Source organism: Labrys sp. (in: a-proteobacteria), assembly GCF_047605565.1.
Classification (GTDB): Bacteria; Pseudomonadota; Alphaproteobacteria; order Rhizobiales; family Labraceae; genus Labrys; species Labrys neptuniae.
This window is the reverse complement of the sequence record NZ_JASGFM010000035.1, coordinates 1-57,671: the sequence shown is the minus strand read 5'-3', so window position 1 is coordinate 57,671 and position 57,671 is coordinate 1. Positions and strand designations below refer to the sequence as shown.

Annotated in this window: 43 protein-coding genes (1 of these 43 running past the window's edge); 21 read left to right on the top strand and 22 right to left on the bottom strand. The window is 64.6% G+C overall.

The window, feature by feature from the left end; all coding sequences use genetic code 11:
- The 4 genes from QM672_RS24855 to QM672_RS24840 all read right to left on the bottom strand — a co-directional run.
- Positions 1 to 48, bottom strand: partial view of a DUF417 family protein gene (locus QM672_RS24855; RefSeq protein ID WP_415085834.1) — the beginning only. It extends 441 nt beyond the left edge of the window; 48 of the gene's 489 nt are visible here — the first part of the coding sequence; the start codon lies at positions 46 to 48; its stop codon lies off the left edge, out of view.
- 176 nt (positions 49 to 224) lie between these two features.
- The gene (locus tag QM672_RS24850) at positions 225 to 815 is read right to left on the bottom strand and encodes a PqiC family protein (protein ID WP_311934165.1); all 591 of its coding nucleotides are present in this window, start codon (positions 813 to 815) and stop codon (positions 225 to 227) included.
- The gene (locus QM672_RS24845; RefSeq protein WP_367623609.1) at positions 815 to 2,530 is read right to left on the bottom strand and encodes an intermembrane transport protein PqiB; all 1,716 of its coding nucleotides are present in this window, start codon (positions 2,528 to 2,530) and stop codon (positions 815 to 817) included. Before QM672_RS24845 ends, QM672_RS24850 begins: the two co-directional genes overlap by 1 nt.
- Positions 2,527 to 3,819, bottom strand: coding sequence for a paraquat-inducible protein A (locus QM672_RS24840; RefSeq protein WP_311934167.1), 1,293 nt, complete (start codon positions 3,817 to 3,819; stop codon positions 2,527 to 2,529). Before QM672_RS24840 ends, QM672_RS24845 begins: the two co-directional genes overlap by 4 nt.
- Before the next feature lie 372 nt (positions 3,820 to 4,191).
- Between QM672_RS24840 and QM672_RS24835 the strand changes: the two genes are divergently transcribed.
- Positions 4,192 to 5,082 (top strand): phosphotransferase, encoded by an 891-nt coding sequence (locus QM672_RS24835; RefSeq protein WP_415085832.1) that lies wholly within the window; start codon positions 4,192 to 4,194, stop codon positions 5,080 to 5,082.
- 112 nt (positions 5,083 to 5,194) lie between these two features.
- Entirely contained in the window at positions 5,195 to 7,639 is a 2,445-nt protein-coding gene (locus tag QM672_RS24830) for a GcvT family protein (RefSeq protein ID WP_415085811.1), read from the top strand.
- 288 nt (positions 7,640 to 7,927) lie between these two features.
- Here QM672_RS24830 and QM672_RS24825 read toward each other — a convergent pair whose 3' ends face one another.
- On the bottom strand, positions 7,928 to 8,962 hold the full coding sequence (locus tag QM672_RS24825; RefSeq protein ID WP_415085809.1) for an aldo/keto reductase: 1,035 nt from the start codon (positions 8,960 to 8,962) through the stop codon (positions 7,928 to 7,930).
- A 129-nt stretch (positions 8,963 to 9,091) separates the two neighbouring features.
- Complete coding sequence (locus QM672_RS24820) at positions 9,092 to 10,276, bottom strand: MFS transporter (protein WP_415085807.1); 1,185 nt, start codon at positions 10,274 to 10,276, stop codon at positions 9,092 to 9,094.
- A gap of 116 nt (positions 10,277 to 10,392) precedes the next feature.
- On the opposite strand from QM672_RS24820, the gene QM672_RS24815 reads away from it, so the two are divergent.
- The gene (locus QM672_RS24815) at positions 10,393 to 11,301 is read left to right on the top strand and encodes a LysR family transcriptional regulator (RefSeq protein ID WP_367623614.1); all 909 of its coding nucleotides are present in this window, start codon (positions 10,393 to 10,395) and stop codon (positions 11,299 to 11,301) included.
- Positions 11,302 to 11,451: 150 nt separating this feature from the next.
- Here QM672_RS24815 and QM672_RS24810 read toward each other — a convergent pair whose 3' ends face one another.
- Positions 11,452 to 12,816: an NAD(P)/FAD-dependent oxidoreductase gene (locus QM672_RS24810; protein WP_311934172.1), complete on the bottom strand. Its 1,365-nt coding sequence runs from the start codon at positions 12,814 to 12,816 to the stop codon at positions 11,452 to 11,454.
- Positions 12,817 to 13,266: 450 nt separating this feature from the next.
- On the opposite strand from QM672_RS24810, the gene QM672_RS24805 reads away from it, so the two are divergent.
- The 7 genes from QM672_RS24805 (at position 13,267) to gyrB (ending at position 22,740) form a co-directional block, all read left to right on the top strand.
- A complete protein-coding gene (locus QM672_RS24805) occupies positions 13,267 to 13,473 on the top strand; it encodes a DUF1674 domain-containing protein (protein ID WP_415085804.1) in 207 nt (68 codons plus the stop codon).
- Positions 13,474 to 13,684: 211 nt separating this feature from the next.
- On the top strand, positions 13,685 to 13,921 hold the full coding sequence (locus tag QM672_RS24800; protein WP_311934174.1) for a hypothetical protein: 237 nt from the start codon (positions 13,685 to 13,687) through the stop codon (positions 13,919 to 13,921).
- Between the two features lie 674 nt (positions 13,922 to 14,595).
- Positions 14,596 to 17,076 (top strand): PAS-domain containing protein, encoded by a 2,481-nt coding sequence (locus QM672_RS24795; protein WP_311934175.1) that lies wholly within the window; start codon positions 14,596 to 14,598, stop codon positions 17,074 to 17,076.
- A gap of 157 nt (positions 17,077 to 17,233) precedes the next feature.
- On the top strand, positions 17,234 to 18,766 hold the full coding sequence (gene tsaE / locus QM672_RS24790) for a tRNA (adenosine(37)-N6)-threonylcarbamoyltransferase complex ATPase subunit type 1 TsaE (protein ID WP_415085801.1): 1,533 nt from the start codon (positions 17,234 to 17,236) through the stop codon (positions 18,764 to 18,766).
- Positions 18,763 to 19,485 carry a nucleotidyltransferase family protein gene (locus QM672_RS24785; RefSeq protein WP_415085799.1) on the top strand — a complete coding sequence of 241 codons (723 nt, stop codon included), beginning with the start codon at positions 18,763 to 18,765 and terminating at the stop codon, positions 19,483 to 19,485. Before tsaE ends, QM672_RS24785 begins: the two co-directional genes overlap by 4 nt.
- 93 nt (positions 19,486 to 19,578) lie before the next feature.
- On the top strand, positions 19,579 to 20,196 hold the full coding sequence (locus QM672_RS24780; protein WP_415085797.1) for a LysE family translocator: 618 nt from the start codon (positions 19,579 to 19,581) through the stop codon (positions 20,194 to 20,196).
- A gap of 117 nt (positions 20,197 to 20,313) precedes the next feature.
- Entirely contained in the window at positions 20,314 to 22,740 is a 2,427-nt protein-coding gene (gyrB, locus tag QM672_RS24775) for a DNA topoisomerase (ATP-hydrolyzing) subunit B (protein WP_311934179.1), read from the top strand.
- 105 nt (positions 22,741 to 22,845) lie between these two features.
- Here gyrB and QM672_RS24770 read toward each other — a convergent pair whose 3' ends face one another.
- Positions 22,846 to 23,343, bottom strand: coding sequence for a DinB family protein (locus QM672_RS24770; protein ID WP_311934180.1), 498 nt, complete (start codon positions 23,341 to 23,343; stop codon positions 22,846 to 22,848).
- Between the two features lie 550 nt (positions 23,344 to 23,893).
- On the opposite strand from QM672_RS24770, the gene QM672_RS24765 reads away from it, so the two are divergent.
- From QM672_RS24765 to QM672_RS24750, 4 genes are all read left to right on the top strand, one after another.
- The gene (locus tag QM672_RS24765; RefSeq protein ID WP_415085794.1) at positions 23,894 to 24,844 is read left to right on the top strand and encodes a phosphoribosylaminoimidazolesuccinocarboxamide synthase; all 951 of its coding nucleotides are present in this window, start codon (positions 23,894 to 23,896) and stop codon (positions 24,842 to 24,844) included.
- Between the two features lie 712 nt (positions 24,845 to 25,556).
- The gene (locus QM672_RS24760; RefSeq protein WP_415085792.1) at positions 25,557 to 26,630 is read left to right on the top strand and encodes an acyltransferase family protein; all 1,074 of its coding nucleotides are present in this window, start codon (positions 25,557 to 25,559) and stop codon (positions 26,628 to 26,630) included.
- A 460-nt stretch (positions 26,631 to 27,090) separates the two neighbouring features.
- On the top strand, positions 27,091 to 27,321 hold the full coding sequence (locus tag QM672_RS24755) for a helix-turn-helix domain-containing protein (protein ID WP_156771368.1): 231 nt from the start codon (positions 27,091 to 27,093) through the stop codon (positions 27,319 to 27,321).
- A gap of 392 nt (positions 27,322 to 27,713) precedes the next feature.
- A complete protein-coding gene (locus QM672_RS24750; RefSeq protein WP_415085790.1) occupies positions 27,714 to 28,445 on the top strand; it encodes a glycerophosphoryl diester phosphodiesterase in 732 nt (243 codons plus the stop codon).
- A gap of 4 nt (positions 28,446 to 28,449) precedes the next feature.
- On the opposite strand, the gene QM672_RS24745 is transcribed toward QM672_RS24750, so the two are convergent.
- The 5 genes from QM672_RS24745 to QM672_RS24725 form a co-directional block, all read right to left on the bottom strand.
- On the bottom strand, positions 28,450 to 29,193 hold the full coding sequence (locus QM672_RS24745) for an MBL fold metallo-hydrolase (protein WP_415085788.1): 744 nt from the start codon (positions 29,191 to 29,193) through the stop codon (positions 28,450 to 28,452).
- A 293-nt stretch (positions 29,194 to 29,486) separates the two neighbouring features.
- Positions 29,487 to 30,563, bottom strand: coding sequence for an ABC transporter ATP-binding protein (locus QM672_RS24740; protein ID WP_415085786.1), 1,077 nt, complete (start codon positions 30,561 to 30,563; stop codon positions 29,487 to 29,489).
- Between the two features lie 13 nt (positions 30,564 to 30,576).
- Positions 30,577 to 31,368 carry an ABC transporter permease gene (locus QM672_RS24735; RefSeq protein WP_415085783.1) on the bottom strand — a complete coding sequence of 264 codons (792 nt, stop codon included), beginning with the start codon at positions 31,366 to 31,368 and terminating at the stop codon, positions 30,577 to 30,579.
- A gap of 2 nt (positions 31,369 to 31,370) precedes the next feature.
- The gene (locus tag QM672_RS24730) at positions 31,371 to 32,234 is read right to left on the bottom strand and encodes an ABC transporter permease (protein ID WP_415085781.1); all 864 of its coding nucleotides are present in this window, start codon (positions 32,232 to 32,234) and stop codon (positions 31,371 to 31,373) included.
- Positions 32,235 to 32,338: 104 nt separating this feature from the next.
- Positions 32,339 to 33,424 carry a spermidine/putrescine ABC transporter substrate-binding protein gene (locus tag QM672_RS24725; RefSeq protein WP_415085779.1) on the bottom strand — a complete coding sequence of 362 codons (1,086 nt, stop codon included), beginning with the start codon at positions 33,422 to 33,424 and terminating at the stop codon, positions 32,339 to 32,341.
- A gap of 121 nt (positions 33,425 to 33,545) precedes the next feature.
- On the opposite strand from QM672_RS24725, the gene QM672_RS24720 reads away from it, so the two are divergent.
- The gene (locus QM672_RS24720) at positions 33,546 to 34,169 is read left to right on the top strand and encodes a TetR/AcrR family transcriptional regulator (RefSeq protein WP_311934188.1); all 624 of its coding nucleotides are present in this window, start codon (positions 33,546 to 33,548) and stop codon (positions 34,167 to 34,169) included.
- 42 nt (positions 34,170 to 34,211) lie between these two features.
- Here QM672_RS24720 and QM672_RS24715 read toward each other — a convergent pair whose 3' ends face one another.
- Positions 34,212 to 35,474, bottom strand: coding sequence for a CynX/NimT family MFS transporter (locus QM672_RS24715; RefSeq protein ID WP_415085777.1), 1,263 nt, complete (start codon positions 35,472 to 35,474; stop codon positions 34,212 to 34,214).
- A 264-nt stretch (positions 35,475 to 35,738) separates the two neighbouring features.
- Here QM672_RS24715 and QM672_RS24710 point away from each other — a divergent pair, with 264 nt between their 5' ends.
- Together QM672_RS24710 and QM672_RS24705 are read left to right on the top strand one after the other, a co-directional pair.
- Positions 35,739 to 37,406 carry an amidohydrolase gene (locus QM672_RS24710; protein ID WP_415085775.1) on the top strand — a complete coding sequence of 556 codons (1,668 nt, stop codon included), beginning with the start codon at positions 35,739 to 35,741 and terminating at the stop codon, positions 37,404 to 37,406.
- Positions 37,407 to 37,484: 78 nt separating this feature from the next.
- Positions 37,485 to 38,837 carry a hypothetical protein gene (locus tag QM672_RS24705; protein ID WP_415085773.1) on the top strand — a complete coding sequence of 451 codons (1,353 nt, stop codon included), beginning with the start codon at positions 37,485 to 37,487 and terminating at the stop codon, positions 38,835 to 38,837.
- 206 nt (positions 38,838 to 39,043) lie between these two features.
- On the opposite strand, the gene QM672_RS24700 is transcribed toward QM672_RS24705, so the two are convergent.
- From QM672_RS24700 to xdhA, 5 genes are all read right to left on the bottom strand, one after another.
- Positions 39,044 to 39,379, bottom strand: a complete 336-nt coding sequence (locus QM672_RS24700; RefSeq protein WP_311934192.1) for a hypothetical protein — start codon at positions 39,377 to 39,379, stop codon at positions 39,044 to 39,046.
- Positions 39,380 to 39,643: 264 nt separating this feature from the next.
- Positions 39,644 to 41,587 (bottom strand): solute carrier family 23 protein, encoded by a 1,944-nt coding sequence (locus tag QM672_RS24695; protein ID WP_415085771.1) that lies wholly within the window; start codon positions 41,585 to 41,587, stop codon positions 39,644 to 39,646.
- Between the two features lie 179 nt (positions 41,588 to 41,766).
- Positions 41,767 to 42,639, bottom strand: a complete 873-nt coding sequence (gene xdhC, locus QM672_RS24690) for a xanthine dehydrogenase accessory protein XdhC (RefSeq protein WP_415085769.1) — start codon at positions 42,637 to 42,639, stop codon at positions 41,767 to 41,769.
- Complete coding sequence (gene xdhB, locus QM672_RS24685; RefSeq protein ID WP_415085767.1) at positions 42,632 to 45,001, bottom strand: xanthine dehydrogenase molybdopterin binding subunit; 2,370 nt, start codon at positions 44,999 to 45,001, stop codon at positions 42,632 to 42,634. The genes xdhC and xdhB overlap by 8 nt, the downstream gene beginning before the upstream one ends.
- Complete coding sequence (xdhA, locus tag QM672_RS24680; RefSeq protein ID WP_415085765.1) at positions 44,994 to 46,493, bottom strand: xanthine dehydrogenase small subunit; 1,500 nt, start codon at positions 46,491 to 46,493, stop codon at positions 44,994 to 44,996. The genes xdhB and xdhA overlap by 8 nt, the downstream gene beginning before the upstream one ends.
- Positions 46,494 to 47,176: 683 nt before the next feature.
- On the opposite strand from xdhA, the gene guaD reads away from it, so the two are divergent.
- Together guaD and QM672_RS24670 are read left to right on the top strand one after the other, a co-directional pair.
- Entirely contained in the window at positions 47,177 to 48,508 is a 1,332-nt protein-coding gene (gene guaD / locus QM672_RS24675; protein ID WP_415085763.1) for a guanine deaminase, read from the top strand.
- 389 nt (positions 48,509 to 48,897) lie between these two features.
- The gene (locus QM672_RS24670) at positions 48,898 to 50,355 is read left to right on the top strand and encodes an NCS1 family nucleobase:cation symporter-1 (RefSeq protein ID WP_394314069.1); all 1,458 of its coding nucleotides are present in this window, start codon (positions 48,898 to 48,900) and stop codon (positions 50,353 to 50,355) included.
- A gap of 101 nt (positions 50,356 to 50,456) precedes the next feature.
- Here QM672_RS24670 and dctA read toward each other — a convergent pair whose 3' ends face one another.
- Complete coding sequence (gene dctA, locus QM672_RS24665) at positions 50,457 to 51,752, bottom strand: C4-dicarboxylate transporter DctA (RefSeq protein ID WP_367623897.1); 1,296 nt, start codon at positions 51,750 to 51,752, stop codon at positions 50,457 to 50,459.
- Positions 51,753 to 52,170: 418 nt separating this feature from the next.
- A complete protein-coding gene (locus QM672_RS24660; RefSeq protein ID WP_415085761.1) occupies positions 52,171 to 53,163 on the bottom strand; it encodes a carbon-nitrogen hydrolase family protein in 993 nt (330 codons plus the stop codon).
- Between the two features lie 513 nt (positions 53,164 to 53,676).
- On the opposite strand from QM672_RS24660, the gene QM672_RS24655 reads away from it, so the two are divergent.
- Positions 53,677 to 54,639: a hypothetical protein gene (locus QM672_RS24655; protein WP_311934200.1), complete on the top strand. Its 963-nt coding sequence runs from the start codon at positions 53,677 to 53,679 to the stop codon at positions 54,637 to 54,639.
- 12 nt (positions 54,640 to 54,651) lie between these two features.
- On the opposite strand, the gene QM672_RS24650 is transcribed toward QM672_RS24655, so the two are convergent.
- On the bottom strand, positions 54,652 to 55,554 hold the full coding sequence (locus QM672_RS24650; protein ID WP_367623635.1) for a LysR family transcriptional regulator: 903 nt from the start codon (positions 55,552 to 55,554) through the stop codon (positions 54,652 to 54,654).
- 228 nt (positions 55,555 to 55,782) lie between these two features.
- On the opposite strand from QM672_RS24650, the gene gcl reads away from it, so the two are divergent.
- On the top strand, positions 55,783 to 57,558 hold the full coding sequence (gene gcl, locus QM672_RS24645) for a glyoxylate carboligase (protein WP_394313507.1): 1,776 nt from the start codon (positions 55,783 to 55,785) through the stop codon (positions 57,556 to 57,558).
- The last annotated feature ends 113 nt before the right edge of the window (positions 57,559 to 57,671 follow it).

The following is a 57,671-nucleotide window of genomic DNA, read 5'->3' as shown; positions in this document are numbered from 1 at the left end:
ACGATAGGAGCCGCTTCCGTTTTCCGAGATGTGGAAGACTGTATTCATGTGGGTCACTTCTTTCCTTTTTGGCATAGTGATTTCGAAGGCGCGCTGATGCGCGTTCCTCGCAACCACTACGTTGGGAAAGAACCGGCGTTACGTTGATCCGGTGTTTGGCGGCTCACAATGACATGTATGGGCGGTCCGCGCTTATGGCGGACTCGAGAAGTGGCGTGCTCTCGTCAGCGCAGCTTGGCGGCGATATGCCCGGCGAGCTGGTCGAGGGCCGAGCTCATCGCCTCGACTTGGGCGGGCGCTCCCGCATCGGCCGGGGGCACGGCGATATTGGCCTGGGCCGCCGCGCTGCGGCCGCCATTGCGGTAATGCAGACGCCATTGTGCCTGCAGCAGCACGACGCCTTCTGCATTGGTGTCGAAGCGGCTCACCGAGAGCTCCAGCGTCGCCGATTCCTTGCCGGATACCGTCTGGCTGGTGGTCACCAGCGAGCCGGCGGGCAGGCGCCGGCGCAAATCCTCGGCCAGCACGCGCTGCACCATGGAGCCCAGCGGCTCGCCCCAGCGCTCGAACTCGGAGACCCCGAGCTGGACGTCACCGGAGCGGCGCACCAGCTGCGGGCGGTCGAGATATTTCGCCACGTCCACCGTTTCGATCGACACCGAGACCGGCCGGCCCGCAACCCTTTGCCCGCCCTGGGCAGCCAAGGTGTAGATCTTGGCGTCCGGCGAGGCGCAGGCCGCGAGCAAAGCGAGAGCCAGGCCCAGGCCTGCAAGGGCTGCAATGCGTCCAGAACGGCGGGCGGAGGAGAACGGCATCAGTTGCTTCCTCTGGTCTTGCCCCGGATCAGGGATTCGGGGTGCTGCTGCATATAGTCGGTGAGCACGCGGATGGAGCGCACGGCATCGTCGACCTGCGACATCAGGCGCGTGAGGTCGCGCTTGAAGCTGGACGAGCCGCCATAGCCCTGGTCGAAGGAGCCCAGGGTGGAATTGATGCGCTTCATCGACTGCTGGGCGGTGTCGAGCACCGGCTGCAGCCTCTGCATGGCCGGCGCAAGGTCCGTCTTGGCCTTGTCGATCAGCTCCCGTGCGGAAGTGAGGGCGCCGGCGAGCGAGCGCAGCGATTCCTTGATTTCCGGCCCGGCGGCCAGGTCCTGGAACGACTTCATGGTGTCGTTGGCCTGGAGCACCAGCTTGTCCAGCGGCAGCTTCGAAATGCGGTCGAGAATGTCGTTGACCGAGCGCAAGGCCGAATCGAACTGGTTCGGATTGGTCGGGATCACCGGATAGGCGTCGCCGGTTCCCAATTGGGCCGGTGCAGCCTTGGGATCGATATCCAACGACACCACGCTCTGGCCGGTGAGATAGTTGCTGGTCTTGATCTCGGCGCGCAGACCCTTGGCGACCAGCGACTTCAGCACGGTTTCGGGATCGATCGGGCCGGTGGCGCCGACCACCTGGACGCGCTGCGGTTCGATCTCGATCAGCACCGGTGCGCGCGGCGCATTCTTGGTGACGTCATATTGCAGGTTGACGTCGACGACCTGGCCGATCTTGAGGCCATGCCACTCCACATTGGAGCCGGGAACGAGACCGCCGACCGACGAGTCGAAATAGACCAGATAGCGCAGGCGTATGGTGTATCTGGCCTCGTCGGCGCTGGCCTGGTCGCTGTAGAGGGTGAAAGCCGTCTTGGGGGGAGCCCGCTCGCCCGCCGGCACGCCCGTCGGCGTATCGAAGGCGATGCCACCTGCGAGCAGGGCCTGGAGGGAATCGAGCTGCAGCCGGAAGCCTTGCGGACCCGTGGTGAGCGAAACGCCCGAAGCGCTCCAGAAATTACTGGAGGTCAGCACTTCCCTGTCATAGGGGTCGCGGACGAAGGCGCGGATGGTGATACCGGCCGAGGCATTGGAGGAATCGTAGCCCAGGACCTGGCCGACTTCGAGGCCGCGATAGAAGATCGGCGAGCCGACGCCGACCGAGCCGATCTTGGTGGCTTTGAGGGCGAATTCGGTGCCCGGAGCGTCGGTGGGGATGACGGGCGGTACCTCCAGACCGGTGAAGCTGTCGGTCGTCTCGCCGGACTTGGCCGGATCGAACTCGATATAGACGCCGGACAGCAGGGTCGACAGGCCCGACACGCCCGAACTCGCCGACAGGCGCGGGCGCACCACCCAGAACAGCGAGTCCCGGCGCATCAGGGGAGCAGCCTGCTTGGACATCTCGGCCGTGGCGATGACGTGGCTGCCGTCGGGCGCCAGCGTCACGCTCTTCACCGTGCCGAATACGATGGCCTTGTAGCGCAGCTGGGTCTTGCCCGGTTCCAGCCCTTCGGCGGTGCGGAAGGAGATAGTGATCTCGGGACCCTTCTCCGACAGCGTCACCCAGGCCAGATAGAGCCCGATCCCGATCGCGGCCAGCGGCACCAGCCAGATCAGGGGCAGGCGCCGGCGCGGCTTGCCGATCTCGGGTGTGGCCGGGCCGTCGCCGTGCTCGAAAGCGCCATTTTTGGGGGCATCGGAATCGGTCAATGGCTTGGCTTTCCCTTCTGGCGGTCGAGATTGTCCCACATCAGGCGGGGATCGAAACATTCGGACGCGATCATGGTGATGATCACCACGGCGGCGAAGGCGATGGCGCCGACGCCGGGCTGGATGCTGGCCACCCCGCCCAATTGCACCAGCGCCACCAGGATCGAGATCATGAAGATGTCGACCATCGACCAGCGCCCGATGAATTCGATAAGGCGATAGGCGACGGTGCGGTCCCGCAGGCGCCAGGTCGAGCCGCGCTGGGTGGTGATCAGCAAGGTCGCCAAGCCCGCCAGCTTGAGCGTGGGCACCAGGATCGAGGCGATGAAGACCACCGCCGCCACCGGCCACATGCCGGCATCCGCCAGCTGGATGATGCCGCCGATGATGGTGGAGGGATCTCCGCGCCCCAGCATATAGACCGCCATGATCGGGTAGATGTTGGCGGGGATGTAGAGGATGGTGGCGGTGATCAGCAGGGCCCAGGTGCGGTTGATGCTGTCGGGCTTGCGCAGATGTAGCGCCGCCTTGCAGCGCGGACAGTTGCCGTGGCCCGAATCGGGCAGGTTGGAGGCAAGCCCGCAGGCTTCGCACAGCGCCACGGGTCGCCTGGGGTTCACCACCGGCGGCGGCGGCACCAGGCCCTTGCGCTCGAAGCTGCGCCAGATGGTCTCGTCGTCGAGCAGGGCGCTGGTCGCTACCGTCACCAGCATCAGTGCCGCTACCGCGAATACAGCGGGACCGAGTTCGATGCTGGCGAGCTCGATCAGCTTCACATAGGCGACGATCAGGCCGAATATGTAGACCTCGATCATCGCCCAGCGGCCGACGAAACTGGAGCCGCGATGAACCAGAGGCAGCCAGCGCGGCGGACGCCGCATCCTCAGCCCGGTCAGGACCGCGAGGCGGGCGAGAATCTGCAGGCCTGGCGCCACCAGCATGGTGATGCCGACGACGATCGCCAGTTCCCACAGGCCCTGGTCGTAGAGCGACTTGATGCCGGTGACGAGCCCGGCGACCTGTATCCGCCCTGAGATCTCCAGCTTGATGAAAGGCAGGAAATTGGCCATGGCAAAGCAGGCGGCGCCGGCCAGGCTATAGGCATAGGCATGGCTCAGCGAGATGGCGCGGTAATGCTCCATGGTGGCGCCGCAACGCGAGCAGCGCGCGCGCATGCCGTCCTGAAGCGGCGGCACGTCGTGCAGCAGCCCGCAGTCGTGGCACTCCATGATCTGGGTGGCACTTCGCGTCGTCGGGGTGATCACCCGATCTGTCCGCCCGGTCGCCATGTTACCGTTGCACTCGAATCACAAAAGAACTCCGGCCTTACCGTAGCGGCATTCCGCCAATGGAGACGACGAATCTTCCCTGAAGTCTCCCTTCGGGCCGACCGTAACTCCGATGTCTTGAGCCCGAACGGCTCTTTCCAAACGTTCGTGCGCGGACGACTGCATTTGCTGCAATACGCCGCTTCCGATCCCCTTTTGTCGCATGCTGCACGAAAAGCCAAGGCTTAGACGGTATTAGAATTGACGAGGTGCCGACTTCGGCGACGCCCGAGGGGCTTCGTGCCCCCGACCATTATCGGGCGCGCCGTCTGGACGATTTGATACCGATCGGGTTAGGCTGCCCCAACCTTGAACAAACCATCCGGAGCCGCCATGCCCAAGGTGCCGCTTCACAGCCCCCGGGAGAGGGCGACGACCCTGGCCTGCTGGCGCGGCAGGGTCGATCCGCAGCCGCTCGGTGGCGGCATCACCAACACCAACTTCACTGTGGTGAACGGCGACGGCAAATATGTCGTGCGGATCGGTGACGACATTCCCCTGCACCAGATCAGCCGCGCCAACGAACTGGCCGCCAGCAAGGCGGCCTTCGCCGCCGGCATCTCGCCGGAAGTGGTGCATCACGAACCGGGCGCGCTGGTGCTGCGCTTCATCGAGGGGCGCACCTTTACGCCCGAGGATGTGCGCGATCCCCGCAACCACCAGGCCATGATCGAACTGGTGCGACGCTGCCATCGCGAGATGCCCCGTTTCTTCCGGGGCCCGGCCGCGATTTTCTGGGTGTTTCAGGTCCTGCGTGACTATGGCCATACGCTGAGGGAAGGCTCCAGCCGGCATCTGCCGCTGCTGCCGCGCCTGCTCGCCGAGAGCGAGCGGCTGGAGGAAGGCGTCGGCCCGGTCGACATCGTCTTCGGTCACAACGATCTGCTCGCCGCCAATTTCCTCGACGACGGCAAGCGCCTCTGGCTGGTCGACTGGGACTATGCCGGCTTCAACTCGCCTCTGTTCGATCTTGGCGGCCTTGCCTCCAATTCCGAGCTCGACGTCGCCGCGCGTGACAGTCTGACGGAGGCCTATTTCGAGCGGCCCCTCGATGATGGATTGCGCCGGCGTCTGGCCGCCATGACCGCGGCCTCCCTGCTCCGTGAGGCCATGTGGAGCATGGTGTCGGAAATCCATTCCGCCCTCGATTTCGACTATGTCGCCTATACCGCCGAAAATCTCAGGCGCTACGAGGTGACGTATGCCGCCTGGCGGGATGGGTAGCCTGGAGCGCGGACTTCTCAGCGGCATGTTTGCATGTCGCGATATCCGCTCTTCCCCTTAAGCGCAGCGTTTCCAAGAGCGGACCGGAAGTCCGCGCTCCCAGGAGATCTCCATGTCCGACCTGCCCACTTCCGCCAAGATCGTCATCATCGGTGGCGGCATCATCGGCTGTTCCACCGCCTATCATCTCGCCAAGATGGGGCTGACGGACGTGCTGGTGCTCGAGCGCGGCAAGCTCACTTCGGGCTCGACCTGGCATGCGGCCGGCCTGGTCGGCCAGCTCAGGACCAATGCCAATATCACCCAGCTGCTCGGCTATTCCGTCGCCCTCTATGACCGGCTGGAGCAGGAAACGGGCCTGGCCACCGGCTGGAAGCGCAATGGCGGCCTCAGGCTCGCCTGCAACCAGGAACGCTGGACCGAGGTGAAGCGCCAGGCCACCACGGCGACCTCCTTCGGCCTGGAAATGCAGCTGCTCAGCCCCAAGGAAGCCCAGGATCTGTGGCCGCTGATGCAGGTGGACGACGTGGTTGGCGCCGCCTTCCTCCCGACGGATGGGCAGGCCTCGCCCTCCGATATCACCCAGTCGCTCGCCAGGGGCGCGCGCATGGGCGGCGTGACTTTCCGCGAAGGCGTCATCGTCACCGGCATCGAGGTCGAGGGCGGCGTCGCCAAGGCTGTCTTGACCGACCAGGGCCGTATCCAGGCCGAGAAGATCGTGATCTGCGCCGGCCAATGGTCGCGCGAGATCGGCCGCATGGCCGGGGTCAACATCCCCCTGGTGTCGATGCAGCATCAATATCTGATCACCGAGCGGATCGAGGGCGTCACCTCCAACCTGCCGACCTTGCGCGATCCCGACCGCCTTACCTATTGGAAGGAGGAGGTCGGCGGCCTGGTGATGGGCGGCTACGAGCCCAACCCCAAGCCCTGGGCCAATACAGGCGCCACCGAAAAGTTCGAGTTCCAGCTGCTGGAGAACGATCTCGACCATTTCGAGCCGCTGATGGAGCTTGCCATCGGCCGCGTGCCCGCCATGGAAAATGTCGGCGTCAAGCAGTTCATCAACGGGCCCGAGAGCTTCACGCCCGACGGCAATTTCATTCTCGGCGCGGCACCGGAAACCAAGGGCGTCTATGTCGGCTGCGGCTTCAACGCCTTCGGCATCGCCTCAGGCGGGGGCGCCGGCATGGCCCTGGCCGAATGGGTGGCCAAGGGCGAGCCGCCCTATGATCTGTGGGCCGTCGACATCCGTCGCTTCGGCAAGAACACGCTCGACACCGGCTGGGTGCGCCAGCGCACCATGGAGGCCTATGCCAAGCACTACACCATGGCCTGGCCCTTCGAGGAGTATCAGTCCGGCCGTCCGCTGCGTCGTTCCCCGCTCTATGACCGGCTCAAGGCGCAGGGCGCCGTGTTCGGCGAGAAGCTCGGCTGGGAGCGGCCCAACTGGTTCGCCGCAACGGGCGAGGAGGCCAGGGACGTCTATAGCTATGGCCGCCAGAACTGGTTCGAAGCTGTCGGCCGCGAGCACAAGGCTTGCCGCGAGGCGGCCGTGGTGTTCGACCAGACCTCCTTTGCCAAGTTCACCGTGAGGGGGAGCGACGCCAACGAGGCGCTGTCATGGCTCTGCGCCAACGACGTGGTCAAGAAGCCGGGCAGCCTGACCTATACCCAGATGCTCAACCGCAAGGGCGGCATCGAGACCGATCTCACCGTGGCCAGGCTCGGCGACGGCAGCTACTACCTCGTCACCGGCACCGGCTTTGCCACCCATGACCTCGACTGGATCCGGCGCAACATCCCGGACGGGCTCGATGTCGAGGTCGAGGACGTCACCTCGCAATTTTCCGTGCTGGTGCTGATGGGCCCCAAGGCGCGCGAGATCCTGGGAGCGCTCACGGCTGAGGATCTTTCCAATGCCGCCGCGCCCTTCGGCAGCGCCCGGCCGCTGCACATTGCCGGCGCGCGCATCCTGGCCCTGCGCGTCACCTATGTCGGCGAACTCGGCTGGGAGCTGCATGTGCCGATGGAGTTCGCGCTGACGGTCTATGATGCGCTGATGGCGGCCGGCACGCCGCTCGGTCTCGTCAATGCCGGCTATCGCGCCATCGAATCGCTGCGGCTGGAAAAGGGCTACCGGGCCTGGGGCGGCGAGATCGGGCCGGATCATTCGCCCCTGATGGCCGGCCTCGGCTGGGCGGCGAAGCTGAAGAAGGACATCCCCTTCCTCGGCCGCGAGGCCCTGCTCGACCAGGCGGCCAAGCCGCTGCCGCGCCTGCTGGCCGGCTTTACCGTCGATGACCCCAAGGTGATCCTGCTCGGCCGCGAGACCATCTATCGCAACGGCAAGCGCTGCGGCTGGCTGGCCTCGGCCGGCTATGGCTACACGGTGGGTAAGAACATCGGCTACGGCTATGTCCGCGATCCCGCCGGCGTCGACGCCGACTATGTGCTTTCCGGCAGCTATGAGCTGGAAGTCGCGACGGAACGGGTGAAGGCTGAGGTGTTCCTGGAGCCGCTCTACGACCCGAAAATGGAGCGGGTGAAGGGGTAACCGAGATGTCGAATATTAAGGGTAAGGCGAGACACAGCGCAGCCTCTCACCCGCCCCCTCTCTCCGCTTCGCAGGGCGAGGGAGACGTCAGCGGCGCGACTGCTGCCACTGCCGTCCCATCCCGCATGCCAGCCGAGACAGCCAACCCTTCGCGTGAGCCGTGGCGTGTGGAGATCGAAGCCGGCCTTGCCGACGCCAACCGTGGGGACTTTGCCACCGAGGCTGAGATTGGGGTGGTGCTCGGCAAATATCTATGGTCCTAGCCGAACACCGACGTCCCTCTGCCCCTCACACCGCCGGCGGGTTCAGGCGCGCAAAGCCTTCCTGGCGGCGATAGGGGAAATAGGGATAGGCCGCTTCCACCGCGCTGGCCGCGTCGAGCTTCTGGCGCTGTTCCGGCGTCAGGCTCCAGCCGATGGCGCCGAGATTTTGCCTCAGCTGGTCCTCGTTGCGGGCGCCGATGATCACCGAGGAGACGGTGGGGCGGCTGGTGAGCCAGTTGATGGCGATCTGCGGCACGGTCTTGCCGGTTTCCTCGGCCACGTCGTTCAGGGCGTCGATGACGCGGAAGAGGCGTTCGTCATCCACCGGCGGGCCGAAATCGGCGGTCTGGTGCAGCCGGCTGCCGGCCGGCAGTGCCTGGCCGCGCTGCAGCTTGCCGGTAAGCCGGCCCCAGCCGAGCGGGCTCCAGACCAGCGCGCCGACGCCCTGGTCGAGGCCGAGAGGCATCAGCTCCCACTCATAGTCGCGTCCGATCAGGGAATAATAGGCCTGGTTGGCGACATAACGCGTCCAGCCATGCCGGTCGGCGATGGCGAGCGACTTCATGATCTGCCAGCCCGAGAAGTTGGAGACGCCGAGATAACGCACCTTGCCGGCACGAACGAGGCCGTCCAGCGTCGAGAGCACCTCCTCGATCGGCGTCCCCGCATCGAAGGCATGCAGCTGCAGGAGGTCGATATGGTCGGTGCCGAGACGGCGGAGCGCCGCCTCGACGGCACGGATCAGGCGCTCGCGCGACGTGCCGTAGTCATTGGGCCCGTCGCCCATCGGCAGGGCGGTCTTGGTCGAGATCAGCACCTCGCTGCGGCGGCCCTTGATGGCGGCGCCGAGAACCTCTTCGGATGCGCCGTTCGAATAGACGTCCGCGGTGTCGAACAGGTTCACGCCGGCTTCCAGGCAGATGTCGAGAAGGCGGCGCGCCTCCTTCTCGTCCGTGGTGCCCCAGGCGCCGAACAGGGGTCCCGAGCCGCCGAACGTGCCGGCACCGAAGCTGAGGACCGGCACTTTCAGGCCGGATGCGCCGAGACGACGATAGTCCATGGTGATGTCCTTTCCAAAAGGCAGAGCGGATTCAGGCTGACTGGCCCGGAGCAAGGCGCGTTCTTGGCTGAACGCTTGTTTGCTCAAATCCTTTGTTTCGACGCGTCTTTGCGGTTCGAGGGGAACCCTTCAAATCGCAAAACGCTTTTGGGGTTCGGGCTGGCGGTCGAGCGCGGCGCTCCACAGCGTCAGCACCAGGGCGATGGCGACCAGGGCGGCGCCGACCAGGGGCGTCAGGCCGAGGCCGAGCGGTGAGGCCACCACCAGCCCGCCGACCCAGGCGCCCAGGGCGATGCCGAGGTTGAAGGCGGCGATGTTGAGGGCCGAGGCGACATCGACGGCGGCCGGGCGATGGACCTTGGCAAGCTGCACCACATAGAGCTGCAGGCCGGGCACGTTGGCGAAGGACAGGAAACCGAGGGCGGCCAGCGTCACCAGGGTCAGCACCGGCGAGGTGGCGGTGAAGGCAAAGGCAGCCAGCACGGCAGCCTGCAGGGCGAACAGGCCGATCAGCGCCTTGGCGGGATTGCGGTCGGCGATGCGGCCGCCCACGAGATTGCCCACGGCGATCGCCGCGCCATAGAGCACCAGGATCAGGCTGACGCTGCCGGCGGCAAATCCGGTGATCTTCTCCAGGATCGAGGCAAGATAGGTGAAGGCGACGAAGGTGCCGCCATAGCCGAGCGCCGTCATGGCGAAGACCAGCAGCAGGCGGCCACTGCCGAGAACCCGGATCTGGTCGATCAACCTGGCCGGCGGCGCCCTGCGCAGCGTGGCCGGCAGCAGCACGGCGATGGCAATGAAAGCGATCAGGCCGAGGCCTGCGACGCCCCAGAAGGTGGCGCGCCAGCCGAAGCTCTGGCCGATGAAGGTGCCGAGCGGCACGCCGGTGACGATCGCCACCGTCAGGCCCATGAACATCATGGCGATGGCCGAGGCGCGACGATCGGGCGCGACAAGATCGGCCGCGATGGTAGCGCCGACCGAAAAGAACACGCCATGGGCGAAGGCGGAGATCACGCGGGCGACCAGTAGCAATTCATAACTTGGGCTGAGTGCGGCCGCGCTGTTGCCGACGACGAAGAGTGCCATCAGGCCGAGCAGCAGGCCCTTGCGGCCGAGGCGTCCGGTGAGGGCGGTGAGGATGGGGGCGCCGAAAGTCACGCCAAGAGCGTAGACGCTGACGATCAGTCCGGCGAGCGGCAGGGTGATGCCGAGATCGGAAGCGACCGTCGGCAGCAGGCCGACGATCACGAACTCCGTGGTGCCGATCGCATAGGCCGCGATCGTGAGGGCAAGGAGGGCGAGGGGCATGAGAGTGGTCCCAACAAGGGTGAATGAGTGTCGGGGCGAATATGATCGCTACGCATTGCCATGATAATCGGGCATAATGAGTGAATAGCTTTGAATTGAATTCATAAGGGATAGTCATGGATAACCGGGCCGGGGAGATGGAGGTGTTCGTCACCGCGGCCGAGTTGCGCAGTTTCTCGGCAGCCGGACGCAAGTTGCATCTCTCGCCCTCGGCGGTGAGCAAGCTCGTCACTCGCATCGAGGACCGGCTCGGAGCCCGCCTGCTGGTGCGCACGACGCGAACCCTGCAGCTCACGCCGGAAGGGGAGACCTATCTTGGCCGCGCCCAGGCCATTCTCGCCGACATCGCCGAGACGGAGCGAATGATCTCGAGCGGTGGCGAGGTCGTGCCAGCCGGGCGGCTACGCGTCAGCGCCTCGGTGGGATTCGGGGCGCGCTGCGTCGTGCCGGTGCTGCCCGATTTCCTGGCCCGCTATCCCAAGGTGGAGCTCGATCTCTCGCTCACCGACGACGTCATCGACCTCGTTGAGGAGAAGGCCGATATCGCCATCCGCTCGGGACCCCTGCGCGATTCGGCGCTGAAGGCGCGCAAGATCCTGGAGAGCAAGCGCGTGATCACTGCTTCGCCGGCCTATGTCGCGCGGCATGGCGTGCCCGCCACGCCCGAGGAACTCGAAGGGCATAACTGCCTGCTGTTCAACTTCCGGCGTGGCCTCGACACCTGGCCCTTCCGCGATCCCGGTTCGATATCCGTGCGGCGCGTGCAGGTTGCCGGTAATCTCAAGGCCAATAATGGGCCGACCATGCGCAAGCTCTGCATGGATGGCCTCGGCCTGGTGCGCCTCGGCCGCTTTCATGTCCAGCCGGATATCGATGCCGGGCTGCTGGTGCCGGTGCTGGAGGACTACAACGCCCTCGACGTTGAGCTGATCCACGCCGTCTTCGTCGGCCACGACCATCTGGCGGCTCGTATCCGCGCCTTCGTGGATTTCCTGGCTGAAAGAATCGGAGGGCCGGGGCACTGAATCCCTGGGACCGCCGGCTTCCAGCCGGCTCTTGGAACCGCGCCGTTTGCTGGTAGTGAAGAGCCGGCTGGAAGCCGACGGTCCCAGGAAACGCAAACGCCGGCCCCGCGCTCGTCGGGGCCGGCGTCCTGAATTCCGGTCACGGATACCCTAGGCGACCTTGGTGGCCGCCGCCGGTTCGGTGCGCAGATAGGTCTCCAGGCTGTCGTCGAGCGCCTCGACCCATTTGGTGTGGTGCTTGGGCGCCATGGTGCCGGTCATCAGCGAGCGATAGCCATGGTCGCGGAAGCCCATGATGTCCTCCATCTTGTGGTGTTCCCACTCCATGAAGGTCTTGTTGGTGGCCTCGATGTCGAACTGCGGATAGTCGGTCTCGGCCAGCAGCTCCTTCACATAGTCGCCCTGGTACCAGATCATCTGCTCGGCATCCTCGAGGGTTTCCTCGCGGGCGCGCCATTTGTCGAAATTGGCCTTGAGTTCGGCTTCGGGCGGCAGCTTGATACGGCCCATCATCACGTCACGGGCCCACCAGGCCTGCACGTCGAACATGTTGAAGGTGTAGAACTGGTCCTGCATGCCGATATAGAAGAGCTGCGGATTGCCGTCGAAGATCACACCCTTGTAGAGATGGTCCGCCCAGAGCCGGTTAGCGGTCTTCAGGCGCAGATCGTCCGGCAGGAACGGGAAGTGGTGCTGGTAGCCGGTGCACAGGATCAGCGCGTCGACCTCCTTGCTGGAGCCGTCGGCGAAATAGGCCGTGCGGTTCTCCAGGCGCTGCAGCAGCGGGCGCTCTTCGAAATTGGCCGGCCATTTGAAGCCCATCGGCTTGGAACGATAGCTGGTGGTCACCGACTTGGCGCCGTATTTCCAGCACTGCGAGCCGATGTCTTCGGCCGAATAGCTGCGCCCGACGATCAGGATGTCCTTGCCCTTGAATTCCAGGGCGTCACGGAAGTCGTGCGCATGCAGCACGCGGCCGTTGAAGCTCTTCACGCCCTCGAAATAGGGCACGTTCGGCGTGGAGAAGTGGCCGGAAGCCACCACGACATAGTCGAACTCCTCATCATACATGCGGTCTTCGGTGCGCTCATGGGCGGTCACCGTGAACTTCTTGGTGGCCTCGTCGAAACGCACCATGCGTACTGGTGTGTTGAAGCGCACCCATTTGCGCACGTCCGCCTTCTCGACGCGGCCCTTGATGTAGTCCCACAGCACCGCGCGCGGCGGGTAGGACGGGATCGGCTTGCCGAAATGTTCCTCGAAAGAGTAGTCGGCGAATTCCAGGCATTCCTTGGGGCCGTTCGACCAAAGATAGCGGTACATGCTGCCATGCACCGGCTCGCCATGTTCGTCGAGGCCCGTGCGCCAGGTGTAGTTCCACAGCCCACCCCAGTCCGACTGCTTTTCGAAGCAGACGATTTCGGGAATGGCAGCACCCTTGCGGGCGGCCGATTGGAAGGCGCGGAGCTGCGCCAAGCCCGAGGGACCGGCGCCGATGACGGCTACTCTTGTCATATATTCTTCCCCTCTGCCGATATGGCGGTTGGTTTGAGCGTCTGGATTTCTGTACTTATTGGCGCTCCGCCAGCCTCCTCCGAAGCCGCCGTAGCACGACTTGGCCGCCGTTGGTCTGAGGGAACCTGCCCGCATGACGCCGGATGGGAGATGCCCGTCGACATGCAATCCAAGTCCCGCAGACTTCACTGCGGATAATATTTATTTCCTGACTATAATCTCACCTGCCGCCATGACAAGTCGGCTCTTCGTTTTTTTGATCCGGGCTCCCATCTATGGGAAGCCTGCAATGCGGACCTGCCAGCCCGCCATCGTGAACTTTGGTTCCCAAAGGTCAAGTCTCGTGGCGCGTTACCCACGGGCGGCGCACGCGTCGGCGTCGCCCATATAACCAGGCCAGTTTTCATAGAAGTGCTTGATCGAACATACCATATTTGCGATGGAGAACCCATGTCCGCTCCCGACTCCGACACGCCTCCCCATGCCGCGCCAAGCAAGACCTTGAGCGAAGCGGCCAAGCGCGCGCTCGCGGAGGCGGCCGAGCGCCGCAAAGCGGAGAAGCCGGCCGAGCGCCCGCGCGAGATCAATGGCCGCGACGGTCCCGAACCCGTGCGCTATGGCGACTGGGAAGTGAAGGGCATCGCTTCCGATTTTTGAAGCAGCCGCTGCCGGAACGATCGCATTTTTGCTGATCGCGGAATTGCCATAAGTATTGCTGGATTGTTTCCGGTCTATTTCTCCCGGTAAATTCGCTATCACGAATAGTTCACGCATCATATCTCGCTCGTGAATTGCGAGGAAGGACAGTGTGTCGTAGATTCAGGTCATTGCTTGTTCGTCCTCCTGTGGGTTTTTCAAGGAGAAGATCATGAAGATCTTTACGATTTCTACGATTGCAGCGTTTGGTATTGTCATTGCCGCTACGGCTGCCAATGCCCATGGCCGTCTCGTTACCGGGCCAGAACTCTATGGTGCACCCGCGATGGTTCAGCAGACAGGCGAGAATGATCGCCAAACCAGCGTGAACGATAGCACCGCCCAGCCCCGCAAGGTCCACGCCGTCCGGCACGGCACCCGTCGCTTGCGCAATAGCGAGGCCTACTGAGCCCGCTCGCGCCGGACGTTTCATCACCTAGGCGTAGAAAGACGTTCTTTTCCACTCAATCATAGTGAAGCGATATTGTGCGCCGCCCCGCTTGCCGGGGCGGTTTTTTTGTTGGGGTGCCGATCCCTGTTCCCTCGGCGATTTCGCCGGGGTCTCGGGGTTTGTTAAGCCCGTGGTAACCATGATCGGTGCCAAGATGACGGGTCGCTTCGTCATGTCTGGTTCCCTCATCGGGGACCTGCACCTTCAAATTTCCTTGCATAGCCGCCGAATGGCCTCTTCCGGCGGGAGTCAAGGGGAGGGTAAAGTGAACTGATTCGGGGGACGGGTTCACGGTCATGCAGACCGGGAGGCCGTGCTTCCGCGCAAGGCCGGACGTCATTCGCAATGGCAGCCGGTTCCCTTTGCGGGCAGGGCCGGTCTCCATTCGGTCCGCGGTGCCCGCAAATGTGCGAGGGCAGGGCACGTCGGTGCCTGCGCCCTTGGCAGACGGGGTCGCAGCAGCCTGGTGGTTTCCGCCCGAAGGACGGGCGAGGCCGCCGCGGTCCTGCCAACGTCGCGTTGCGTTTCAGGGTGAGCGGAACGTCATTCGCCGGCGCCTGTCCGGTACCGAAGGGATTCGTCGAAGCAAGATGCGACAGGACAGACGGCAAGGCAGGCACGAAGGAACGGGATTGTCGGGGTGGTCCCGGTTCTCGGCCTTCCTACGCGCCGGCATTTTCCTGACGATCATGCTGCCGGTGTCCGCGGCCCTGGCTGCCGATACCGTGCCGGCGGCATCGGGCCTGTTCGGCAATCTTTCCAGCGCCGATCGCCGCATCCTTGCCATGCTGGCCCTGTTCGCCGGCCTGCTGATCCTGGCGACGGGCCTGGCCGTGTTCTATCTGCGTGCCCGCAATGCCTGGCTCAAGCGCGACCGCGCCGCCAAGGCCGAAGCGCAGGCGCTGGCCGCTCGTGCCGAACGCGCCGAGGCCCTGCTGATGTCCGAGCCGCAGTTGATCGCGGTCTGGTCGGGCACCGAGGATCTGCCGCTGCTTTCGGGCGAACTGCCGGGGGTCACCATCTCGTCCTCCCGTCGCGGCCTGATCGGCACGGGGTGGCTCGATTATCACGATACCCGCACGCTGGAAGAGCAAATCGCGGCGCTGCGCGGGCGCGGCGAGAGCTTCCACATGGTGGCGCGCTCGCGCCATGGCGGTTATATCGAGGCGGATGGCCGCGCCATTGGCGGGCGCGCCGTGCTCCGATTGCGCGACGTCACCGGCGACCGCCTGGAACTCGCCCGTCTCGCCGACCGGCACCGCCGCGCCAGCGAGGAGATCGAGGCGATCCGCTCCCTGCTCGACGAGGCGCCGGTGCCGCTCTGGCTGCGCAATGCCAATGACAAGCTGGTCTGGGTCAACAAGGCCTATGCCAGGGCGGTCGACGCCCAGGACGAGAACGACGTGCTGAGCGGCGACGTCGAACTGCTCGACCGGCCGGCCCGCGAGGAGGCCAACGCTGCGCGTCACGACGGCAAGCCCTTCCTCAAACGCGTGCCGGCGGTGGTCGGCGGCGCCAGGCGCACGCTCGACGTCATCGATATTCCTTCTTCGCGCGGTTCGGCCGGCATGGCGATCGACGTGTCGGAGGTCGAGACGATGCGGGCCGATATCGGCCGCCAGATCGAAGCGCATGTACGCACGCTCGACCAACTCGCCACCGCCGTGGCGATCTTCGACGCCGACCAGCATCTCACCTTCTACAACGCGTCCTTTGCCGCTCTCTGGCAGCTCGATGCCGCCTTCCTCGACGGCAGGCCGACCGACAGCGAGATCCTCGACCGCCTGCGTGCCCAGCGCCGCCTGCCGGAACAGGCCGATTTCAGGGCCTGGAAATCGAAGCTGCACGAGGCCTATCGCGCCTTCGAGCCTGCCGAACACTGGTGGCACCTGCCCGATGGCCGCACCTCGCGCGTGGTCACCACGCCCAACCCGGCCGGCGGCGTCACCTATCTGTTCGAGGACGTCACCGAGCGCATCGACCTGGAGGCCCGCTACAAGGCCCTCTCGCGCGTCCAGGGCGAAACGCTGGAGAATCTGAAGGAAGGCGTCGCCGCCTTCGGTTCCGACGGCCGCCTGCGTCTGTCCAACCCGGCCTTCGCCGCGATCTGGCGATTGCCTCAGGAGATGCTGGAGCAGCGCCCCCATATCGACGACGTGGTATCGCGCTGCTCGGTGCTGTTCCGCGACGAGGCGGTGTGGCAGGCGCTCAAGGGCGTGATCACCTCCTTCGGCGATGCCCGCCATTCCACCGACCAGCGCATGATGCGGGTCGATGGCACGGTCATCGACGTCGCCACCGTGCCGCTGCCGGATGGCGGCACGCTGGCCACCTTCACAGACGTCACCGATTCGGTGAATTTCGAGAACGCCTTGGTCGAGAAGAACGAGGCGCTGGAGGAAGCCGCCCGCCTCAAGAACGACTTCGTCCACCACGTTTCCTACGAACTGCGCTCGCCGCTGACCAATATCATCGGCTTCGTGCAACTGATGGCCGATGGTGCTGCCGGGCCGCTGAACGAGAAGCAGCGCCAATATGCCGGCTACATCAAGACCTCCTCGGACGCGCTCTACGCCATCATCAACAACATCCTGGACCTCGCGACCATCGATGCCGGCGCCATGACGCTCGACCTCGGCAAGGTCGATATCCGCGAAGCCATGCAGGGCGTGGCCGAGGCGGTGCAGCCGCGTCTGGCCGAGACCGGCGTCCGGCTGGAGATGAAGGCGAGCCAGGCGATCGGCAATTTCGAGGCCGACGGCCAGCGCGTGCGCCAGGTGTTGTTCAACCTGCTCTCCAATGCCATCGGCTTCTCGCAGGCCGGCGGCACCGTGACGCTCTCGGCCCTGCGCAAGGGCCAGGAGATCGTCTTCCGGGTCGAGGACCGCGGCCGTGGCATTTCCCAGGCGGTGATCGACCGGGTCTTCGACCGTTTCGAATCGCATGGCGGCTCGAGTGGCCATCGCGGCGTCGGCCTCGGCCTGTCCATCGTGCGCTCCTTCGTGGAGCTGCATGGCGGCACGGTCGAGCTGGTCTCCGAGGAAGGCCGCGGTACCATCGTCACTTGCCGCTTCCCGGTCGACGCCTCCGTCCACAGGGAGGCGGCCGAATGAGGATATCAGGTCATCCCGTGCGCATTGCGGCGCGTAGCGCTGCAACGCTGACACGGGATCGCAAGACAAACGAGCCTCACTTACAGAGCGGTCCCGTGTCTGCATCGCGCCACTTCGTGCCGCAATGCGCATGGGATGACATTAAAGGCCCAGCCCATTGACCGATCTCCTGACCCACCAATGGACAGTCGACCTGCCGAGCGAAGCGGCGACCGAGCTGCTGGCCCGTGACCTGGCGGCGACGCTTCGGGCCGGCGATCTCATTACCCTCTCGGGCGATCTCGGTGCCGGCAAGACTGCCTTTGCCCGCGCCCTGATCCGCGAGATCGCCGAGGATCCGGAGCTGGAAGTCTCCAGCCCCACCTTCACGCTGATCCAGCTCTACGACACGCCCGCCTTTCCGATCGTGCATGCCGATCTCTATCGCATCGGCCATGCCAGCGAGCTGGACGAACTGGGCTGGGACGAGGCGCCCGACGGCGCGCTGGTGCTGGTGGAATGGCCCGAGAAGGCCGGCGAGACGCTTCCCGCCGACCGGCTCGACCTCCGTTTCGTGCATGCCGGCCGCAGCGAGACCGCGCGGCGCGCGACGCTGACGGGCACGGGAGACTGGTCCGCCCGGCTGCGCCGCTTTTCCCAGACCGGCGATTTCCTGCGCCATGCCGGCTGGCAGGATGCGGCACGCGAACATGTCCAGGGCGACGCCTCGACCCGTTCCTATGCCCGGCTGAGGCGCGGGCAGAACACGGTGATCCTGATGAACTCGCCGGCCCGGACCGACCGCACGCCGGTGCGCTATGGCAAGACCTACAGCCAGATCGCCCATATCTCCCAGGATGTGAAGCCCTTCGTGGCCATGGCCAGGGGCTTGGCGGAACGCGGCTTCTCGGCCCCGCAGATCCTCAAGGAGGATCTGCTGCACGGCCTGCTCCTGCTGGAGGATTTCGGCACGGACTTCATCGCCGAGGACGGCAAGCCGGTGGCCGAGCGCTATGGCGTCGCCATCGACCTGCTCGCCCACCTGCATGGCACGGAGCTGCCGGATACGCTGCCGGTCGCTTCCGCCATCAACCACAAGATCCCGCCCTTCGATCACGGCGCCCTCGATATCGAGGTCGAGCTGCTGATCGAATGGTACATGCCGATGATCGGCGCACCGCAGTTGTCGCAGCGCAATCGCGACCATTTCACGGCGCTCTGGCGCTCGGCGCTCGCCCCCGTCGTCAAGGGCGAGCAGAGCTGGCTGCTGCGTGACGTTCATTCGCCGAACCTGATGTGGCTGCCCCAGCGCGAGGGCATCAAGCGTATCGGCCTGCTCGACTTCCAGGACGCGATGATCGGCCCGCCCGCCTATGACGTGGCCTCGCTCTGCCTCGATGCGCGGGTGGACGTGGACCAGGAGCTCGAGCTCCAGCTCCTGACGCGTTATGTCAAGGCGCGCCGCGGCGCCGACGCCGCCTTCGATCCGGCCGGCTTCGCGCGCGCCTATGCGGTGATGGCGGCCCAGCGCAACACCAAGCTTCTCGGCTTGTTTGCCCGCCTCGACAAGCGCGACGGCAAGCCCGCTTATCTCAGGCACATTCCGCGCATCCGCGCCTATCTCGACCGCGCTTTGGCCCATCACACCTTGGCCGATCTCAGGGAGTGGTTCGAGACCTTCGTCTTCGCGATAGAAGCCAGAGTATCATGACCCGCCCTTTTTCGACCGCCATGCTGCTGGCCGCCGGGCTCGGCAAGCGCATGCGCCCCCTGACCGACGTCAGGCCCAAGCCGTTGATCGAGATCGCCGGCAAGCCGCTGATCGATCACGTGCTTGACCGCCTCGCGGCATCGGGCGTGGAAAAGGCGGTCGTGAACGTTCACTATCTCGCCGAGCAGATGGAAGCCCATCTTTCCGGCCGGCGGCATCCGAAGATCCTGATCTCCGACGAGCGCGCGGGCCTGCTCGATTCCGGCGGCGGCGTGCGCAAGGCCCTGCCCTTGCTTGGCAAGGCGCCCTTCATCGTCTGCAATTGCGACAGTTTCTGGATCGAGGGGCCGCAGAACAATCTCGAGGCCCTCGAGGCGGCCTGGGATCCCGAACGCATGGACATCCTGATGCTGGTGGCGGCGACGGCGACCAGCATCGGCTTCGACGGCCGGGGCGACTATCATCTCGACAGCGCCGGCCTGCTCTCCCGCCGGCGCGAGAACGAAACCGCACCCTTCGCCTATGCGGGGGTGCTGCTGATCAAGCCGGACCTGTTCGAGGGCACGCGCGAGATCTTCTCCCTGAACCGCTTGTTCGATGCGGCCGAGACCAAGGGAAGGCTGTTCGGCCGGCGCCTCGACGGTATCTGGCTCCATGTCGGCACGCCCGAAGCGGTGGGAGAGGCCGAAGCCAAGATCGCGCAATCGGCGGTGGACTAATTTCATCGCACCGCCGATGGGAGGCTGGCGGTCCCGGAAAGCTTCCCACTCCGGCCGCGACCCGCTATAAAGGCCTCCCGCTGGAGCCTCTTCATGCTCGATCCCACCGCCCTCGCCGTCTATGCCGGCGCGCTGTTCGTGGCCGCGGCCCTGCCGGGGCCGGGCGTCGCGGCGCTGGTGGCGCGCGTGCTCGGCAAGGGTGCGCGCGAGAGCCTGGGCTTTGCCGTCGGCATCGCCCTGGGCGACCTGGTCTGGCTCGGCTTCGCCGCAGCGGGCCTGGCCGTGCTGGCGCAGAGCTTTTCGGGCGTCTTCCTGGCGATCAAATATGCAGGCGTCGCCTATCTGCTCTATCTGGCCTGGAAATTATGGACGACGGCGAACCTCGTCCAGGCCGTCGACCGCGACACAAGCCGTGAGAACGGCTGGCGCAGCTTTCTCGGCGGCCTCTCGATCACCCTCGGCAACCCCAAGGTGATGGTGTTCTACACCGCGCTCCTGCCCAACCTGATCGATCTCGGCCACCTTTCGCCGGCCAGCTTCGTCGAGCTTGCCATCGTCACCGAAGCGGTGCTCACCGCCGTGTTCGCCTTCTACATCGTGCTGGCCGGCCGGGCCCGCTCGCTGCTATCAAGCCCCCGCGCCATGCGGCTTCTGGCCAGGAGCTGCGGCACCGTGATCGCCGGCACGGCCGTGACGATCGCAACGCGATGAAAGATCGCCGTCATCCACCGATAAATATCTGATAAATCACAAAAATGTGCCGTTTTGGCATGAAATTCGGCACGGGAATCCCTATATTCCTTTCCGAATCAAGGAATGAGTTGCTCAATGGCTGAACCCGCTTTGTCCGAAACGCCCGAAAACGAATATGGCGCCGACAGCATCAAGGTGCTCAAGGGCCTGGACGCGGTGCGCAAGCGCCCCGGCATGTATATCGGCGACACGGATGACGGTTCGGGCCTGCACCACATGGTCTATGAGGTCGTCGACAACGCCATCGACGAGGCGCTGGCCGGCCATGCCGACATCGTCACGGTGACGCTGAACCCCGACGGCTCGGTCACCGTCACCGACAATGGCCGCGGCATCCCCACCGCCATCCACCCCGAAGAGGGCGTGTCGGCGGCCGAAGTGATCATGACGCAACTCCATGCCGGCGGAAAGTTCGACCAGAACTCCTACAAGGTCTCGGGCGGCCTGCATGGCGTCGGCGTGTCCGTGGTCAACGCGCTCTCCTCCAAGCTGACGCTGCGCATCTGGCGCGACGGCGGCGAGCATGTCATGAGCTTCAGCCATGGCGATGCCGATGCACCGCTCAAGATGGTGGGGCCGGCCGGCGACAAGCGCGGAACCGAGGTGACCTTCCTGCCCTCGACCGAGACTTTCACCAAGACCGAATTCGACTATGCCACGCTGGAGCGGCGCCTGCGCGAGCTCGCCTTCCTCAATTCCGGCGTGCGCATCGTGCTGACCGATCGCCGCCATGGCGGCGAAAAGAGCGAAGAGCTGATGTATGAGGGCGGCCTCGACGCCTTCGTGCGCTATCTCGACCGCTCCAAGACCGCCCTGGTGCCGGCGCCGATCTATGTGAAGGTCGAGCGTGACGGCATCGGCGTGGAAGCGGCGATGTGGTGGAACGACAGCTATCACGAGACGGTGCTGTGCTTCACCAACAACATCCCCCAGCGCGATGGCGGCACCCATCTCGCCGGCCTGCGCGCCGCGCTGACCCGCCAGGTCACCTCCTACGCCCAGTCCTCCGGCATCTCCAAGAAGGAGAAGGTGGAGATGACGGGCGACGATTGCCGCGAGGGTCTGACCTGCGTGCTCTCGGTGAAGGTGCCGGATCCCAAGTTCTCGTCCCAGACCAAGGACAAGCTGGTGTCCTCCGAGGTGCGGCCGGTGGTCGAGAGCGCCATGAACGAGGCCTTGTCGACCTGGTTCGAGGAGCATCCTGCCGAGGCCAAGACCATCGTCGGCAAGGTGGCCGAGGCCGCCGCTGCCCGCGAGGCCGCGCGCCGGGCCCGCGAACTCACCCGCCGCAAGGGCGTGCTCGACGTCGCCTCCCTGCCCGGCAAGCTCGCCGATTGCCAGGAGCGCGATCCGGCCAAGGCCGAACTCTTCATCGTCGAGGGTGACTCGGCCGGCGGCTCGGCCAAGCAGGGCCGTGCCCGCGAATACCAGGCCGTGCTGCCGTTGCGCGGCAAGATCCTCAATGTCGAGCGGGCCCGCTTCGACAAGATGCTGTCGTCGGAACAGATCGGCACGCTGATCACCGCGCTGGGCACCGGTATCGGCTCGGAGGAGTTCAATCCCGACAAGCTGCGCTACCACAAGATCATCATCATGACGGACGCCGACGTCGACGGCAGCCATATCCGCACGCTGTTGTTGACCTTCTTCTTCCGCCAGATGCGCGAGATCATCGATCGCGGCCATGTCTATATCGCACAGCCGCCGCTCTATAAGGTCTCCCGTGGCAAGTCCGAGCAATATCTCAAGGACGAGCGTGCACTCGAGGACTATCTGATCGACACCGGCGTCGAAGGCTCGGTGCTGCGGCTCGGCAGCGGCGAGGAGCGGGCCGGCCAGGACCTGCGCAGCGTCATCACCGATGCACGTACCATCCGTACCCTGCTCGGCCAGCTCCACAGTCGCTATGACCGCACCGTGGTGGAGCAGGCGGCCATCGCCGGCGCACTGAACATCGGCGTGGTCGCCGACCCAGCGCTGGCCCAGCAGGCAGCCGAGGAAACCGCCCGCCGTCTCGACGCTATCGCCGAGGAGTTCGAGCGTGGCTGGACCGGCCATGTCGACAAGGGTGGCTATGTCTTCGAACGCATGGTGCGCGGCGTCAAGGAAGCCCATACGCTCGATGCCCAGTTGCTCGCCACCGTCGATGCCCGCCTGCTCGATGATCGTTCCCGGGCGCTACGCGAGGTCTATGGCAAGCCGGCCATCCTTACCCGCCGCGGCGAGGAGATCGAGATCCATGGCCCCGTGGCCCTGTTCGAGACGCTGACCAACGCTGCCCGCAAGGGCCTGTCGCTGCAGCGCTACAAGGGCCTGGGCGAGATGAACCCCGACCAGCTCTGGGAAACGACGCTCGACCGCAATGTCCGCTCCCTGCTCAAGGTGCAGGTCAAGGAAGTGGTCGAGGCCGAGGACATCTTCACCAAGCTGATGGGTGACATCGTCGAGCCGCGCCGCGAGTTCATTCAGGACAACGCGCTGACGGCCCAGGTCGACGCCTGAGCTCCCAGCCGGTATAATTCATCGGAGAAATCGGTCCCGCTTCACGAGGAAGCGGGACCGCGCCTCGGGCCTGCAAGCCCTGAAGGTCGCCACGGGGGCGGCTGGCTATGGCAACATTTCGAGGTCGGTCGGCCCTGGCTGCGTTCCCGCCGCCGTCAGCATCGCGTGGATCTGGCCGCGGTGATGGGTCTGGTGATTGAAGAGCTGAACGACGCACAGGGCCTTGGGCTTCTCGATCCGGTTTGAACCTGCGCCGGGACGCCAGCCGACCATGCCATCGAGGTCCGCGTCGAGCAGCCTGGCTGCCCATTCTTCGATCTCTTCGTTTCGCCGTGAACGAAGCCTCTTGAAATCATCCCAATCCGACGGGCTCGTGAGAGAGTGCCTGATGTGGTCCTCCGGGCGCTCATTCCCTTTCAAGCGCTGCAGGATCAGGGCATCGGCCCAATAGAGATGGTTCAGCGTCGCCGCAATTGACTGGAAGAAAGCCCCCCGATCCTTCCAGCGATCCGCAGGCGTGAGTTCATCGGCAGCAGCGACCAGGGAAGCGTTCTGCCAGGTGTTGTAGCGGGCCATGAGGCGGCAATAGGCGGCGGAGATCATCGTCTCGGGCTCCAAGGATTGAGGGCGACCGGTTGCGGGGCGATATAGCGTTTTGTGATTTCCTGGAATCACCAAGAATCGCAAAGACGCGTCAAAACAATGAGTTAGGGAAAAGCAGCGGTTACGTGTAAACGCGCTTTGCTCCAGACGGCACGAGCAGGAACCGCCGGCATGGGAACGGACCGTTGATCCGGGCAAGCCAGGCGAATGCGGGGATGGCAGGGGAGAGGGAGGGAAGGGGCGGTTTGCTCTGAAGCCGCCAAAGTCGCGCCTAGTCATCCGGCGTTCGATAGGCCCGAGGCCTCATGGACTGGTTTGACCTGTCCTTGGCTGAGTCTATGGGCTCAGTCATCGAAACGGATCCGGTTCCCCATGATCCGTTGCCACCTATAATAGCAGAACTCAGGGGCGAGTTGAACCCTGGAATCACCGCCCGGAATCGCCGGGCTGGAATCGCCTGGTACCTTCCCGGGCGAGGCGGCCGGCGGGTGTGACATGACGGGCTGGCCGTGCCATAAGCGATTTTCCCATGCCTCGACACGGTTTCGCCATGCCAGATATTGCCGCCCTGCAAGATGCCTTCATCCCGGAACTGCCGAATTACTATCGTGGCAAGGTCAGGGAGAACTATGATCTTGCCGATGGGCGCCGCATCATCATCGCCACGGACCGCCTGAGCGCCTTCGACCGGGCGATCGCCAGCATCCCCGGCAAGGGGCAGGTGCTGACGCAGACCGCCCGCTACTGGTTCGAGCATACCGGCGACATCTGCCCGAACCATGTGCTCGACTATCCCGATCCCAATGTCGTGGTCGGGCAGAGATTGACCATCCTGCCGGTTGAGATCGTGGTGCGCGGCTATCTTGCCGGCACGACGGGGACTTCCATCCTCACGCTCTACAAGCAGGGCCAGCGCGAAATGTATGGCGCGCGTTTTCCCGACGGACTGCGCGACAACCAGGCCTTGCCGCAGGCGATCATCACACCCACGAGCAAGGCTTTCGACGGGGGGCATGACGAGCCGCTTTCCGCCAATGAAATCATCGCCAAGGACCTGCTCAGCCCGCGGCAATGGGAGGAAGTCTCCGGTTATGCCCTGGCGCTGTTCGCCCGCGGCCAGGCCCTGGCGCAGGAGAAGGGTCTGATCCTGGCCGACACGAAGTATGAGTTCGGCACCGACGGCGAGGGGCGCATCATCCTGGCGGATGAAATTCATACGCCCGATTCCAGCCGATACTGGTTTGGCGCCAGCTATCCCGCCCGCTTCGCCGCCGGCGAGAAGCCCGAAAGCTTCGACAAGGATTTCGTGCGCAACTGGGTTGCCGCGCGCTGCGATCCCTATAAGGAAGCGATTCCCGCCATCCCCGCCGAGTTGATCGCCGAAACCTCGAAGGTCTATATTCAGGCCTATGAGACGATAACCGGGCAAGCCTTCGAAATCCCACCCGGGGCAGAGAATCCGCTGGAGCGCATCCGCCGCAATCTCGCCCGTTACTTCTAGATCATCGTACCGGAAGACCGGCGCCGGTTCTTGGCGAATGTGACGTGATCTCAAAGGCCTGCTTCATCGGATCCGGTGAAGCGGGAAGCGGGGCCTGCTGGCATCTTCCCAACCCGTCAGGGCCGGTGCTTCCGTGCGAGGTGAAGGCATTACTATCGCCTATGTTGCGGAGCCGGGGCAGCACTACTTGTTGGCAGGATACGGGATGGAACGAAGATCTCCTTCCCTGGAGCAAACGTCCTGCAGGTACGCCGACGTTGCACGCCCGTGAGCTTGAGTAAATTTTCGTGCGCCCTTCCTCAAGAAAACAAGAAACCTTCGACGTGTATTGAATATTGTTTTCGATGATTTGAATTTACTTTTTATATGAACAGGAAAAATGACAATTCGATATAAGCTTGTTATTTTACAGATAGCGGGACATGTTGCAATTGCCGGGCTCATGTGCAAATGTTCCTCTGCGTCATGATGAAATTGCGGTGCGGACGAAATGCCGGGCTGCAGTGAGGCCGGCTGATGAGGCGGGTGCAGCCGGCGGCGATCAGGTGTCGCGCCGGGGCCATTACATAGTTCTGCGGCCGTTGCCGGCAGGGCGGATGCTTCTTGAGCCTCGGAAGGCACCTCGCATCGTAAAGACGCGTGGAAACAAAGAGTTGGAACAAATAGGCGTCCAGGCGCAAGCGCGTATTGTTCTGGACAGGACGAGGTCAGGATGCAGCGTCATTCCATGTTCCCCGGCAATCAGGCTGCCAAACCGCATTTCCTGCTGCTCGATGGTTTGCGCGGCTTTGCTGCATTCTGCGTGATGCTGATCCATCTCGGCAGCTGGCTGGCCGTGCCGTGGGTCGCGAGAAACAGCTATCTGGCGGTCGACCTGTTCTTCTGCCTCAGCGGTTATGTGCTGTCCTACGCCTATATGGGCCAGGCCCGTACGATGGACAGTTTCGAATTTCTGCGCGTCCGCCTGCTGCGCCTGTTGCCGCTGACGGTGCTCGCCCTTGCCATCAGCGCCAGCTATCTGGTCGCTCGCGGCGCTTTCGAGCGCGCACCGGTGCCCTATGCCGAATTGCTGAATGCGCTGATGCTCTCCACCTTCAGCCTGCCGAATTTCAGCGCTCCCGCCGAGATCGGGGGTCCCAGCTTCTTCCCGCTGAACGCGCCGCAATACACCATCCTGCTGGAGCTCACCGCGAATCTGGTGTGGTGGCGCCTGCGACACACCAATTTGGAGAAGGTGGCGGCCGCCCTTGCCTTGGCCTGCCTGTGCATCCTGATGGTTACCGGTCTGGGCGGGGATACCCCCAATACGTTCCTCTCCGGTTTTCCGCGTGTCGGCGCCTCGTTCTTCATCGGCGTCGTGCTCTACCAGATGCGAGACAGGTTGCCGGCGTGGCGGGGATGGACCGTGACATTCTGGCTGCTGGCCGGCGCGATGGCCGTCCTGTTCTTCTGGCCGACGGAACTGCCGCGGGTCGTGCAACTCACCTGGGTGGCGCTGCTTTCGCCCGCCCTGGTCGCCGTGGGCGCCAGGGTCCAATGCTCGGGTGGGCTTGCCTCATTCTGTTCGGCGGCAGGCACTGTATCCTACCCGCTCTATTGTCTGCATTTCCCAATCTTCTGCTGGGTCAACGGCCTGTATCGTTCCTTCTTCGGGGCGCAGAATTTCTATGTCGAGGCTCCCATCGTTGCGGTCGTCGCGATCATCGCCAGCTTGCTGGCGCATTACTGCTACGATGTTCCCATTCGTCGCTATCTCGGTACCCGGGCAAGGCGCGCGCATGCCTGATGCTTCGCTCGCTAACGCTTTGTTTCGAAAGGTTTTTGTAATTTCACGTGACGGCATCGAACCGCAACACACCGAGGCGACGGCAGCGCGGGCAAACGATGGCTTGATCTCGCGGGCATGAGCTGTCAGTATCCGCGCCGGGCAACCATGGCAGGCGGGGCATAATCCTGCTGCCGGTCAAAAAGCCTGATTCGCTCCTGATCCAACCAAGACTGATCAAAGGCAATACCTAAGGAAAGGGCTGTTCTCCCGAGGCCTTTTCCGGCGTTTGATCGATATTGCAAAGCTGAAACAGTAACTTAAGTAGTCCCTCGCGCAGTTGTGTGCTCGCAATGCACATGTCGCGCAGGCCGATACTTGGCAAATCGTTAATTGGAAGGCATGTTGTGCCGCCTTCACCATCCAGGACGGGAGACAAATAGCAAATCCATTTCCCCGGTTCTCAACAAGGAGGATTTACATGTCCCATACCGGAAGCGATCATACCCTTGCCCAGACCTGCACGTCCTCGGTGCCCGTCGGTACGGACCTCTTCAGGCAGGCCCGCGAGGCCAAGGGATACAGCAGGGAAGACCTCGCGGTCACCTGCGGTCTCACGGTCGATGAGATAGAAGACCTCGAACTGGGCAACAATGCCAGCCCCGCCCATCTGCGTCGCGTTGCGGCCGCACTCGGCCTGCCCAGCGAATAACCGGCTGAGCCTCCCTTCCGAACCGCCTCACGAGCCTGACGTCCCAAGGAAGCATAGGCTTTTCGTGGCGGTTCAACATAGCGAGCCGGACCGAGAACCGAAAACTGGTGTCGCTACAGTTCATTCAATCGTCTCATGACCAAAGATTTCAGGCTGGCGTTTTCCGGGGGGTAAACCCAGCCGATCCGAGATCGGTCTGAAGCACCGTCTCACGGAAAATCTGTAAAAAACAAAATTGCGTCCCCGCTTCCATCCGGATGCGGGGACAGCGCGCATGAACCGGCCTGTCCTCGCGTGAAGAAGTGGGGGCAGCCGGGTTCGTGATCTTGCCATTGGCAGCACTTCGGGCCATGGAGCTTGTGATCCTTTCGATCCGCTTCTGGAGACCGGCGATGCCCCTCACCCTACCCCGTGTCATCGGGCATCGCGGCGCTGCCGCGCATGCGCCTGAGAACACGCTCGAATCGATCCGCTGCGCCGCAGCCTTCGGCGTTGCCATGGTCGAGATCGACGTGCAGCTCAGCAGGGACGAGGTGCCCGTCGTCATTCATGACGATACGCTGGAACGCACCACCACCGGTCGTGGCCCGGTCATCGATCTTACCTGGCGGGAACTCCAGGCCATCGACGCCGGTGCCCCCTTCGGCCGCCCTTTCACCGGTGAGCGCATTCCCGACCTGACTTCGGTGCTTGCGCTGTGCAAGGAGCTGCAGCTTGGCCTCAATGTCGAGATCAAGCCCTCGCCCGGCACCGATGTCCGGACTGCGGAGGTCGCCTTGAAGACGATCGATGCCTTTGGACCGATCGGGGCGCCGCTGGTTCTCTCGTCCTTCTCGGTCGAAAGCCTGGAAGCGGCCCGGGATCTCGCCCCGCTTCTGCCGCGCGGCTATCTGATCTGGGAGCGGCCGGCCGATTGGGCCGATATCGCCGACAGGGTGGCCGCCGCCTCCATCAATTTCGACCATGAGCAAGAGACGCCCGAGAGCATCGCCGCCTATAAGGCGACGGGGCGCCCGCTGCTGTCCTATACGGTCAACACCGCCGAGCGGGCGCGGGAGCTGTTCGCTTTGGGCGTTGCCGGCGTGTTCACCGATTTCCCGGGCCGAATCCTGCGGGTGGCCTGAAGCGTCAGGCCGGCGGCACAGTCCTGCCCTTGCCTTCGAGCCAGGCGCGGATGAGCTGGCGGTAGCGTGCCCCGTCGAAGCTTGGAAAATGCCCGCCATGCACGATGCGGACGGGCAGGCGCAGCAGCCGTTCCATCGAGGCGACATAGTCCTGCGCATTGGCGTGGTAGGTGTCCTCGATCAGCGGCCCGTCATAGAGGATGTCGCCGGAAAACAGCGTCGCCGTTTTCGCCTCCCATAGGGCGATGCCGCCCGGCGAATGGCCCGGCGTGTGGATGACCTCGAAGACGCGGTCGCCGAGATCGATGACGTCGCCGTCTTGCAGAATTCGGGTGGCCGGCGCCCGCTTCACGGCATAGCAGGCCGAGCAATAGGGCTCCGGCGGCAGGGCGTCGAAGATCTCGTCGGTGACATAGGGATCGGCCAGGGTGTTCTGCCGCGTCGGATTGGCGAGGAGGTCCGCCTCGGCGGCGTGCACCGCACGGCACTCGAACTCGTGATGGCAGCCGATATGGTCGAAATGGGTGTGGCTGGCCACCGCGATCAGGTCGCGCTCGGTGACCACAGGCACCCACTCGCGCAGGGAGACCACGCCCATGCCGCTATCGACCAGCATGTCGCGATCGCGCCCACGGACATGCCAGATGTTGCAGCGATAGAATTCCTGGATATAGGGCTCGCCGATGGCCGTGACGTCGTCGGCGAGGCGACGCACTTCATACCATTTGTCGGCGCTGATCCGCTGCATCGGGCGTTTTCCTGTCACTTGCTTCGCCGCGCACCCCATCCTGCCGGGTTACGCTGCCCCTCACCGTACCTCTCCCCGTAAGAACGGGGCGAGGAGGCGCACGTGTCGCGATTGATCCTCAGGTCGCTCATCTCGCCCAACCGTCGGGCGAGATAAGACGGTTTCGGTTCGAAATGCACGGTTGAAGTCCCCCTCGCCCCGTTTACGGGGTGTCGTCAACTCTCTTGAGTTGACTAGGGGTTAGGGTGAGGGGCTACGCGACCCTGACAATAAGGAGCAAAAACCAATTCCGGTCACGGCAAGATCACCACATCATCGGGCTTGACCGCAAGCGCCAGGGACTGGCCCTCCCTGAGGCTTGCCGATTGCGGCAGATGCGCTACCAGGGCCGGCCCGGCGGCAGGCTGGAGGTGGCAGCGGTAATGTGTGCCGAAGAAGGCCCCGCCCGTGACCCTGGCCTCGCCCAGCGAGACCGTCGGGCCCTGTTCGCCCGCCACCGGGCGGAAATGCTCGGGCCGGATGCACAGTGTCACCGCTTCCTTCTTGCGGGGCTCGCCCGCGGTGAAGCCGGCGCAGGGCAGCACGATACTGCCGAGGGCGGTGTCGATGCTGATATGATCGCCTGAGAGATCGGCGACCTCGCCAGGAATGAAATTGGCCTCGCCCATGAAGCCGGCCGAGAACAGCGAGCGCGGCCGCATATAGACCGTGGCGGGCGGGCCGACATCCTCGATATGGCCTGAATTCATCACCACGATGCGGTCGGCGATGGCCATCGCCTCCTCCTGGTCGTGGGTGACATGCACGAAGGTGGTGCCCACCCGCTTCTGGATCGCCTTCAATTCGTCCTGCATCTGGCGCCGCAGCTTGAGGTCGAGCGCCCCGAGCGGCTCGTCGAGCAGCAGCACGTCGGGGTCGACGGCGAGAGCCCGGGCGAGGGCGACGCGCTGGCGCTGGCCGCCCGACAATTCATGCGGCTTCTTGGCGGCAGCCTTGTCGAGGCCGACCAGGGCGAGATAGCCGAGCGCCTTCTCGTCGCGCTCCGCCCGGCCCATGCCGCGCATGCGCAGCCCGAAGCCGACATTGTCGATCAGGCGCATATGCGGGAAGAGCGCATAGTCCTGGAACATGGTGGTGGTCGGCCGGCGCGCCGGCGGCACATCCGTCATGTCCTTGCCGCCGATCAGCACCTGCCCCGAACTTGGCGTCAGGAAGCCGCCCAGGATCGAGAGCAGCGTGGTCTTGCCGCAGCCGGAGGGGCCGAGCAGCACGATGAACTCGCCGGCCGCGATCTCGAGGCTGACATCGTCGAGGGCGGTGAAGGCGCCGAAGGTCTTGCTGGCGTTGCGGACGGAAACCGAGGCGGTCATGATTTCGGGTCTTTCATGATTTCTTGGCCCTTCCGAAGACGGCGAGTTCGACGACGACCAGCACCAGGATCGAGATGAGGAAGACCAGCGAGCCGATGGCGTTGGTCTTGGGATTGAGGCCCGAGCGCAGCAGGTTCCAGATCTCGACGGGCAAAGTGACGTCGAAGCGCGAGAGCAGGAAGGCGATGATGAACTCGTCCCAGCTGAAGGTGACGGACAGGAAGAAGGCGGCCAGGATCGAGGGCATGAGCATCGGCGCGGTGACCAGTGCCATCACCTTGAGATCACTGGCGCCGAGGTCGCGGGCCGCCCGCTCGATATTGATGTGGTGGTCGCCCATCGAGGAATAGATGATGGCAAAGCACAGCGGCAAATTGATCACCACATGGCCGATGCTCACCGTCCACAGCGAGAGCGGCAGATGCAGGGCGTTCAGCACCGTCAGCAGGCCGAGCGCGATGATGAGGTAGCTCACCGTCATCGGTGCGATCAAAAGGCCGCGCTGCAGCGCCGAGCCCGGCAGCCTGTAGCGCGCCAGCGCATAGGCGGCGAGGAAGCCGAGCAGGCAGGCAACGATCGAGGAGCCGACGCCCACCAGGAGCGAATTGAGCATGGCGCCCATCAGCTTGCCGTCGGCGAACACCGCCCGGTACCATTGCAGCGAGGCACCATTGAAGGGCGGTACCGGCAGGCGGCCGTCCTGGAAGGAGAACAGCACCAGCACCGCCACCGGCAGGAAGATGAAGCCGAAGATCGCGACCGCATAGAGGCTGCTGAGAATGTCGGCGAGGGTCTTGCGCGCCATGCTCAGGCCCTCTCGATCTTCAGCCAGCGTGCGCAGGCGACATAGGCCGCCGTCACCACCACCATCAGAATGATCGACAGGGTGGCGGCCATGGGCAGGTCCGCCCGGCGCCCGAGCTGGAGCATGATGATCTGCGGCAGTACGAGCTCATTGTTGCCGCCGAGGATCTGCGGGGTGACATAGTCGCCGATGCAGAGCACGAAGGTGAGGAAGGCGCCCGTCATGATGCCGGGCAAAGTGAGGGGCAGCACCACGTGCCAGAAGGTCTGCAGGCCGTTGGCGCCGAGATCGGCCGCGGCCCGCCGGTAGTTCGGCGAGAGCTGGATCAGATTGGCATAGATGGTCAGCGTCAGCAGCATCACGAAGAAATGCACGAAGCCGATCACGGTGGCGGTGCGCGTCGAGGCGAGATCGAGCGGCTCGGCGATCACGCCGAGTCCCAGCAGGGCCTGGTTGATCACGCCGGCCTTTGAGAGCACCAGCAGCCAAGCATAGGACCGCACCACATAGGAGGTCCAGAACGGCAGCACGGCGAGGATGAGGGCGAGGCGCTGATAGCGCTTGGGCACGCGCTCGGCGATGATCCAGGCGAGGGGATAGGCCAGCAGCACGGAGAGCACGGTCACCATCGCCGTGATCTCCAGCGAATTGACCAGGCCCTTGAGCAGGGACTCCTTCTGGAAGAAGGCGAGGTAGTTGTTCAGATCCCAGCTCTGGATGATCTGACCGCCCTGCAGCGACCACAGGCTCATCGCCGCCATGAAGCCGAAGGGAACGACGAAGAAGGCCAGCGTCCAGCCGAGCGCCGGCAGGACGAAGCCCCAGGCCTTGCGGCGCTCGGCCGCTTCGAGGCTGGATGCGGTCATGGTCGATCCCTTATCCCGGGTGCGCGGACGTCTCGTCCGCTCTTGGAAGCGCTATGCTCGCGGGTAGGAAGAGCGGACGAGACGTTCGCGCACCCGGAAAGAATTCACTGCTGCATCATGTCGGTCCAGGCGTCCTGCATCTTCTTGTCGAGCTCGGCATTGGGCGCGGGATAGAGCTGGGCCTTGGCGAGATAGCCGGCCTGGTCGTTCCAGCGCAGAGCCGCCTTCTGGGCGTCGGTCAGATGCTCGCCGGCCTTCTTGTTGGCGGGCATCGCCCAGTAGCAGGAGGAGGTGGCGAGACGCGCCTGGCCTTCCGGGCTGAGGATGTACTGCACGAATTTCAGGGCGAGGTCCTTGTGGGCTGCATCCTTCATCACCCCGATCGACTGCGCCCAGCGCACGGCACCCTGGTCCGGCACGGTCCAGTCGAGATTGGGCTTTTCGGCCGCGAGCGCGGCGGTGATCCATTCGCCGCCACCGACCAGGATGTCGACTTCGCCGGTGGCCAGCGCCGTCTGCGAGGCGGTGACCTCGCTGACCTGCTTGGAGACCTTCTTCATGGCGGCGAGCTTGTCCTGGATGGCCGGCAGGTCGGCCTCCGACAGCTCGGCCGTCTTCTTGCCGAGGCCGACCTGAACCAGGCCCATGACCGGCAGGTAATAGTCATAGATGGCGATGCGACCCTTGTACTTGTCGGACCACATCACGCTGAGGTCCTGCATGTCCTTCGGGTCGACCTTGGTCTTGTCGTAGGAGATGGTGTTGTAGCCGAACTTCTCGGTGGCGGCGTAGATCTTGCCGTCCTTGGCATTCTGCGCCTCCATGCGCACTTCCGGGAAGGTGTCGGCCAGCGGCAGGGCCTCGGCCGGCATCTCGGCCAGGAGGTTCTGGTCGACGGCTCGCTTGACGTCGATGGCGTCGATCACCAGCACGTCCCAGTCGCCCGGCCGGGACTGGGCGATGATGGAAAGGCCCGCGCCGGTGCCTTCATAGGTCTTGAGGTTGACCTTGACGTTGTTGGCCTTCTCGAAGGGCTCGATCAGGGCCGGGTCGGTGTGGTCGCACCAGACCAGAGCGTTGAGCTCGTCGGCGGCACGGGCGGTTGCGGTGGCGGAAAGGCCGGCCACGCCGGCAAGGATGGTGGCGAGGAGGAGACGGCGCGCGGGCGCGCGGCTTGCGGGCGGTGTCATGGTTTACCTCTGGCTGGCGGCACGTCTTGATGGTGCTCTGATAAAGAAATTGAGTGAGTTCATTTTTTAAGTCAATATCAATTTTAGAGTACGTTCAGAGAATGCGACCGAGAGAGGTGACATGGCGGGGTTACGCGCAAAGCAGAAGGCGGACAGGAACCGGCGCATCCTCGAGGCGGCCACCAGCCTGTTCCGGGACGCGGGCTATGACAGTGCGCGGATCGAAGACATCGCCGAACGCGCCGAGGTCTCGGTCGGCACGCTCTACAACTACTACCAGAACAAGGGCGACATCCTGCTTGCCGCGGTCACCATGGAGGTGGAGGAGGTGCTGGAGGCAGGCCGCCGGATCGTGGCCAATCCGCCGCCGACCGTTGCGGCGGCCCTGCAGGCGCTGATCGAGCAATATTACGACCATTCCCTGGTCTATCTGTCCAAGGAGATGTGGCGGGTCGCCATGGCGCTGTCGATCCAGCAGCCGGACAGCCCGTTCAGCCGGCGCTACACCGAGCTCGACCGGCGGCTTTCAGGCCAGGTCTCCAGCCTGGTGCTGAGGCTGCAGGCAAACGGCGCCGTGCGTGCCGATGTCGATGCGGCGGCGGCCGGCGAGATGTTCTTCAACAATCTCAATCTGATGTTCATCGAATTCGCCAAGGACGAGGCGATGCCGCTGGAGGCGCTGAAGGCCCAGGTCGAACGCCAGAACCGGCCGCTGTCGGGCTTGATCGCGGGCGGGCAGGCTTGAGCGCGACAACCTTCTCCCCTTGCGGGAGAAGGGAACAGGTCCTCACTCGGCCTTCACCTGCACCACCTTGTCCTGCCCGGCTTCCAGCGCACTCCAGGCCGCCACGGCCGCGCAGGCGATGAACAGCAATGTCGGCGCGGCGAAGCTGCCGGTGATGCCGCGCAGCAGCCCAGCCAGCAGCGGGCCGAAGCCGGCGATGATATAGCCGAAGCCCTGCGCCATGCCGGACAGGCGGGCGGCGACATGCGCATCGGGCGAGCGCAGGATGATCAGCGTCATCGCCACGGCGATCAGGCCGCCCTGGCCGATGCCGCAGAAAATGGCGCCGATCCAGGTGAGCGACAGAGGCAGCCAGTAGCAGCCGGCGAAACCGACGGCGCCGCAGGCGAGCAGGACAAGGCAGACCAGGCGCTGGTCGCGCCCGCGCATGGCCAAGGGCGGTGTCGCCAGGCAGGCCAGCATCTGCACCACCACGGAGCCCGACACCAGGAGGCCCGCGCTGGTGCCTTCCATGCCGCGGTCGCGCAGCATCGGTGCCATCCAGCCGAAGACGATATAGGCCATGGCCGATTGCAGGCCCATGAACAGCGTGACCTTCCAGGCGAGCCTGTCGCGGAACAGTCCCTTGACGGCCGGCTTGGCGGCAGCATGGTCATGGCCGGCCTTGAGGGCCTGCGGCGCCCAGATCAGGGCGGCCACCAGCGCCGGCACGCCCCACAGCGCCAGGGCGGCAGGCCAGCCGCCCGGCAGCGCCTTTTCGAGCGGCACGGTGAAGGCGGCCGCGGCGGCGGCGCTGCCGCACAGGGCCATGGTGTAGAGACCCGTCATCAGGGCGATCTGGTTGGGGAAGTCGCGCTTGACCAGCCCGGGCAGCAGCACGTTGATCATGGCGATGCCGGCGCCGGCCAGGAAGGAGCCGAGAAATAGGAAAGGAGCGTTTCCAAATCCACGCAGGCCGGTGCCCAGCGCGATCACCAGCATGCAGGCCAGGATGACGCGCTCGGCCGAGAAGCGCCGCGCCAGGTTGGGAGCCGGGAAGGAGAAGACCCCGAGGCAGACCACCGGCAGCGTGGTCAGCACGCTCGACCAGAACGCGTTGAGGCCGACGTCGCGCACGATCTCCGGCAGCACCGTCGACAGGCTCGAGAAGACCGCCCTGAGATTGGCGGCGATCAGCACCAGGCTGACACCGAGCAGGATACGGGCCGCCAGGCTTGCCCCATCGAGCTCGGGGCCCTCCTCGACGTCGATCAGCGGCTCTCCCGGCGGCGGATGCAGGACCTCGGCATCGGCGGAAGGCCGCAACGGCTTCTCAAAAGATCTGTCGGTCAAACGATGTTCGTTTCGCAATGGAGGAAAAACAACGGGCAGCCGATGCGGAAAAGCGGCGCGAATGCTCTTACCAATAGAGGGATCGGCCAGGGCGCTCAACCATCCTGCGTCCCGATGCGTGCAGGGGAGGCATGCGCCAAAACGCGGCAGGCGGGCGGCCTCTCTCCGGCTTGCCCGGCCTGCCGGAATAGGCTCTGTTGCGCGCCAAACTTTAAAGGCAGCATTCCGGGGGCACACATGCCGCAGGCCGATCTCATCATCCACAATGCCCGCATTCTCACCATGGATGAGGCGCGGCCGCGGGCCCAGGCCCTGGCGGTTGCAGGCAACCTTCTGCTCGCCGTCGGCAGCGACAGCGAGATCCTGGCCCTGGCGGGAGAAGGCACGAGGCGCATCGATGCCGGCGGCGGCACCGTGCTGCCCGGCCTCAACGAAGCCCATATGCACATCTTCGGCGGCTCGGTGTCGCTGACCCAGCTTTCCCTGTTCGGGGTGAAGGGATTCGAGGCCCTCAAGCAGGCGGTCACCGCCTATGCGGCCGCCAATCCCGATCTGCGCCTGCTCGTCGGCCTGTCGGCCGACTACACCATCCTGTCCGAGACCGAGAAGGTCACCCGCCACCATCTCGATGCCATCCTGCCGGACCGGCCCTTCATGATGCTGGCGCCCGACCGCCACACTGCCTGGGCCAATACGGCCGCACTGAAGGCCGCCGGCATCCTCGAAGGGCGCGACGTCGGGGTGGGCAACGAGATCGTCATGGGCGAGGACGGCCTGGCCACCGGTGAACTCAAGGAAACCAATGCCATCGATCCGGTGGCGGAAATGGGCGTCACCGCCGGGCGTGACCATCTCGGCATCGGCACGGGTGGGGATCCCGACCATGTCACGCATGAGGAGCGGGCCTCCGATCTCGCGCTGATCCGCCGGGGCCTCGCTTATTGCGCCGAGCTCGGCCTCACCAGTGTGCAGGCCATGGACGGCAATCTCTACCAGCTCGAGATCCTGGACGAGATCGAGCGCGAGCATGGCCTGCCCGTGCGCGTGCGCATGCCCTTCCACATGAAGAACTTCATGGATCTTGATATGATCGAGGCCAAGGCGGCAGGCTGGCGCCGGCGTTTCGACAGCGACAGGCTGCGCTGCGACTTCGTCAAGGTCTTCGTCGACGGCGTCACCGAATCCGGCACGGCCGTGATGGTGGACGACTATGCCGACGAGCCGGGCTGGAAGGGCGATCCCCTGTTCACGCGCGAGCATTTCGCCAAGGTCGCCGTCGAGGCCGACAGGCTCGGCCTGCAGGTCGCCGTGCATGCCATCGGCGACGGTGCCGTGCGCATCGTGCTCGATGGCTACGAGGCTGCCCGTAAGGCCAACGGGCCGCGTGACAGCCGGCATCGCATCGAGCATGTCGAGGTCGTCCACCCCGACGATGTCGGGCGCTTTGCCGAGCTCGGCGCGGTGGCCTCGATGCAGCCGACCCATCCGCCGGGTTCGGCGGGCCTGCCCCTGGAGCCCTATCTCACCCGCATCGGCGAGGCGCGCTGGCCACTCGCCTTCGCCTGGCGGAGCCTGAAGGATGCCGGCGCCCGCATCGTCTTCGCCACGGACTGGCCGGTCTCGCCGCTGTCGCCGCTGAGCTGCATCCAGGATGCGATGACCCGCCGGCCCTGGAAGGAGGGCATGCCGGACCAGCGCCTGAGCCTGGCCGAAACGCTCGCTGCCTATACCAGCGAGGGAGCCTATGTCGAGTTCATGGAGGACCGCAAGGGCCGGCTCAAGCCCGGCCATCTCGCCGACATCGTCGTCCTTTCCGGCGATATCGAGGCCACGCCCGCAGCCGAACTGGCGACGCTGCGCCCCGTCGCGACGATCTGCGACGGCAGGATCACCCACCAGGCCTGAGGCCCGGTTCGTTCACGAAGGCGTCACGACCTTGCGTGTTTGCTGTCCCCCGCAGACCTCGTTTGCGGGGAGGGGGCGATGCCGGGTCGCAAGAGTGCGGTGATCCTCACCCATGGCATGGGCGAGCAGATGCCGATGGCAACCCTGCGCGGCTTCGTCGAAGCCGTCTGGGTCCACAATCCCGACATCGACGGGCGTCGGCCGGACGATCCGCCCGAGCTTGGCAACCCGGTCTGGTGGAAGCCGGACACCCGCAATGGCTCCCACGAACTCTATCGCATCACCACGCGGTCGGGCGGTCATCGTCAGGGGGCCGAGGCGCCGCGCATCGATTTCTTCGAATTCTACTGGGCCGACCTCACCACGAGCACCACCACGGCCCAGTTGCGCGATTGGTTCATGTCGCTGCTCCTGCGTCGGCCAAGCCAGGTTCCCGGCGACGTCATCGGCATCTGGCTGATGCTCTGGGCGGCGACGATCGCGGCGATCGGCCTCGTTTCCCTGCAGGGCCTGGCGCAGATCCTCGATTGGAAGCTGGACAGCTGGGTGAAGGTGGCACTTTGGGGCTTTACGGCCCTCAGCGCCGTCTTCATCGCTTTCGCCGTCGCCTATTTCGGCGACGTGGCGCATTACATCCGGGCTAAGCCGGCCAATATCCAGGCCCGCCGCGAGATCCGCAAACGTGGCCTCGAATTGTTGCAGACCCTCTCGAAGAGCGGCGAATATGACCGCATCATCCTAGTCGGCCACAGCCTGGGCAGCGTCATCGCCTATGACTTGGTGCGGCTCTTATGGGCGGAAGAATATGCGGCGCGGACATTCGCACCGGCGGGCAAAGTGGCGGATGCCCTGGCGAAGCTACGCAAGGCCGGTGAAAGCTTGAACGCCAACCCGGACGATCCGAGCCTGCTCGATGCTTATCAGACCGAACAGAAAGGGCTGTTCACAAGCCTGCGCGAAGCGCATTCGGACACGAGGAAGCGCTGGCTTGTCTCGGACCTCGTCACCCTCGGCTGCCCGCTCACCCATGCCGAGTTCCTGATCGCCCGCAATATCGAAGCCTTGCAGCAGGATGTCGAGGCGCGCCGGCTGCCGAGCGCGCCGCCCGCCACCGAGGCGTCGGGCGACTATGCCTACCCGGTGCCCGATCCGACTTCGGCGGCGATGCGGCTCCACCACGCCGCCCCGTTCTCGCTGGTGCGCTGGACCAATATCTACGATCCGGCCCGGGGGGCGCTGCTCGGCGATGTCATCTCCGGCCCGGTCCGCGGCAATTTCGGCGCCGGCATCAGAGACGTCGCCGTCAGAATAAGCGGGCGGGTGCCCCTGCTCGGGCGGATCTTCACCCATACCCGCTATTGGGACGAGGATGAGGGAGCCGCCCGGAGCCTGGCGGCGCTGCGGCAGGCTTTGAAACTCGACGAACGATAGAGCAAAGCGCGCCCAAGCCCGAACGCCCATTTGCTCCAACTCCTTGTTCCCAAGCCAATCCAAAGCATTGGCTAAGGCGTCTTTGCGATTCCTGGTGGTTCCACCAAATCGCAAAACGCTTTGGCGCTGGTCCAGTTCGAGCCGGCCCGGCAGCCAAGCTTATCGTTCCCGGCACCTCCGAGCGCCGTGGCTCTCGCTACCCGGCCTCAGGATTTCCTCGGCTTCTTCTCCGGCAGCGGCAGGCTCGCCGCCTTGGAGTCGGAGGCCTTGGCCTTGTCGGAACCTTCTTCCACGGCTTCTTCGGCTTCCTCTGCGCCACTGCCGGCAAGCCTATGCTTGATAGCCAAAGCATAAATGGTGTTCAGTACATTCCGATCAGTCAACGTCGGATCGCTGAGAGCGAGAAAGCCTGCCCTTGCGATACGCTTGCTGTTGGCCTTCGAGACGCGCCCGACTATATACGTATAGAGAGCTTCGTCGGTGAGGCCGGACGTCGCTCCTTCGATCAAATATTCATAAATTTTCTTCTTGGTGTCACCCACGTGTCGGTCCTTCGATTGTGAATCGGGCAGACCATGCGTCATCGGGGTGTCACAAACAACCCTGCTCGGATCGGGCAGGTGCCAGGCAAAGATTACAAATGCCGAAAGCCCCCGGCAGAGTGTGCCGGGGGCTTCCCTCGCGATTGGTCTGGCGCAAGACGCTCCAGAGCAAAGCGCGGTCACACGTGAACGCTGGTTTGCTCTAACTCTTTGTTTCGACGCGTCTTTGCGATTCTCGGTGATTCCGAGAAATCACAAAACGCTCTAGGCGAAGCGCTCCTGCAACTGCACCAGATGGGAGGAGGCGATCGGATTGGCGTTGGCGACGAGCTTGTCGAAGCGGTGATTGGCGATCTTGGCGATCTCGATCAGGCCCGCGGAGCGCTCGACGGTCGGGGAGTTGGCCATGCGCGACCAGCCGGTTGCCAGCACCCGCTCATAGCGCTCGACTTCATGCGCGCAGATGATCAGCGGGAAGCCGAAATGCTTGCGGTAGGCCACGGCCAGCCTGTTCACCTCGGCCAGGTCCTCATTGTCGATGCCGGCATCGGCGTGGTCGAGCAGATAGGCATTGCCGGCGTCGCTTTCGCTGCCGAGATCGGCGAAGGAGTTCAGCAATTGCAGCTGTTCCTCGGCCGAACCGGTGAGCAGGGCATCGTGAAAGGCCGAGCGCAGGGCGATGGTGTCGGCAAAGGGGCGCAAGGCGTAGGCCCGCTCCAGCACCCAGGGCGTGTCCTCGACCAGGCCGCCGAAGGTCTTGGCGAATTCGGCGCTGCCCATCCTGTTGACGTCGGAGAGGGTGACCAGCGTATGGCCGGGGCGTCCGGCCACGGCGGGGCTATGCACCTTGCCGACATGGTTGAAGATGATGTTGAGCGCGATGGCCGAAATGGCGCCGAGCGTGATGCCCGAGCCGAAGATGATCTGGGCCCAGGCCGGGAAGGCGTTGGCCACGAAGGGCTGCGCCGTCACCAGCATGCCCAGGCCCACGCTGGTCGAGACGATCACGATGTTGTTGTGGTTGTTGAAATCGACCTTGCTGAGCGTCTGGATGCCGACCACGGCCACCGCCGCGAACATGGCGAGCGCAGCGCCGCCGAGCACCGGATGCGGGATACCGGCGACGATGGCGGCGGCCTTGGGCAGCGAGCCCAGGATGATCATGATCACGCCGGCGGCGACGATCACCCAGCGGCTCTTGACCTGGGTGAGGCGGACCAGGCCGACATTCTCGGCAAAGCAGGTATAGGGGAAGGAGTTGAGCACGCCGCCGATGAAGGTGGCGAGGCCGTCGGCCCGGATGGCGCGGCCGATATCCTCGGGCGCGATGCGCTTCTTGACGATCTCGCCGGTGGCGAAGACGTCCCCAGTGGTCTCGACCATGGTGATGATCATCACCACCATCATCGACAGGATGGCGGTGATCGAGAAGGTCGGCCAGCCGAAATAGAAGGGCGAGGTGTAGCCGACCCAGCCGGCATTGGCGACTTCGCTGAAATGCGCATCGCCCAGGGCCCAGGCCACCAGCGTGCCGGCGACCAGGCCGATGAGCACCGCCACCGTCTGCATGAAGCCGGTGAACACGCGCTGGATGCCGACGATCAGCGCCAACGTGCCGAAGGCATAGGCCAGGTTCTTGAGCAGGACCGGGTCCTGCATGGCGTTCGGGCCCTTGCCAACCACGATGTCGTTGGCGGCAACCGGCAGCAGCGCCACGCCGATGATCAGGATCACCGATCCCGTCACCACCGGCGGGAAGAAGCGGGTGAGCCTGGCGAAATAGGAGGCCACGGCGAAGGTGAACAGGCCTGCCACCAGCACCGAGCCATAGATGGAAAGCAGGCCCTCGGTGCCACCGCCGACGGCGAGGCCGATGGCGATCATCGGGCTCACGGCGGTGAAGGTCACGCCCTGCAGAAGCGGCAGCCGCACGCCGATATTGCCGATGCCGACCGCCTGGATGATCGAGGCGATGCCGCAGGTGAAGAGGTCGGCATTGATCAGGTGGATCAGTTGCTCAGGGCTGAGCTTGAGCGCGCTCGCCACGATGATCGGCACCAGCACCGCACCTGCGTAGAAGGCGAGCACATGCTGGAAGCCATAGGTCGCCAGCTTGGCGAAGGGCAGCACCTCGTCGACGGGATGCACCCGCGTGGTTTGCGCCGAGGCGGTGCTCGCCGCCGGGTTGGTCTGTTCAAGCGTCGTCATGGGACGTTTCCCCTCCTGATCGTTGGGTCTCGCTCCGGTCTTCGGCCGGGTGACGAGGGCAGGTTCAGTTCCGTGGCATGGGCATGGGCTTGGGCTTGGGCATGCGACGGCGATCCTCGCCGCGAGCGGGAGAAGGATGCCGGTCTTCCGGGGTGGTTCTGACGGGGGCCGGCCGGGTGTCAGCCGGCCTTGGCTGGAGCCCAGCCGGGCCGTTGCAGCCGGGCAGCACGCTGGGCGAAGCATCGCACCAGCTCGGCCGCCGTCAGGCTGGCGATGATTTCGGGGCGCTTGTCGTCGACATCGGCGCCGCCGATCGGGCAGGTCAGTTCGCCGAGCATGGCGTTGGTGCCGCTGTTGCGCAGGAACTGGCTTTCGAAGCGTTTGCGCTTGGTCTTGGAGCCGATCATGCCGACATAGGCGGCATCGCGGCGTTCCAGGGCCGCCTCGGTCAGGCGGTAGTCGAGCGCATGGCTGTGGGTGAGGATGATATAGGCGGCGCCGGCGGGGGCATCCGCGATGGCGTCGGCCGGATCCTCGAGATGAAGCGTGCGGCAATTCTCGGGCAGGCCGGTGAACATCTCGGCCCGATCGTCCACCAGCGTCACCGCGAAGGGCAGCAGCGAGAGCATGCTCGCCAGCGCCCGGCCGGTATGGCCGAGCCCGAACACCAGCACCGGCGGCCGTGCATCCAGGAGCTTGGCCTCATGGTCGCCGAGCCAGGCGGCGACCTTCGTGGTCACCGGCTCGAAGCGCAAAGTGACATGGCCGCCGCAGCACTGGCCCATCATCGGGCCGAGCGGCAGGTCCATGCTCTGGGAGGCGGGTCCGCGTCCTTCCTTGCCTTCGGTCAGCATGGAACGTGCCACGTCGATGGCATGGAATTCGAGATGGCCGCCGCCGATGGTGCCTGCAACCGCTTCCGATGTCACCAGCATCAGTGCATCGACGCCGCGCGGCGTCGAGCCCAGTGCCGCCGCGATCTCGACCAGGATGGCCTGGCTGCCATCGGCTTCGATCGTGGCGAGGAGCCTGCCGATCTCCAGATCAACCATGGCCCCCGCTCCTCTCCCGCACCTTCGCGTGCATCGCCTCGACCGCGAAGAGGACGCGCTCGGGCGTGGCGGGCGCATCGAGATCAGGGAAGATCTTGTAGTCGCCGATCGAGGCCACCGCGTCCGACAAGGCGTGCAGGACGGAGATCGGCAGCACCAGAGGCGGCTCGCCCACCGCCTTGGAGCGATGGATCGAGGGCATGTGGTTGGGCTTGTTCAACAGGTTGATGTTGAAGACGCGCGGCCGGTCCGAGGCCACCGGGATCTTGTAGGTGGAGGGCGCATGGGTGCGCAGGCGCCCCTTGTTGTCCCACCACAATTCCTCGGTGGTCAGCCAGCCCATGCCTTGCACGAAACCGCCCTCGATCTGGCCGATGTCGATGGCCGGATTCAGCGAGGAGCCGACGTCGTGCAGGATGTCGACCCGCTCGACCCGGTATTCGCCGGTGAGCGTGTCGATGGTGACCTCCGAGGCGGCGGCGCCATAGGAATAATAGTAGAAGGCGCGCCCGCGGCCGGCCTTGCGGTCCCAATAGATGTCCGGGGTGCGATAGAAGCCGGAGGAGGAGAGCTGGATGCGGTTGCTATAGACCTCCTTGACGAAATCCGCCCACTCGATCTCGCGATTGCCGACACGCACGCGGCCGGGCAGGAATTCGACCTGGTCGGCGGGGACGCCGTGCTTCTCCACGGCGTAGGCGACCATGCGCTCCTTGATGTTGTTGCAGGCATTGAGCGCTGCCATGCCGTTGAGATCGGTGCCCGAGGAGGCCGCCGTCGGCGAGGTGTTGGGCACCTTGGCGGTGGTGGTCGGCGTGATCTTGACCATGTCGAGATCGATCTGGAAGGCCTGCGCCACCACCTGGGCGACCTTGATGTAGAGGCCCTGGCCCATTTCGGTGCCGCCATGGTTCACGCTCACCGAACCATCGGTATAGACGTTCACCAGCGCGCCGGCCTGGTTCTGCCAGCTATTGGTGAAGGAGATGCCGAACTTGACCGGCGTCAGCGCGATGCCGCGCCGGAAGGTGCCGCCGCGGGCATTCTCCCTGATATTCTCGGCGCGAATTTCGGCGCGCCGGGCCTGGTAGTCGCTGGATGCCTCGAGCTTGGCGATGATCTCGGCCGAGAGGTCCGCCTCCACCGTCTGGTGATAGGGGGTGAGATCGCGGCCCGGTCCGCCATAGAAGTTGAGCTTGCGGATATCGAGCGGATCCTTGCCGGTGGCATAGGCCACTTCCTCGATCAGGCGCTCGGCGCCGATCACGCCCTGCGGGCCGCCGAAACCGCGGAAGGCGGTGTTGGAGACGGTATGGGTGCGCCAGGGCTGAGCGTTGAGGCGCACGGCCGGATAGAAATAGGCGTTGTCGGCATGGAACAGCGCGCGGTCGGTCACCGGGCCGGAGAGGTCGGCCGAGAAGCCGCAGCGGGCGGCGAACAGGATGTCGACGGCGAGGATATGGCCTTCGTCGTCGAAGCCGACTTCGTAGTCGATCACGAAATCGTGGCGCTTGCCGGTGGCGACCATGTCGTCGTCGCGGTCGGGCCTGAGCTTGACCGCCTGGCCGGTGCGCCGTGCCGCCAGGGCCGCGATGGCGGCGAAGATGTTGCCCTGGGTCTCCTTGCCGCCGAAGCCGCCGCCCATGCGGCGGATCTCGCAGGTGATGGCGTTGCTCGGTACATCAAGCACATGCGCCACCGCGTGCTGGATCTCGCTGGGGTGCTGGGTGGAGGAATAGAGGGTGACGTCACCATCCTCGCCCGGCACGGCCAGGGCGATGTGGCTTTCCAGATAGAAATGCTCCTGGCCGCCGAGTGACATCGAGCCCTTGATGCGCCGGGGCGCGGCGGTCATCGCCGCATCGAGATCGCCGCGGTTGAGGCTCATCGGTTCGGCGACGAGATCCTTACCGTCCTTGCGGGCGGCGGCGATGTCGAGAATCGCCGGCAGCTCCTCATAGGTGATCTTGGCCTTGGCCGCAGCCAGGCGCGCCTCGTTGCGGGTGCGGGCAATCACGGCGAAGATCGGCTGGCCGTAGAACATCACCTTGCCCTCGGCGAAGACCGGGTCGTCGTGATGGTTGGAGGGGCTGATATCGTTGACGCCGGGAATGTCGGCCGCCGTGAGCACCAGCTCGACGCCGGGGCTGTCCTTCACCGCCGAGAGGTCGATCTCCTTGATCAGGCCATGGGCGCAGTGCGACAGGCCGAGGGCGGCGTGCAGGAGACCGGCCGGTTCGGGCATGTCGTCGATATAGAGGGCCTCGCCGGCCACGTGCTTGTGGCCGGAATCGTGGCGGGTGGATTGATAGACGCCGCCGGAGACCTGGTCGCGATTGGCTGCGAAGACGGGCTTATGCATGGGCGTCACTCCGGAGGATGCCGGCAACCCGATGAACGGAGCCGGTGGCCGTCTCGGCCTGGAAACGGCGGATCAGATTGGCGGCTACCGTCGAGCGGTAGCGCGCGCTGGCACGCCAGTCGTCGAGCGGCTTGAAATCGCTGGCCAAAGCGAGGGCCGCGGCCTCTGCGGCCTCGGCGTTGAAACTCCGGCCGGCAAGGGCCGCCTCCGCGGCAGCGGCGCGCTTGGGCGTGGCAGCCATGCCGCCGAAGGCCAGCACGGCATTCGTGGTCAGGCCCGCCCCATCCCGCTCGAGGCGGAAGGCGGCGCACACGGCCGAAATGTCCTCGTCGAAGCGCTTGGAGATCTTGGAGACGTGGAACAGCGTGCCCGGCTTGGGCTTGGGCACGATCAGGGCCTCGACGAAATCGCCCGGCTGGCGGTCCTGCTTCTTGTAGGCGATGAAGAACTGTTCCAGCGGCACGGTGCGCCGCTCCCCGCCGCGCCGCAGCGTCACGCTGGCGCCGAGGGCGATCAGCACCGGAGGGGAATCGCCGATGGGCGAGCCATTGGCGACGTTGCCGCCGACGGTGCCGGCATTGCGTACCTGCTCGGAACCGAAGCGGCGGATGAGTTCGTCGATCTGCGGGTCGAGGGCGCCGAGCGCGGCGCGCGCGTCGCTGAGCGAGACCAGGGCACCGATGACGAGGTGGTCGCCCTTGTCCTCGATGCGGTCGAGTTCGCCGACGCGGCCGAGGGTGATCACGGTGGCCGGGCGCATCAGCATCTTGGTGATCCACAGGCCGACATCGGTGGCACCGGCCACCAGGGTGGCATCGGGATGAGCGGCCGTGAGTTCGGCGAGCTGGTCAGCGGTGGCGGGGGCGAACAGCTTGCGGCCGCCCTCGGAAATCTCGATGATGTCCTGGTCGGCGAGGCCGGCCAGCTTGCGGGCGATCTCGGCGCGGCCGACATTCAGGGAATCGGCGCTGGACGCCTCGATCTCGTAGGCCCGGTCGAGCGCCGAGATGATCGGACCATAGCCGGTGCAGCGGCACAGATTGCCGGCGAGGGCTTCCTCGATGCGCTCGCGCGAGGGGGCTGCGGCGGCGCCCAGCCACAGGGCGGTCAACGACATCACGATGCCGGGCGTGCAGAAGCCGCATTGCGAGCCATGCAGCTCCACCATGGCCTGCTGGACGGGATGCAGGCCGCCGCTTGCCTTCTTCAAATGCTCGACGGTGACGATGTGGCAGGCATCGAGGGTTGCCACGAAACGAATGCAGGCATTGATGGCTTCATAGCGCAGCTCGGTCTTTCCCGTGCCGTCTTGGCGCAGCCGCCCGACCAGCACGGTGCAGGCGCCGCAGTCACCCTCGGCGCAGCCTTCCTTGGTACCGATGAGCCGACGCTCGTTGCGCAGCCAGTCCAGCAGCGTCAGCGTGGGGTCGAAGCCCTCCAGCGAGAACTGGCGATCGTTGAGTAGGAATCTTACGGTCCGGCGCATGATCATCCGTGTGGTTTGGCGAGGTCCGTCGGCCGGCTTGTCCCGGCTTGCCGACCTCGCAGCATAGTCGATGAAGGCACTGAAGCGAGCCAGGCAAGAAGCATGCCCGGCCCCGAACATACCAACGCATGCCCGGCGACTGGCGACCCGAGGACGGGTGCACGGCGGCGAACATGCCAAGGAACTGGAACCGGGGCTGGAGGCCCGGCCGATCTCGAACAAGATCGGAATGTGATTGGAGGTCTCGATCCGGTCTCCCTGCGCCGGCGGTTCCCTCCCAAAATCTTCTCGTCGGGCTCGCTTCCGAAGCAAGGCGCGTTCAGTCTGAACGCATGCTTGCCTCAATTCGTTGTTTCCAAGCCAATCCAGCGGATTGGCAGGAGCGTCTTTGCGCTTCGTGCCGAATTCCGGCAGATCGCAAGGCGCTCGAGCCTCTTTGTAGCACTTATAATTTACCGATGAACCTCACGGCGGTAGACAGGCCCCATATGAAGGACTTCCCAAAAAAATGTGACAATCGCCCGGTCGGGATATGGTTATGATGTCTGGCATGATCGGTGAACCATGCCATGGGATCCTGACGTATTCGCGGGTCCCACGCTCGTGCCCGCCTTGAAGGTACGGCGTCTTCACCAGACAAAAGCGCTCCAGTCGCGCGCGCTGTGCGCCAGCCAGAAGGAAGTGACGTTGTGACGACGAAGGATATCTCGCGGGCGGATACGGCCTTGCGCGGCCGCCTGCTCTGGTTCGTTGATAGCCCCGAGGAGCATGGCGAGAGCGCCGTGCGCTATATCGAGGACGGCCTGCTGGTCCTGGCCGGCGGCAAGATCCTGGCGGTCGGCGAGACCTCCGTTCTGCGTTCCCAGCTTCCCGCCGCCGCCGTGATCCATGATCATTCGGGCCGGCTGATCACGCCCGGTTTCATCGATCCGCATATCCATCTGCCGCAGACCCAGGTGGTGGCGTCCTGGGCGGCCCAGCTGCTCGACTGGCTCAACACTTATACCTTCGTCGAGGAACAGAAATATGGCGATCCGGCCCATGCGGCCCGCGGCGCCGCCTTCTTCTTCGACGAATTGCTGTCCAACGGCACCACCACGGCGGTCGCCTTCTGCTCGGTGCATTCGGCCTCGGCCGAGGCCTTCTTCGCGGAATCCGAGCGGCGCAACACCCGCATGGCTGCCGGCAAGGTGATGATGGATCGCTATGCACCCGACGCGCTCACCGACACCGCCCAATCCGGCTATGACGACAGCAAGGCCCTGATCGGGCGCTGGCACGGCCGTGGCCGGCAGCTCTATGCGATCGCGCCGCGCTTTGCCATCACCTCCACGCCCGGGCAGCTCGAAGCCGCCGCGACCCTGTCGCGCGAAAATCCGGACTGCCTGGTCGAGACCCATATTTCGGAAAATCTGGAAGAAGTCGCCACGGCCAAGCGGCTCTATCCCGAATGTGCCGACTATACCGCGATCTACGAGAAATATGGGCTGCTCGGCAGCAAATCGCTGATGGGGCATTCGATCCATCTGTCCGAGAGCGAGCGCCAGCGTTATGCGGATGTCGACGCGGTCGCCGTGTTCTGCCCAACCTCCAACCTCTTTCTCGGTTCGGGGCTGTTCGACTGGAAGGCGATGCGCGACCCCAGGCGGCCGGTGCGCATCGGCGTTGCCACCGATATCGGCGGCGGCACCTCCTATTCCATGCTGCAGACCATGAACGAGGCCTACAAGGCGCTGCAATTGCAGGGCCAGCGCCTGGATTCGCTGGCGCTGTTCCACGCCATGACCCGCGGCAACGCCATCGCCATCGGCCTCGATCATCTGATCGGCAGTTTCGAGCCCGGCCATGAATGCGATGCCGTGGTACTCGACGCCAGGGCGACCCCTGCCATGGCGCATCGCATGGAGACGGTGACCACCCTGGCCGAAGAGCTCTTCGTGCTGGTCACGCTGGGCGACGATCGCGCCGTCGAGGAGACCTATGTGATGGGCGAGCCGAAGAAGCCGCGCAAGCGCGGCTGAGGCTTATTTTAGGGATGTGCGGACTTCCGATTCGCCGCCCCTTTCCCCGGAAGGTTCTGCGCCCCAGGCCTGGCAGCAGCCCGCCATCGCCAAGCGAGAGGCGGGTTTTTTCTTGCCATGCCGGCGCATGGACGCGCGTGTTCGCCGCCTGGCTGTGCAGACTGCCTTTTATTCAGACAGTATTGCCGGCAATGATGGCCAGGCGGAGTCAGTACAGGTAAAATATCGGTGCTCATTGCATGGATGCTGATTGACTTGCATCTTTCGAGCGCTCTGACTTGCAGGATGCGGAGCCAAGATTCGGCCCGGCAATGACGCATGGAAATGCCGCCGGACATTACCATGCGTCATGTTGTAACCTCTGGCGGACGAGCGCGGGAGAGGGGATAATGGAGATCAAAGGGGCATCGCCCGACCTCTACAACGAGGATCTGGCCCCGGCGAAAATTCGCAATTGGGGGCCGTTCAGCATCTTCAACGTCTGGACCTCAGACGTGCACAGCCTGTGGGGCTATTATCTCGCCGCGAGCCTGTTCCTGTTCTGCGGCGGCTTCGTCAATTTCATCGTGGCCATCGGCATCGGCTCGTTGGTCATCTACGCGCTGATGAACCTGGTGGGCTATGCCGGCGTGAAGACCGGCGTGCCCTATCCGGTGCTCGCCCGCGCCTCCTTCGGCATCTGGGGCGCCAACCTGCCGGCCTTGGTGCGGGCCGTGGTCGCCTGTTTCTGGTATGGTGCCCAGACGTCGGCCGCTTCAGGCGCCATCGTGGCGCTGCTGATCCGCTCCGACAGTTTCGCCCAGTTCCATCGCGACGTGCATTTTCTCGGCCATTCCGGGCTCGAAGTGATCTGCTTCGTGGTGATCTGGGCCCTGCAGCTGTTGATCATCCAGAAGGGCATGGAGACGGTGCGGCGCTTCCAGGACTGGGCCGGCCCGGCGGTGTGGGTGATGATGCTGATCCTGGCGGTCTATCTGTGCGTCAAATCCGGCAAATTCGCCTTTTCCAGCGATATTCCCCTCGACGTCCTTCTCGACAAGACCAAGGATGCCGGGGTGCCCGGCACGCCAGGGTCCTGGACCTCGCTGTTTGCGGTGGCGGCGATCTGGGTGACCTATTTCTCGGCGCTCTACCTGAACTTCTGCGACTTCAGCCGCTATGCACCCGACAAATCGGCGGTGCGCACCGGCAATCTCTGGGGCCTGCCGGTCAATCTGGTGCTGTTCTCGATGGTGGCCGGCGTCACCACCATCGCCGCCTACGACGTCTATGGCGAGGTGCTGCTGCATCCCGACCAGATCTCGGCCAAGTTCGACAGCTGGTTCCTGGCGCTGCTTGCCGCGTTGACCTTCGCGGTGGCGACGCTGGGTATCAACGTCGTCGCCAATTTCGTCTCGCCGGCCTTCGATTTCGCCAATGTCTTCCCCCGCGCCATCGACTTCAAGAAGGGCGGCTACATCGCAGCCTTCATCGCCCTGGTGCTCTATCCCTTCGCACCCTGGGAAGGCAGCGCCGCCAGCTTCGTCGGCATCATCGGCGCCACCATGGGGCCGATCCTCGGGGTGATGCTGGTCGACTATTATCTCATCCGCAAGGGCGAGATCGACGTCGAGGCGCTCTATCGCGAGGATGGCGAGTTCCGCTTCCAGGGCGGCTGGCATGTCAACGCCCTGATCGCCGCCGGCATCGGCGCGCTGTTTTCCTCCATCCTGCCCAACCTGACCAATTGGCTGCCGGCCTGGTGGGGCATCTATGGCTGGTTCTTCGGCGTCGCTATCGCGGGCGTCATCTATTATGCGCTGCGCTTGGCTGCGCCGGGCGTGAAGGTGTCGGGCGCGAAGGCCTGAGGAAGGAACCCGGCTGAGGGAGCAACGATTCCGCTCCCTCATTCCGCAGAAGGCCGGGCGACGTCTCCATGCCAGGTCGAGATGGCGGGAGACTTTCCCCGTCACTCCGTCATCTCGCCGAGCACCTCGGCGGCTCGCACCCGGTCGAGGTCGCCTTCCCAGGCGGCGATGACTACGGTTGCGACGCAGTTTCCGACGAGATTGCCGACGGCGCGCGCCATGCCGATGAACCAGTCGACGGAGAGGACGAGTACGAGGCCGATGGCGGGAATGGCGGGGATCGTGTTGAGCGTGGCTGCCAGGATCACGATGGCCGAGCCCGGCACGCCATGGGCCCCCTTCGAGGTCAGCAGCGAGACCCCCAGCACCACAAGCAGGTCTCCGAGCGACAGGGGCGTGTTGGTGGCCTGGGCGATGAAGACGACGGCCAAAGTGAGATAGATCGAGAAGGCATCGAGGTTGAAGGAATAGCCGGTGGGAATGACGAGGCCGACCACCGATTTGCGCACGCCCAGATGCTCCAGCTTGCGCATCACCTGCGGCAGGACGGCGTCCGAAGAGGCGGTCGCCAGGACGATGGCGAGTTCCGCGCGCAGATAGGCCAGGAAGCGGAAGATGTTGATGCCGGCCATCCGCATGATGCCGCCCAGCACCACGATGACGAAGACGGCGACGGCGGCATAATACAGGACGACCAGCGAGACGAGCTGCTGCAGCGAACCGACACCGTATTTGCCGACCGTATAGGCAACGGCGCCGAGGACGCCCAGAGGTGCGAGGCGCACGATGAGCGACATGGTCTTGAACAGGATCGTCGCCACGGCATCCACGAAGGAGGAGACCTTTTCCGCCTTTTCGCCGCCGACGAGCGCGAGGCTCGTACCGAAAAGGATGGCGAAGAACAGGACCTGCAACACGTCGTTGCGCGCCAGGGCGTCGATCGAGGTGGTCGGGACGATGTTGAGAATGAAGCTGCCGATGCCCGCACCCTGCAGCTTGTGGGCATTGTCGGCATAGCTGCCCATGGCGCCGGCATCGAGCTTGGACGCGTCGATATTCATGCCGTGGCCCGGACCGGCGACGAGGGCCAGCAGCAGGCCGAGGGCGAGGGCTGCCGTGGTCACCACCTCGAAATAGATCAGCGCCTTGACGCCGACCCGCCCGACCTTGCGCAGGTCGCCGACGCCGGCGATGCCGTTTACCACCACGCAGAAGACGATCGGCGCCACGATCATCGAGATGAGCTTGAGAAAACCGTCGCTCAGCACCTTCAGCTGAACGGAAAAGGCCGGCGCGGCCATGCCGAGCACGACGCCGAGCGCAAGGGCGACGAGAACCTGGAGGAAGAGGGAATTGATGAGCGGTTTCCGGCGGGCCGGGGCCGTGATGGCATCCATGGTCATCGGAATATTCCTGTCCGAAGGCGCAGCGGTCGGCAGTTGTCCCGCAACCGGCCGGCACGTCTGGCACCTGGGGTGACGACGAACCCATCCCCGCGTCGCCGACGGCGCGCGTCGGGCTCGCTGGGGAAATCAAAGCAAGGAGCATGCCAGCCGGCATTTGCCGTAGGTATCGTGTTGGAAGCCGGACGCCCGTTTTGCGCAACGACGATGCGGCGACAGCGACCAGGGGGGCGGGGCAATGCAGTTCACATAAGGAGGAAACGCTCCGACTTGTCATAGCCGGACTTGCACCGGCTATTTACAATCCGCGCGAAAGGGCTGGATTGCCGGGTCAAGCCCGGCAATGAAATAGCTCATGCCAACTCGAAGACCCTAGAGTGAACTGTATTGCCTTTGGGGTCTCTCTCGCCGGTCAGAACGAATTGCGGGCATCGCTTCTGGGATCGCCGTCGATTTTATGCGCCTCGTAGAGATCGGAGCGGGCGGTTCGCCGCCACGGCCGCGCGGGATGGTCGCGATCCGTCGCGATGTCGGTGACGGCGATGGCCGGCGTGCCATCTGCCGGGCATTGCACTTTCCATCGGCCGTCCGGTGCGGCTATTCCGGAGGGGACCGTCACGCTCTGCGGCGCATGGGCGGCATAGCTGACCCAATAGGCATTGCTGGCGGCATGTCCCAAGGCCTCTGCCGCGAAAGGCGGTGCGGCCGACGGGCTCTCACCTGTCGTCGAAAACAGGACGCAATCGACATCGAGCCTTTCATAGTCGGTGAATATCTCCGGATAGTGCGCTTCCATGCCGAGCGCACAGCCGAAACGCAGATCGTCGACCTCGAAGGTCACCGGCTGCCTGCCCGGCGAATACATGAAGGAGATCTTGGTGTGCGAGAGCATCCGCTCGTCATAGCGGGTGACGAGATCTCCGCGATCGGAGACGACGTAGAGGCTGTTGTGCGGCCGGTGCGGCGGGGTCAGGCGGTGGACCGACCCGAACACCGTCCAGAGCTCGAGTTCGCGCGCGAGCCTGCTGATCGCGTCGAGTTCCTCGCTTAGAACCGCCCAATCGAATCGGGTCCAGTCGGAGGGGCCGACGTCGCGGGGACCATTCGCTGACATGATGCGCTTGTTGGGGGAGCAGGTCGCACCCTCCGGGAAATGGATGAGGCGCGCACCGGTCCTGTGGGCGTCGCGCATCAGGCGCCGCATTTCCGTGCCGCTGGTGCGAAGTGCGGAGCTGTCGCGAGGATCGTTGAACAGCGAGGATTGCGCCACCGCCAGCCGCACCGATTGGGTGTCGGCGTGGCGCGGCTGTGCCTCACGAAGATGTCTGAGCGCCGCGGTGTAGGACTCGCCCGTTTTGGCTGCGCGCGCACGGACACGGCGCTTGAGATTGCCATTCTGCGTCATTGTCAGGCCTTTCACGTCCCGGACGCAAGTTCCCCAGCAACCACGCCCGAAACGATCGGACCAGGACGACGACCCGAGACGGAAGTCCCTTTGCCCCCGTTTAAGGCCATGCTGGGGAAGGCCTTGGGAGGTTGGGCGTGGGCCACGCCTGGGTGAAAATGTCGGGCCTGCATTGGTTCGTCAAGGGGGCGGACTTGTGCAACCCTGCCGCGGTACCCTCCTCAGTCCGTACCATCCAGGATGTTGCCGGGCACCAGGCGCCCTGTCCGCCGTCCTGGGACCTGAAGGAGAATGCGAACGAAATGCCGCAGGTCTTTTTCCTTCAAGACCGGAGAACAATCGCCCGTTCTTATAATAATTTTCTCCTGGAGCTCAGATTGTGTCGAATTTGTTTCAGAAGGTACGTGCCTACCGCGTAGAGTTTTAAATAATTGTCAAATAATACTTCTTGAGAGATATCGAATTGTCCGTATAGACTGCTTCATATACTTGGCGGATCATCCGGGGCGGGCAATGAACTGGAACGGCGCTTTTCCCTTCGACAGCCACGACATGTCGGTGCTCTACACGAGGGAGGTCGCGCGGTACGAGGAGCAGCGCCAGCGCGATGCCCAGGCTGCGGCGGCCAATGCGGCGCTCGACATCTATGCCGGCATCGACGGTACCGGCCCCTATTCCGACCGAGCCTATGAGGCGGAGTTCCGCAACAGTTTCGTACAGCGCCTTTATCGGAGCTGGGGCAGCGAGGCACGATATTACCGGCGTGGACCGAGCCTCGACGGTGTCTCGACGCCGGCCCTGGGCATTGGTGCCTATCGCTCCGTGCGGGAGCGTTATCGCCACAAGGCGTTGGGGCCCAAACGCATTTTCTTAGCCGGCTATAGCAGGGGTGGTGCGGCGGTCGTCTATGCCGCCTCCCTGCTCGCGCTGGAAGGCATTCCCGTCGATGGGCTCTTCCTGTTCGATGCCGTCGACAGGCAGCCCTTCAATTCACCGCTGTTCATTCCGCCCAATGTCCGGGTGTGCTTCCATGCCCGCCGTGATCCGAAGACGGGATCGCGGCTGCTGTTCGGCAGCTATGCGACGCGGCGCACGCCAGGTGCCGCCACCATCTACAAGCAGCAATATTTCTTCTGCACCCATGGCGGCATGGGCGGCACGCCCTGGGGCGTCGCCGATCCCGACGGCTATATCAACGAATCCAATGATTATCTGCCGCCCGGCGCCGGCGGGGCGCGGCGTCCTCCCGCTTCGCCCGTAGATCGTTTGGCCAGCGACCGGACGACGCGTGAAATCCTGAAATACACCGCGCCGGGCGCCAATGGCGCCCTGGAAGCCTATGACGCCTACAGGCATTTCAGCCGGACGAAGGTCACCTTGGCCCAGGAACAGGCCGAGTCGGCCAGGGTGTGGATCTGGATGTCGACGGCCCTGAAGGTCCTGCGCCAGGACCTGGCCGCCATCCCGGTTTCCTGAGCGGTGGAAAGTTCATTGGTGGCCCGGCCGCGCCCGCCAATCCGCCAGGAAGCGGCGCGCGAAGGCCAGGAAGCGCGCCAGCACCGGGCTGGGTTCGCGCTGATAGATCATGCTGACGTCGGCGCTGGGGGCGGGCGGCACCAGGTCGCGATAGATCACCTCGGGGCGTGACAGGGCGCTGACGCTGCGAGGGGCGAGGGCGACGCCGAAGCCGGCTGCGACCAGGCTGGTCAGCGAATAGGATTCGATCACCTGCTGGCTGATGCGCGGGATGAAGCCCGCCTCCACGCAGCATTGGCGCAGATAGACTGCGAAGCTGGAATCACGCAGGCGCAGGAAGACATGTTCGTCCTCATGCAGCTCGGCCAGAGCGATGGCGCCGTGCTCGGCCAGGCGATGGCCTGATGGCAGGAAGACGCCGACAGGCTCGCGCCAGGCGGTTTCGCGCACCAGTTCGGCATCTTCGGGCGGCATGCGCAGGAAGCTGATGTCGACGGCCCGCGTCGCGAGCGCGTTGAGCTGGGCCTCGGGGGCCATTTCGTGCAGGCCGATCACCACGCCCGGAAAACGGCGTCGATATTCCGCCATCAGGGCGGCGAGCGGACCGAGCAGCATGGAACCGGTCGCCGCCACGTTGAGTGCGCCCGTCATGCCCTGGCCGATTGCCTTGACCTGCGTTGCCGCCAGCTCGGCACTGGCGATGATGCTGCGGGCATGGGCGAGAAAAGCGGTGCCGGCTTCGGTCAGCACCACCTTGCGGCTGGTGCGCAGGAACAGCACCGCGCCGAGCTCGTGCTCGAGGTCGCGGATCTGCTGGCTCAGCGGCGGCTGCGAGATGTGCAGGCGTTGTGCCGCGGCCGTGAAGCTGAGCTCCTCCGCCAGGGCGATGAAGTAGCGCAGATGGCGCAGTTCCATGACGGTCGACAATCCATATGTTTGAGATATTGATTATACTGAACCATATATTGGACTAATAGCCCTTCCCCTGCAATCTTCAGGCAGCAATGGGCGGGAAAGACCGCTCCGTCGAAGAATTCAACCACGCCCTGGATTCGATCCCACCGGTCGCATGCGAGGCGCGATTTTCAAAAGACAGACGCAATTCCGATCCGCGGATCGAAGAATGCTTGAGGAGAAACGCTCATGGCCCGCATGACCGCGGCGGAAGCTGCTGTGCACATCATGGAGAAGGAAGGTGCGACCTGCGCCTTCGGTGTTCCGGGCGCTGCGATCAATCCGCTCTATGCCGCGCTGCGTCCGCGCAACCAGATCAAGCATGTCCTGGCCCGCCATGTCGAGGCGGCTTCCCACATGGCCGAGGGCTATACCCGCGCCAAGGCCGGCAATATCGGCATCTGCATCGGCACCTCCGGCCCGGCCGGCACCGACATGATCACCGGCCTCTATTCGGCGGCGGCCGATTCCATTCCGATCCTGTGCATCACCGGCCAGGCACCGCGCGCCCGCCTGCATAAGGAGGACTTCCAGGCCGTCGACATCGCCGCGATCGCCAAGCCCCTCACCAAGATGGCCGTCACCGTGATGGAGCCCGCCCAGGTGCCCGGCACCTTCCAGCAGGCCTTCCACCTGATGCGCTCGGGCCGTCCCGGCCCGGTGCTGATCGACCTGCCCTTCGACGTGCAGACGGCCGAGATCGAGTTCGATCCGGAGACCTACCAGCCGCTGCCCGTCTACAAGCCCAAGGCCACCCGCGCCCAGATCGACAAGGCCATCGCCCTCCTCCAGGCAGCCGAGCGCCCGCTGATCGTGGCCGGCGGCGGCATCATCAATGCCGATGCTTCCGACAAGCTCGTCACCTTCGCCGAGCTGACCGGCGTGCCCGTGATCCCGACCCTGATGGGCTGGGGCACCATTCCCGACGACCACCCCCTGATGGTCGGCATGGCCGGCCTGCAGACCAGCCATCGCTACGGCAATGCCACGCTGCTCGCCTCCGACTTCGTGCTCGGCATCGGCAATCGCTGGGCCAACCGCCATACCGGCACGGTGGAGGTCTACACCAAGGACCGCAAATTCGTGCATGTCGACATCGAGCCGACCCAGATCGGCCGCGTCTTCGCGCCCGACTACGGTATCGCCTCCGATGCCGGCCTGGCTCTCGACGTCTTCATCGAGGCCGCCAAGGAGCTCAAGGCCAAGGGTGAGCTCAAGGACCGTTCCGCCTGGCTGGAGGAATGCCGCGAGCGCAAGAAGACCCTGCTCCGCCGCACCCATTTCACCGAGACGCCGATCAAGCCCCAGCGCGTCTATGAGGAGATGAACAAGGCTTTCGGCCGCGACACCACCTATGTCTCGACCATCGGCCTGTCGCAGATCGCCGCTGCCCAGTTCCTGCATGTCTACAAGCCCAGGGGCTGGATCAACTGCGGCCAGGCCGGCCCGCTTGGCTGGACGCTGCCGGCGGCGCTCGGTGTCTGTGCCGCCGATCGCAGCGCCTCGGTGGTGGCGATCTCGGGCGACTACGACTTCCAGTTCCTGATCGAGGAACTGGCGGTCGGCGCCCAGTTCAACCTGCCCTATGTGCATGTGCTGGTGAACAATGCCTATCTCGGCCTGATCCGCCAGTCCCAGCGCGGCTTCAACATGGACTTCCAGGTCCAGCTCTCCTTCGAGAACATCAACACGCCGGAACTGGGCGTCTATGGCGTCGACCATCTCAAGGTGGTCGAGGGCCTGGGCTGCCGCGCTATCCGCGTCACCGATCCCGAGAAGCTGCATGAGGGCTTCGTGGAGGCCAAGCGCCTGGCGGCCGAACTGCGCGTGCCGGTGGTGGTCGAGGTGATCCTGGAGCGCGTCACGAACGTCGCCATGGGCACCGATCTCGACAAGGTCACGGAGTTCGAGGATCTCGCCCTCGATGCCACCGACGCGCCGACCGCGATCGCGCTGCTGGACTGATGACGTCATACCCTCCCCATCGAGGGGAGGGTAAAAGAGGGCCATAGAATATGCCTAAATTTGCCGCCAACCTCACCATGCTGTTCAACGAAGTGCCGTTCATGGAGCGCTTC

Excerpts from the sequence above, each read along its gene's own strand:
- gcl (WP_394313507.1), top strand. The coding sequence starts at position 55,783 with ATGGCCCGCATGACCGCGGCGGAAGCTGCTGTGCACATCATGGAGAAG.
- QM672_RS24830 (WP_415085811.1), top strand. The coding sequence starts at position 5,195 with ATGTCCGACCTGCCCACTTCCGCCAAGATCGTCATCATCGGTGGCGGC.
- QM672_RS24770 (WP_311934180.1), bottom strand. The coding sequence starts at position 23,343 with ATGATCTCCGCCGCCTATTGCCGCCTCATGGCCCGCTACAACACCTGG.
- QM672_RS24750 (WP_415085790.1), top strand. The coding sequence starts at position 27,714 with ATGCCCCTCACCCTACCCCGTGTCATCGGGCATCGCGGCGCTGCCGCG.
- QM672_RS24780 (WP_415085797.1), top strand. The coding sequence starts at position 19,579 with ATGCTCGATCCCACCGCCCTCGCCGTCTATGCCGGCGCGCTGTTCGTG.
- dctA (WP_367623897.1), bottom strand. The coding sequence starts at position 51,752 with ATGGATGCCATCACGGCCCCGGCCCGCCGGAAACCGCTCATCAATTCC.
- QM672_RS24730 (WP_415085781.1), bottom strand. The coding sequence starts at position 32,234 with ATGACCGCATCCAGCCTCGAAGCGGCCGAGCGCCGCAAGGCCTGGGGC.
- QM672_RS24755 (WP_156771368.1), top strand. The coding sequence starts at position 27,091 with ATGTCCCATACCGGAAGCGATCATACCCTTGCCCAGACCTGCACGTCC.
- xdhC (WP_415085769.1), bottom strand. The coding sequence starts at position 42,639 with ATGGTTGATCTGGAGATCGGCAGGCTCCTCGCCACGATCGAAGCCGAT.
- QM672_RS24765 (WP_415085794.1), top strand. The coding sequence starts at position 23,894 with ATGCCAGATATTGCCGCCCTGCAAGATGCCTTCATCCCGGAACTGCCG.
- QM672_RS24800 (WP_311934174.1), top strand. The coding sequence starts at position 13,685 with ATGAAGATCTTTACGATTTCTACGATTGCAGCGTTTGGTATTGTCATT.
- QM672_RS24810 (WP_311934172.1), bottom strand. The coding sequence starts at position 12,816 with ATGACAAGAGTAGCCGTCATCGGCGCCGGTCCCTCGGGCTTGGCGCAG.
- QM672_RS24740 (WP_415085786.1), bottom strand. The coding sequence starts at position 30,563 with ATGACCGCCTCGGTTTCCGTCCGCAACGCCAGCAAGACCTTCGGCGCC.
- gyrB (WP_311934179.1), top strand. The coding sequence starts at position 20,314 with ATGGCTGAACCCGCTTTGTCCGAAACGCCCGAAAACGAATATGGCGCC.
- QM672_RS24840 (WP_311934167.1), bottom strand. The coding sequence starts at position 3,819 with ATGGCGACCGGGCGGACAGATCGGGTGATCACCCCGACGACGCGAAGT.
- QM672_RS24705 (WP_415085773.1), top strand. The coding sequence starts at position 37,485 with ATGCCGGGTCGCAAGAGTGCGGTGATCCTCACCCATGGCATGGGCGAG.
- QM672_RS24735 (WP_415085783.1), bottom strand. The coding sequence starts at position 31,368 with ATGGCGCGCAAGACCCTCGCCGACATTCTCAGCAGCCTCTATGCGGTC.
- QM672_RS24760 (WP_415085792.1), top strand. The coding sequence starts at position 25,557 with ATGCAGCGTCATTCCATGTTCCCCGGCAATCAGGCTGCCAAACCGCAT.
- xdhA (WP_415085765.1), bottom strand. The coding sequence starts at position 46,493 with ATGATCATGCGCCGGACCGTAAGATTCCTACTCAACGATCGCCAGTTC.
- QM672_RS24835 (WP_415085832.1), top strand. The coding sequence starts at position 4,192 with ATGCCCAAGGTGCCGCTTCACAGCCCCCGGGAGAGGGCGACGACCCTG.
- QM672_RS24850 (WP_311934165.1), bottom strand. The coding sequence starts at position 815 with ATGCCGTTCTCCTCCGCCCGCCGTTCTGGACGCATTGCAGCCCTTGCA.
- QM672_RS24720 (WP_311934188.1), top strand. The coding sequence starts at position 33,546 with ATGGCGGGGTTACGCGCAAAGCAGAAGGCGGACAGGAACCGGCGCATC.
- QM672_RS24825 (WP_415085809.1), bottom strand. The coding sequence starts at position 8,962 with ATGGACTATCGTCGTCTCGGCGCATCCGGCCTGAAAGTGCCGGTCCTC.
- QM672_RS24670 (WP_394314069.1), top strand. The coding sequence starts at position 48,898 with ATGGAGATCAAAGGGGCATCGCCCGACCTCTACAACGAGGATCTGGCC.
- QM672_RS24655 (WP_311934200.1), top strand. The coding sequence starts at position 53,677 with ATGAACTGGAACGGCGCTTTTCCCTTCGACAGCCACGACATGTCGGTG.
- QM672_RS24725 (WP_415085779.1), bottom strand. The coding sequence starts at position 33,424 with ATGACACCGCCCGCAAGCCGCGCGCCCGCGCGCCGTCTCCTCCTCGCC.
- QM672_RS24820 (WP_415085807.1), bottom strand. The coding sequence starts at position 10,276 with ATGCCCCTCGCCCTCCTTGCCCTCACGATCGCGGCCTATGCGATCGGC.
- QM672_RS24660 (WP_415085761.1), bottom strand. The coding sequence starts at position 53,163 with ATGACGCAGAATGGCAATCTCAAGCGCCGTGTCCGTGCGCGCGCAGCC.
- QM672_RS24745 (WP_415085788.1), bottom strand. The coding sequence starts at position 29,193 with ATGCAGCGGATCAGCGCCGACAAATGGTATGAAGTGCGTCGCCTCGCC.
- QM672_RS24805 (WP_415085804.1), top strand. The coding sequence starts at position 13,267 with ATGTCCGCTCCCGACTCCGACACGCCTCCCCATGCCGCGCCAAGCAAG.
- xdhB (WP_415085767.1), bottom strand. The coding sequence starts at position 45,001 with ATGCATAAGCCCGTCTTCGCAGCCAATCGCGACCAGGTCTCCGGCGGC.
- QM672_RS24815 (WP_367623614.1), top strand. The coding sequence starts at position 10,393 with ATGGATAACCGGGCCGGGGAGATGGAGGTGTTCGTCACCGCGGCCGAG.
- QM672_RS24650 (WP_367623635.1), bottom strand. The coding sequence starts at position 55,554 with ATGGAACTGCGCCATCTGCGCTACTTCATCGCCCTGGCGGAGGAGCTC.
- QM672_RS24695 (WP_415085771.1), bottom strand. The coding sequence starts at position 41,587 with ATGACGACGCTTGAACAGACCAACCCGGCGGCGAGCACCGCCTCGGCG.
- QM672_RS24710 (WP_415085775.1), top strand. The coding sequence starts at position 35,739 with ATGCCGCAGGCCGATCTCATCATCCACAATGCCCGCATTCTCACCATG.
- QM672_RS24785 (WP_415085799.1), top strand. The coding sequence starts at position 18,763 with ATGACCCGCCCTTTTTCGACCGCCATGCTGCTGGCCGCCGGGCTCGGC.